The 57,671-nt window shown below is 35.5% G+C and carries 40 protein-coding genes and 2 pseudogenes; 26 read left to right on the top strand and 16 right to left on the bottom strand.

Features of this window, described 5'->3' with window-relative positions; translation table 11 throughout:
• The first annotated feature begins 27 nt into the window (after nucleotides 1-27).
• From ACFILU_RS02930 to ACFILU_RS02900, 7 genes are all read left to right on the top strand, one after another.
• A complete protein-coding gene (locus ACFILU_RS02930) occupies nucleotides 28-1,011 on the top strand; it encodes an RluA family pseudouridine synthase (protein WP_375674686.1) in 984 nt (327 codons plus the stop codon).
• Nucleotides 1,012-1,804: 793 nt separating this feature from the next.
• A complete protein-coding gene (locus ACFILU_RS02925; protein WP_375674685.1) occupies nucleotides 1,805-2,824 on the top strand; it encodes an ATP-binding cassette domain-containing protein in 1,020 nt (339 codons plus the stop codon).
• Entirely contained in the window at nucleotides 2,799-3,623 is an 825-nt protein-coding gene (locus tag ACFILU_RS02920) for an ABC-2 family transporter protein (RefSeq protein WP_375674683.1), read from the top strand. Before ACFILU_RS02925 ends, ACFILU_RS02920 begins: the two co-directional genes overlap by 26 nt.
• Nucleotides 3,607-4,395 (top strand): ABC-2 family transporter protein, encoded by a 789-nt coding sequence (locus ACFILU_RS02915; protein ID WP_375674681.1) that lies wholly within the window; start codon nucleotides 3,607-3,609, stop codon nucleotides 4,393-4,395. Before ACFILU_RS02920 ends, ACFILU_RS02915 begins: the two co-directional genes overlap by 17 nt.
• Nucleotides 4,396-7,388: 2,993 nt before the next feature.
• Nucleotides 7,389-7,748 carry a hypothetical protein gene (locus ACFILU_RS02910; protein WP_375674680.1) on the top strand — a complete coding sequence of 120 codons (360 nt, stop codon included), beginning with the start codon at nucleotides 7,389-7,391 and terminating at the stop codon, nucleotides 7,746-7,748.
• Between the two features lie 978 nt (nucleotides 7,749-8,726).
• On the top strand, nucleotides 8,727-9,086 hold the full coding sequence (locus ACFILU_RS02905; RefSeq protein ID WP_375674679.1) for a hypothetical protein: 360 nt from the start codon (nucleotides 8,727-8,729) through the stop codon (nucleotides 9,084-9,086).
• Nucleotides 9,087-9,626: 540 nt separating this feature from the next.
• On the top strand, nucleotides 9,627-9,992 hold the full coding sequence (locus ACFILU_RS02900; protein ID WP_005773308.1) for a response regulator: 366 nt from the start codon (nucleotides 9,627-9,629) through the stop codon (nucleotides 9,990-9,992).
• A gap of 311 nt (nucleotides 9,993-10,303) precedes the next feature.
• Here the strand turns inward: ACFILU_RS02900 and rpsI are convergent, their stop codons facing one another.
• Together rpsI and rplM are read right to left on the bottom strand one after the other, a co-directional pair.
• Nucleotides 10,304-10,789, bottom strand: a complete 486-nt coding sequence (gene rpsI / locus ACFILU_RS02895; RefSeq protein WP_015856545.1) for a 30S ribosomal protein S9 — start codon at nucleotides 10,787-10,789, stop codon at nucleotides 10,304-10,306.
• A 2-nt stretch (nucleotides 10,790-10,791) separates the two neighbouring features.
• Nucleotides 10,792-11,256 (bottom strand): 50S ribosomal protein L13, encoded by a 465-nt coding sequence (gene rplM, locus ACFILU_RS02890; protein WP_375674677.1) that lies wholly within the window; start codon nucleotides 11,254-11,256, stop codon nucleotides 10,792-10,794.
• Between the two features lie 296 nt (nucleotides 11,257-11,552).
• Between rplM and recJ the strand changes: the two genes are divergently transcribed.
• Nucleotides 11,553-13,337, top strand: a complete 1,785-nt coding sequence (gene recJ / locus ACFILU_RS02885) for a single-stranded-DNA-specific exonuclease RecJ (protein WP_375674675.1) — start codon at nucleotides 11,553-11,555, stop codon at nucleotides 13,335-13,337.
• A 17-nt stretch (nucleotides 13,338-13,354) separates the two neighbouring features.
• Here the strand turns inward: recJ and parE are convergent, their stop codons facing one another.
• The 4 genes from parE to ACFILU_RS02865 form a co-directional block, all read right to left on the bottom strand.
• Nucleotides 13,355-15,421, bottom strand: a complete 2,067-nt coding sequence (parE, locus tag ACFILU_RS02880; protein WP_375674673.1) for a DNA topoisomerase IV subunit B — start codon at nucleotides 15,419-15,421, stop codon at nucleotides 13,355-13,357.
• 81 nt (nucleotides 15,422-15,502) lie between these two features.
• Complete coding sequence (gene lipB / locus ACFILU_RS02875) at nucleotides 15,503-16,240, bottom strand: lipoyl(octanoyl) transferase LipB (protein ID WP_375660573.1); 738 nt, start codon at nucleotides 16,238-16,240, stop codon at nucleotides 15,503-15,505.
• A gap of 145 nt (nucleotides 16,241-16,385) precedes the next feature.
• Complete coding sequence (locus ACFILU_RS02870; protein WP_375674671.1) at nucleotides 16,386-17,237, bottom strand: TPM domain-containing protein; 852 nt, start codon at nucleotides 17,235-17,237, stop codon at nucleotides 16,386-16,388.
• Nucleotides 17,237-17,863: a LemA family protein gene (locus ACFILU_RS02865; RefSeq protein ID WP_375674669.1), complete on the bottom strand. Its 627-nt coding sequence runs from the start codon at nucleotides 17,861-17,863 to the stop codon at nucleotides 17,237-17,239. The genes ACFILU_RS02870 and ACFILU_RS02865 overlap by 1 nt, the downstream gene beginning before the upstream one ends.
• Before the next feature lie 416 nt (nucleotides 17,864-18,279).
• Between ACFILU_RS02865 and ACFILU_RS02860 the strand changes: the two genes are divergently transcribed.
• The 10 genes and pseudogenes from ACFILU_RS02860 to ACFILU_RS02815 all read left to right on the top strand — a co-directional run bounded on the left by ACFILU_RS02860 (nucleotide 18,280) and on the right by ACFILU_RS02815 (nucleotide 31,055).
• Complete coding sequence (locus tag ACFILU_RS02860) at nucleotides 18,280-19,056, top strand: methyltransferase domain-containing protein (RefSeq protein WP_375674698.1); 777 nt, start codon at nucleotides 18,280-18,282, stop codon at nucleotides 19,054-19,056.
• A 1,166-nt stretch (nucleotides 19,057-20,222) separates the two neighbouring features.
• Entirely contained in the window at nucleotides 20,223-21,761 is a 1,539-nt protein-coding gene (gene hutH, locus ACFILU_RS02855; protein ID WP_273791578.1) for a histidine ammonia-lyase, read from the top strand.
• 414 nt (nucleotides 21,762-22,175) lie between these two features.
• Entirely contained in the window at nucleotides 22,176-22,535 is a 360-nt protein-coding gene (locus ACFILU_RS02850) for a hypothetical protein (protein WP_375631298.1), read from the top strand.
• A 448-nt stretch (nucleotides 22,536-22,983) separates the two neighbouring features.
• Nucleotides 22,984-24,360 carry an amino acid permease gene (locus ACFILU_RS02845; protein WP_273791505.1) on the top strand — a complete coding sequence of 459 codons (1,377 nt, stop codon included), beginning with the start codon at nucleotides 22,984-22,986 and terminating at the stop codon, nucleotides 24,358-24,360.
• 734 nt (nucleotides 24,361-25,094) lie between these two features.
• Nucleotides 25,095-25,382: pseudogene (locus tag ACFILU_RS02840) on the top strand (hypothetical protein); the annotation flags it as partial.
• On the top strand, nucleotides 25,369-25,590 hold the full coding sequence (locus tag ACFILU_RS02835) for a hypothetical protein (protein WP_375674667.1): 222 nt from the start codon (nucleotides 25,369-25,371) through the stop codon (nucleotides 25,588-25,590). The pseudogene ACFILU_RS02840 and the gene ACFILU_RS02835, both read left to right, overlap by 14 nt.
• Nucleotides 25,591-25,605: 15 nt before the next feature.
• A complete protein-coding gene (locus ACFILU_RS02830) occupies nucleotides 25,606-26,019 on the top strand; it encodes a hypothetical protein (protein WP_375637449.1) in 414 nt (137 codons plus the stop codon).
• Between the two features lie 363 nt (nucleotides 26,020-26,382).
• Nucleotides 26,383-26,784: a hypothetical protein gene (locus ACFILU_RS02825; RefSeq protein ID WP_375674666.1), complete on the top strand. Its 402-nt coding sequence runs from the start codon at nucleotides 26,383-26,385 to the stop codon at nucleotides 26,782-26,784.
• Nucleotides 26,785-26,946: 162 nt separating this feature from the next.
• Complete coding sequence (locus ACFILU_RS02820; protein WP_375674664.1) at nucleotides 26,947-27,396, top strand: hypothetical protein; 450 nt, start codon at nucleotides 26,947-26,949, stop codon at nucleotides 27,394-27,396.
• A 905-nt stretch (nucleotides 27,397-28,301) separates the two neighbouring features.
• Nucleotides 28,302-31,055, top strand: a complete 2,754-nt coding sequence (locus tag ACFILU_RS02815; protein ID WP_375674662.1) for an autotransporter outer membrane beta-barrel domain-containing protein — start codon at nucleotides 28,302-28,304, stop codon at nucleotides 31,053-31,055.
• Between the two features lie 962 nt (nucleotides 31,056-32,017).
• On the opposite strand, the gene ACFILU_RS02810 is transcribed toward ACFILU_RS02815, so the two are convergent.
• The 3 genes from ACFILU_RS02810 to ACFILU_RS02800 all read right to left on the bottom strand — a co-directional run bounded on the left by ACFILU_RS02810 (nucleotide 32,018) and on the right by ACFILU_RS02800 (nucleotide 34,547).
• Nucleotides 32,018-33,283 (bottom strand): acetyl-CoA carboxylase biotin carboxylase subunit family protein, encoded by a 1,266-nt coding sequence (locus ACFILU_RS02810; protein WP_375674660.1) that lies wholly within the window; start codon nucleotides 33,281-33,283, stop codon nucleotides 32,018-32,020.
• On the bottom strand, nucleotides 33,280-34,140 hold the full coding sequence (locus tag ACFILU_RS02805; protein WP_375674697.1) for a DMT family transporter: 861 nt from the start codon (nucleotides 34,138-34,140) through the stop codon (nucleotides 33,280-33,282). The genes ACFILU_RS02810 and ACFILU_RS02805 overlap by 4 nt, the downstream gene beginning before the upstream one ends.
• 80 nt (nucleotides 34,141-34,220) lie before the next feature.
• Complete coding sequence (locus ACFILU_RS02800; RefSeq protein ID WP_375674658.1) at nucleotides 34,221-34,547, bottom strand: hypothetical protein; 327 nt, start codon at nucleotides 34,545-34,547, stop codon at nucleotides 34,221-34,223.
• A 341-nt stretch (nucleotides 34,548-34,888) separates the two neighbouring features.
• Here ACFILU_RS02800 and ACFILU_RS02795 point away from each other — a divergent pair, with 341 nt between their 5' ends.
• A complete protein-coding gene (locus ACFILU_RS02795; RefSeq protein ID WP_273791495.1) occupies nucleotides 34,889-35,671 on the top strand; it encodes an ATP12 family chaperone protein in 783 nt (260 codons plus the stop codon).
• A 34-nt stretch (nucleotides 35,672-35,705) separates the two neighbouring features.
• Here ACFILU_RS02795 and ACFILU_RS02790 read toward each other — a convergent pair whose 3' ends face one another.
• The 4 genes from ACFILU_RS02790 to uvrA form a co-directional block, all read right to left on the bottom strand.
• The gene (locus ACFILU_RS02790; RefSeq protein WP_375621407.1) at nucleotides 35,706-36,251 is read right to left on the bottom strand and encodes a hypothetical protein; all 546 of its coding nucleotides are present in this window, start codon (nucleotides 36,249-36,251) and stop codon (nucleotides 35,706-35,708) included.
• Nucleotides 36,252-36,407: 156 nt separating this feature from the next.
• Nucleotides 36,408-37,817: a type I glutamate--ammonia ligase gene (gene glnA / locus ACFILU_RS02785; protein ID WP_273791493.1), complete on the bottom strand. Its 1,410-nt coding sequence runs from the start codon at nucleotides 37,815-37,817 to the stop codon at nucleotides 36,408-36,410.
• 59 nt (nucleotides 37,818-37,876) lie between these two features.
• Entirely contained in the window at nucleotides 37,877-38,215 is a 339-nt protein-coding gene (locus ACFILU_RS02780; protein WP_015856528.1) for a P-II family nitrogen regulator, read from the bottom strand.
• 1,072 nt (nucleotides 38,216-39,287) lie between these two features.
• Nucleotides 39,288-42,203 (bottom strand): excinuclease ABC subunit UvrA, encoded by a 2,916-nt coding sequence (gene uvrA, locus ACFILU_RS02775; protein ID WP_375674656.1) that lies wholly within the window; start codon nucleotides 42,201-42,203, stop codon nucleotides 39,288-39,290.
• 329 nt (nucleotides 42,204-42,532) lie between these two features.
• Between uvrA and ssb the strand changes: the two genes are divergently transcribed.
• The 7 genes and pseudogenes from ssb to ACFILU_RS02740 all read left to right on the top strand — a co-directional run bounded on the left by ssb (nucleotide 42,533) and on the right by ACFILU_RS02740 (nucleotide 52,781).
• Nucleotides 42,533-43,039 carry a single-stranded DNA-binding protein gene (gene ssb / locus ACFILU_RS02770; RefSeq protein ID WP_273791491.1) on the top strand — a complete coding sequence of 169 codons (507 nt, stop codon included), beginning with the start codon at nucleotides 42,533-42,535 and terminating at the stop codon, nucleotides 43,037-43,039.
• 230 nt (nucleotides 43,040-43,269) lie between these two features.
• Nucleotides 43,270-46,053 carry a DNA gyrase subunit A gene (gene gyrA, locus ACFILU_RS02765; RefSeq protein ID WP_273791490.1) on the top strand — a complete coding sequence of 928 codons (2,784 nt, stop codon included), beginning with the start codon at nucleotides 43,270-43,272 and terminating at the stop codon, nucleotides 46,051-46,053.
• Nucleotides 46,054-46,077: 24 nt separating this feature from the next.
• Nucleotides 46,078-46,597: pseudogene (gene coaD / locus ACFILU_RS02760) on the top strand (pantetheine-phosphate adenylyltransferase).
• The gene (locus ACFILU_RS02755; protein WP_375674655.1) at nucleotides 46,587-47,180 is read left to right on the top strand and encodes a peptidylprolyl isomerase; all 594 of its coding nucleotides are present in this window, start codon (nucleotides 46,587-46,589) and stop codon (nucleotides 47,178-47,180) included. The pseudogene coaD and the gene ACFILU_RS02755 overlap by 11 nt, the downstream one beginning before the upstream one ends.
• Nucleotides 47,181-47,198: 18 nt before the next feature.
• Complete coding sequence (locus ACFILU_RS02750) at nucleotides 47,199-47,711, top strand: peptidylprolyl isomerase (RefSeq protein WP_273791487.1); 513 nt, start codon at nucleotides 47,199-47,201, stop codon at nucleotides 47,709-47,711.
• 1,457 nt (nucleotides 47,712-49,168) lie between these two features.
• Entirely contained in the window at nucleotides 49,169-50,287 is a 1,119-nt protein-coding gene (gene tgt, locus ACFILU_RS02745; RefSeq protein ID WP_273791486.1) for a tRNA guanosine(34) transglycosylase Tgt, read from the top strand.
• A 1,294-nt stretch (nucleotides 50,288-51,581) separates the two neighbouring features.
• Nucleotides 51,582-52,781, top strand: a complete 1,200-nt coding sequence (locus ACFILU_RS02740; protein WP_375674653.1) for an MFS transporter — start codon at nucleotides 51,582-51,584, stop codon at nucleotides 52,779-52,781.
• A gap of 42 nt (nucleotides 52,782-52,823) precedes the next feature.
• Here the strand turns inward: ACFILU_RS02740 and ACFILU_RS02735 are convergent, their stop codons facing one another.
• The 3 genes from ACFILU_RS02735 to ACFILU_RS02725 all read right to left on the bottom strand — a co-directional run bounded on the left by ACFILU_RS02735 (nucleotide 52,824) and on the right by ACFILU_RS02725 (nucleotide 57,568).
• On the bottom strand, nucleotides 52,824-54,248 hold the full coding sequence (locus tag ACFILU_RS02735; RefSeq protein ID WP_375631314.1) for an MFS transporter: 1,425 nt from the start codon (nucleotides 54,246-54,248) through the stop codon (nucleotides 52,824-52,826).
• 118 nt (nucleotides 54,249-54,366) lie between these two features.
• On the bottom strand, nucleotides 54,367-55,581 hold the full coding sequence (locus tag ACFILU_RS02730; RefSeq protein ID WP_375631315.1) for an NADP-dependent isocitrate dehydrogenase: 1,215 nt from the start codon (nucleotides 55,579-55,581) through the stop codon (nucleotides 54,367-54,369).
• 949 nt (nucleotides 55,582-56,530) lie between these two features.
• Nucleotides 56,531-57,568 carry a tyrosine-type recombinase/integrase gene (locus ACFILU_RS02725; RefSeq protein ID WP_375674652.1) on the bottom strand — a complete coding sequence of 346 codons (1,038 nt, stop codon included), beginning with the start codon at nucleotides 57,566-57,568 and terminating at the stop codon, nucleotides 56,531-56,533.
• Nucleotides 57,569-57,671 lie beyond the last annotated feature (103 nt).

Below are 57,671 nucleotides of genomic sequence, written 5' to 3'. Positions count from 1 at the left end.
ATAAAATTATCAGGTAAGGGAATTTTCATGGCAGGCATAGAAATAAAAAAAGTTGAGGCAGATGAAAATGGAATGCGCTTAGATCGCTGGTTTAAAGTGCATTATCCAGGACTTGGTTTTGGAGCTTTGCAAAAATTGTTGCGTTCTGGTCAGATACGGGTTGATAGTGGACGTGTTAAAGCCGATACGCGTCTTTGTATAGGGCAAGCTGTTCGTATTCCACCTATCCCTATTAATGACAAGGAAAATCTTTCAATAACGGATAAAACACTTCGTGGGCAGGATGATGGGACCGTTTTGAAAAAAATGCTGCTTTATGAAGATCCAAAGGTATTTGTTTTTAATAAACCAGCTGGATTGGCTGTACAAGGAGGCTCTGGTTTAACACGTCATATGGATAGTATGCTTGAGGTATGGCGCAATAAAAAAGGTGAAAAGCCGCGTTTGGTTCATCGTCTTGATCGTGAGACGTCGGGTGTGCTTATTGTTGCGCGATCAAGGGGAGCCGCTCAGTCCTTAACTGCTGCTTTTAGAGCGCGAGAAACAAAAAAGACTTATTGGGCGTTGGTTCGGGGCGTGCCTAAAAAAAAGCAGGACAAAATTTCAACGTGGATGGTTAAGGAAATGACTGCACAAGGTGACAAAATGCGTGTTTGTGAACATGGGGAGCCAGATTCGCATCATGCGGTTTCCTACTATCGCGTTTTAGATACACGAGGGCGGGCTCTTTCGTGGCTTGAAATGGAACCCTATACAGGGAGAACACATCAGCTTCGTGTGCATGCTGCCCATATGGATCATCCTATCATTGGCGATACAAAGTATTTTTTTTCTGATAGTAATTGGACATTACCAGGAGGAATTCAAAATCGTCTTCATCTTCATGCACGTCGTATTCGTATTCCTCATCCTTCAGGAGGAATATTGGACATTGTTGCACCTTTACCACCTCATATGGTTCAAAGTTTTAATCTTTTGTCTTTTAATGAGAGTGATGCTGAAACCGACTAAACAAACTTCATTTGTTTTTTTTGATTGATATAAAATTTTGTCTATAAATTTGATAAGATGAATAGGGCATCATTTGAAGGAAGTTTTTGATAAGTCAATCGCTATGAGAAAATTATGTTTTTGAGTGATGAAATTTTCGAATATCATGGCTTTCTTTCTACAGCTCTTTATCCATATTGATTGTATTGTTATTTTTTGGATATGGTGTATCGTTTAATAATCTGAGTTTATGAAGCTGCTCCTTTGAATTATCTATAGAGGTCATATTGGGAAGGCGTGTCTGTTGAGGGAGATGAGTTAGATAAAATCTGAAAGATATTTACTAAAATAGAGAAAGCGATTTTAGTTTTTTTATGGGGAATAATGGAGGCATTTTATAGTAATGCTGAGGAAAAGTAGACTCTCAAAAAAATCCTGTTGTCAAGGAAGTTTGTTTTGTTATAAATGTGGTTTGATATGCTTATAGTATAGATTTATGCTTTGTATCTTTGCTTACACAATGAAGCCTTCTTAGCAAAGTTCTCCTTTCAATGAGCAATTTTTTCTACTTACTTAGTTTATCCAGAAGACTATCTTTCATAAAAGAAGAAATAAGTTTTTAGTATCTTAATGCTTCATTGAAGTGAACTCATCACATTGAAAAAATATCTAGACAAAAAATTGGAGATAAAACGTCAGGCGCGTTTTATTGCTCTAGGGAGGGCTTGAACACTTTTGTTTTTTCTAGTGAACAAAACAGATATTTATTATGGGAACATTCAAAAGGGGGATAAATTGAAATTAGGAGTGACTGATGGGATCATTATTGATTGACGTTAATAACGTCTCAAAAATATATCGCAACATTGACAGAGGAATTGGTTTTAAAAACAAGGTGTTTTCTCTCTTCAAGCCGGTTTATACAAATCATCATGTGTTAAAAGATATGAGTTTCACCCTCTTTTCAGGGCAATCGTTAGCAATTCTTGGCCCTAACGGAGCGGGTAAATCGACACTGATTAAAATACTTTCTGGTATACAATACGCTGATGAGGGATGTGTTAAAGTCCTTGGTGTTGATCCTTATAAAGCGAAGAAAAATCTGTTCAAGTCTTTGGGTGTGGTCTTTGGTCACAAGAATTGTTTATGGTGGGATTTGCCCTTACGCTACAGTCTGGATATGGTTCAACCATTATATGGTCTTGAACGCTCCTCTTTTACCCGTGATCTTAAAGAGATCGCTGAGTTGCTGGGTCTTGAGCATATTATGGATAAGCCAGTGCGGATGCTTAGTCTGGGTGAGAGAGTGAAAAGTGAATTGGCATTTAATCTCTCCTTTAGACCTAAACTGTTGTTTCTCGATGAGCCAAGTATTGGTCTTGATATTACATCTAAGCATGAAATCAGGGAGCTTCTTAAAAAACTGAAAAAGGAGCGTGGCACTGGGTATATCATTACAAGTCATGATATGGGAGATATTGATGGATACGTCGATGATATTATTCTTTTGCATAAAGGAAAGAAACAGTTTCATGGTAATCTTCATGCGCTTAAAAATGTCATTCCTTCTTTGGTGAGAATGACACTTTTTTGTGAACACATGGCTGCACCTTCAGCTGTTGTAGAAAAAATTGATGAGATTGCGTTGAAATTATCTACTCCTTTAAAAGATAAGCACTTTAACGCTGAAGAATGCTCGCTGGAGGTTTCGCTGCCCCGTGAGGATTTTGCGCGTTTTGTACGCGAAATTACAACCGAATTGAACTGTACGTTCTCTGTATCCACTCCCTCGCTTGAAGAGATACTCCGTGTTAAATTTAAAGAATTTATCTAACCACTGCTTTGGTATGTTTCTTTTTGCCAAGAATGGATTACTCACTGTTCTAAGTGATAGAGCAATGTTTTTTACCGATATTATCATTGGGACACTTTCGCCATTTGTTATTCAACTTCTATTATGGAATGCACTTTTCTCTGATACGGGCAACACCATCAATGGCTTTAGCTTTTATGATATGATGTATTATTATGCTTTTGCTTTAGTCCTAGGTCGCTTAAATAATGGTTATAATGTGATTAAGTTTTTCTCTCATCATGTTAAAGAAGGTCAATTAGAAGTATATCTTACAAAGCCCTTTAGTTATATGACACAAATGCTTTTTACTTTTTTAGGGGAGAGTGTATTATATAGCATCCCGTTATTGGCTCTTTTTGTTGTTAAGCTTGTTTTATCCTATGAAAATATTCTGGGATTGGTCATCGCTTTTCTGTTCTTTTTTCTGTTTGTTATTCTATCACAATTGCTTTGTTTTTTACTCTCTTTTGGAATTGCCTTATTAAGCTTTTGGGTGATTGAGTACAATATATTACTCTCTTTCAGTATTCTCAGTTCAACGCTTCTTGGGGGTGTTCTTTTACCACCATCGTTTTGGCCGGTGTGGCTTATTCCGCTTATGCAATTTAATCCTTATCGTTTCATGATATCAGCTCCTGCCGAGTTTTTCGCGACGCAAAATTTAGCGTTGTTTCAGCAGTTTATTTTCGGAAGTTTTACTTATATTTTGTGTTTTTTATTCTTAATTTATATTGCTTGGAATAAAGGGATGAAAGCATATAATGGAGCGGGTGGTTGAGATGAAAATAATCCTTCATTTTATCAGTTTGAATATCCACCGACAGATTGTTTATGGTAAGAATTTGGCTGGGGAGTTTATTCTTTCTCTATGCTATTATTTTATTCAATTCATATTTATTGATAGAATATCTTCTTTTTCAGGAAAGATCGGTAACTATAGCAGAGATGAAATCCATTTTATCTTTGTTGTCTTTGTTTTACTTGGAATATTTTTGAATATTTTTACTAATTCTATTGAAACGTTTTTTGAAAAAGTAGCGGATGGTAAAATTGAACCATACTTGATAAAGCCCGTTTCAATTTGGTTGTTGATGTTGTTTGGTTGGTGTAAACCTCTTAATCTGATCAAGCTCTTTGTTCTTTATGTTAGTGCCTATTTATTTGTATCATTACCGAATATATCCGATCTTAAGCTAAGATGGATCTCTTTTATTGTTGCAATATTTTGTGTTTTTATTGTCAATATTTGTTTTTTCATGATGTTTAATTTTGTAACATTTATTATTAGCCGTAAGATGCCTGTCGAATATTTTCATGAAATGATTTACGAGCTTTCATTTGTACCAATAGGAATTTATCCTTTAAGCATCGTAAAATGGCTTTTGTTTATGCTTCCTATGGCTTTTTCTGCTTCCTTGCCTGTGTCATTGTTGCTTGGTAAAGGCGAATGGAATATTGGATATGTTCTGTTGAGCGCTTTTCTTTCCATGGTCATGGCTTTCATAAGTTATAAGAAAACAATGCGTAAATTTAATGGATTAGGGGGATGAGATGAAAGTCAGCATGATTATAAAAGTAAAAAAAATTGAGTGAATAATTCTATTGTACCATAAATTATCGTTATTTATTCTGGCGATATAAGGCATGTAGAATTTTCACATGAGGATTTTTTTATTGTTAGATAAGATTGAACAATAATATAGGCCGCATTCCCACAGTTACTGGCAAGGAGCGTGAAATAGAAATCAGAGGTTTAAACTGTTCGATTTTAGATGGCAGCTTGATGACAAAAGCCAATGGTAAGATGGCATACAATTTAGTATCATTCATAATACGAGCCAGATGTGTTCTTTTTCGGTTATAGTGCTAAAAAATTGTCAAAGTGGATAATTTTTATATGCGTAGAATGTGGTTATTCGTGCGGATTTTGTTGGTGCATTCAATATATTATTACGTGGATGAGTTTTTTGCTTAAACAATAAGAAAATTGATAGAATAAAGCTTTTAAGTTGCCCGATAGAAAGCTAAGAGTTGTGCTAAACAACATGATAGTAATTATCAAGATAACGATCACATAGAGATTTTCAGCATGCTGAGTAGGCAAAATTCCATCAATAATTGCTTGAAAAATAAAAGGATTCACCAAGTCAAGTAGCTGTAAAACGATAGCAATAAGATTAATTTCAATAACGTAATAAATATATTTCTTTGTTGTGCGAGTAAATCAAGAGAAGGTTCTTAATTTTTCTTATGCAAACTCATTTTAATTTATGATTTTGTTAAGAGAAAGAAAAATATAATGTGTTATATTTTAATAGTATTTTCAAATATTATTATTGTTTGTACGGTGTTTTTATTTTATTTTAATTTAAAATTAGGTTTGACAATTGTCTAAAACGCGTAATAATCAAATTTAATTGTATCGATATGATGCGTTTTTCTATAAAAGAAAAAGGAGAGTTCAAGCTCATCACGTGCTTCAGGTAATTCATGCCGTCCTTCGGGTTATTATTGGGATACAATAAAATCTACAGGACAAACAGGAGCAATGATAGTGGCGCCTGTTGGGACAGTTGGAGGTGCTGTGCTTGGAGGAATCGTAAGTATAGTGGGTGCAGTTGCAATAGAAAATAGATGGTATAGTTCCTGTTAATCGTAGCTGCTGCTGTGGAGGGGGCTACACTAAGAGAAGGCAGTAGGCAGCACTATAAATGGTGCTCTAGTAGGGGGCTTTTAGAGTTGTGCATCATTTTTATAATTGTGTACGGTAATTTATAGAATATCAGCAATATATCTCTAAAATCATAATAATTTTGTAGATATGTTAATGAAAAATATGTCTAAGAAATATTGTTAGAATATCTTTTAATGGTATATTATTTATAAGTCTATATATTTTAGTTCAGAAATTTTAAGTGTTATAGATACTTTAAATACTATTAATATTATTAATAAATTTATTTAAATTATATTATGCTTCTAAAGCGCATATTAAAACTGATATTATAAAAAATCATCAATAATATTCATTTTATTTTTTATAGCATTCTTTATTTAAGTATCTTTCTATAGAGATTATGAGATATGTTATTAATAAAGTTATGTTTTTAAATTTGTCCAAAAAAATAAAGAGAAATCCAGACAGCTTCTTTTTCAATAAACAAAAATAATGCTTTAATTTGATGTTGTAAAATAACTGATAACGATCATATGTTTTTGATTATCAGTGATGAAAATAATGTGATTTTTGATATAGAGATTGAAAAGATTGAGAACTTTTTCGCGTATCACTCATATCTTCTTACCAAATTTTTTGAAAAATTATATAAAGCAAAAAAATAAATTCTGTTAAGTTATTAGCATTTATAATGAGTTTTTTATTTTCCAGTTTTGTGATTGTTTTTGCATTTAACAATGCATTAACAACATGTGTGGTCCATTTTAAAGTTTTGTTTAAAATTACATAAGTAAGTTCTATTTTGATTTGTTATTGCATCGCTCGCATTGATGTATAACAAAAGCGTTTGAGACAATATAAGATCACAAGAATAAATTTTTAATTGGGTATATAAACTACCGATTGCTTACAGATAAAAAAATCTATGCATATCAAAGTTACGTAAGTTTTTTCTCTTCAAAATGTGTATTTGAGTTAATTTTTGTGATTGATAGCTTTGCTACGATGAAAATACTTGTGAGTTTATTGGTATTCATTAGATAACTATGAATTTTACATATCGATTCAAAAATATAGAATAATATAATTTTACGATTATTGTGGAGTTCATTTTTATAAACTGAAAAACATAATGCTGAGTATTACAAATATTTGCAAAAATTCTTTTATTAGGTATTATTTTGTTTCTTTATAGTTTACATTTTTTATCTTTTTAACCTTGGTTAGAGAGAGAATTTGTATTCATTATCTATTTCTCTATTTTATTTTGAATGCGTGGAGCACTATTAATATCAAAAAGTAATGATCGTGGAAGATAATGAGCTTAAACTGAAGTTATTCTGCGATTCTGTAGAAACGAATTGTCGTAAAATCGTTGAAATGTTTAATGGCTTTATGGATTAAAGTTGGCGGTTTCATCAATATTATCTCTTAATTTTTACTCGGTTAGCTATTTCCTCTCAACATACAATAAGAAAAAAATTAGCTTACTGTATGCTACCAATATAAAAATCCATTATGTGTAATAAAAAAGACAATTTAGTAATATTTTTTATGTTGTGATTTAAAAATGTTGTGATTAAGAAAATCAATCGTTTTGAAGAAAAAAATACAATTTAAACAATAATATAATCATATTATTGTAATAAAATTTTATCATCTAATCAGTCAGCTTAAAACAAAAATAGAATAATTGACAAAACAAATTAAATATGGAAAGAATAAAAATATAATACAAAATGATAATTATTTTTGTATTATATTATCATTCTCTTCTCAGTAGGAAAATATGAATCATTGGTAGATGATGTGATGTTTTCTGTTTAGAGAGTAAGGTTTTATTAAATATTGTAATAGGTTATTATAATGAGAATATTTAAACATTGTATATCATGTGTTGTTGCAGTAGCTATTTTCTTTTCACAAGTTTTAGGAGCCAATGCCGATTCTTTAAATGGTAGATTTCAAAACGCTGATTTTATTTCTGTAATGAAAAAAGAGAATAGAGTTATTAAAACTGTTAAGGCGATTATTAGTCAATTTTCGGAACAAAGCAGAGAAAAAGATGTCCAAAAGGTGGCTGGTTTGATAGGAATGGAGCCAGCGATTTTTGGTTTAATCGCATTTCTTGTATATTTCTTTACTAGAAAGCCACCGGATCCTAGAAAAAGCGCAGGTGAAAAAGCATTCACTGCTTTTACTCGAAGTGCATGGGCTCTTAATTAAAAATGTTGATTTGATGAATTTTAAATTATTCTGTTTTTGAATCTTTTATAATTAATAAACCGTGATTTCTAATCACGGTTTAGCTATTTTTATATTTATTAATATGCCCATTAAGCTTTAAGTTTTTAGGCTGTACTCTTTTTTAATATTATTACAGAAATACTTTATTGGACATAATATAGTCTTTTTGAGGTTTAAAATTTTTAATCATTTTATCTTGGTTAGAAAGAATGTGTATTTATTTCTATTTCTCTAAGTCGTAGAATTATATTAATGTTAGAAAGTTAGAATCTTGAAAGACAATGAACTTTATTAAAATTATTCCACGTTCTTGTAGAAACGAATGGCTGTGAAATCTTTGAAATGTGTAATGGCCTTATGGCATTAGATTTGGCGCGTTCACCAAAGTTATCCCTTATCTTACTTAATTTAGCTTTTTCAATCAAAAAGCTAAGTTGGTACTTACGCTAATTTTTGCTGGGAAAACTATTTCTTCTCAATCTATACTAAGAAAAAATTATTTTAATAGAATATTTCAATAAAATATTTTTTTGTTTTTTGTAAATTTTAAAAATATTTATCTTACTATATTATACAAAAAATAAAAAACATTGCGTGTAACTAAAAAAACAATATATTGATATTATTATATCATAATAATATTTATGATAATAAAGATAAAATTATAATAAAAATAATAAAATAATTTTATTTTAATACATTTTTACCATTAAATTATACATTATTAAAACACGAATAAAATAATTGACAATATTCAAATAAACATGTAACGGATATATTGTAAATGTAATATAATATAAAATTAACAATTAAAATAAAACTGTTAATTAAATTTTGTATTATATTTTTTGTTATTAGAAGATAAATATACTTTATCGATAGATGATGTAATGTTTTCTATTTAGAGGGGGCGGTAAAGAAAATTTATTTTATTAAATATTGTAATAGGTGTTTATGATGAAAATATTCAAGCATTGTATAGTATGTTTTGTTGCAGTAGCTATTTTCTTTTCACAGGTTTTAGGAGCCAATGCTGATTCTTTAAATGATAGATTTCAAAATGCTGGTTTCATTTCTGTAATGACACAGGAAAATAGAGTTATTAAAGCTGTTGATATGATTATTAGCCAGTTTGGAGGACAAGGGGCTGAGAAAAATGTCCAAAAAGTCGCGGGTTTAATGGGGATGGAGGCAGCGATTTTTGGTTTAATCGCATATCTTGTATATTTCTTTACTAGAAAACCGCCGAGTCCTAACAGAGAGACAGGTGGAAGAGCATTCGATGCTTTTGCTCATAGTGCATGGGCTTTGAATTAAAAGATAATTCCTTGATGAACTTTGAATTATTCTGTTGTTGAATATTTTATATTAAATAAACCGTGATATTTAATCACGGTTTATTTATTTTTTACTTTTAATAATATGGTAAATTTATCCTTTAATATCATTAAGATATTGTTGGGGGATGGCAGTATAGGGGACATTAAATTTAAATAATCAGCTGCTTTTTAAAGTTAATTAAATTTTTTCTCTTCAAAATACGCATTTGAGCTAAGTTTGTATTTGATATTTTTTCTATGATGAAAATGCATATGCTGGAATTGAGATATTCATAAACGGTGCGTATTCACTCAAAAAATATAGGGTAATACAATACTTATGGTTATTGTGGATTTTATGCTGATGAACTGAATAAGTATAGCGATGCGTCTTACAAATATTTGTAAAAAATGCTTTTATTGGAATCTTTTAATCTCTTTGTGGTTTACAATTCATTTTATCATTTTATCTTAAGCAAAGAGAATGTGGATTCATTTCTATTTCTCTATTTTATTTGAGAAGGGTGGAGTTATACGAATGTCAAAAAAAGTCATGATCGTGGAAGATAATGAGCTTAATATGAAGTTATTCCGTGATCTTGTAGAAGCGAGTGGTTATGAAACTGTTGAAACGCGTAATGGTCTTATGGCATTAGATTTGGCGCGTTCATCAATGCCATCTCTTATCCTTGTGGATATCCAGTTGCCAGAGGTCTCTGGAATAGATGTTATTAAACAATTAAAAGAAGATGAAGAACTTCGATCAATCCCTGTTGTTGCTGTAACAGCTTTTGCTATGAAAGGCGATGAGGAGCGAATTCGTGCCAGTGGATGTGAAGAATATATGTCAAAGCCTATTTCTGTTCCTCATTTTATCACAATGGTAAAACATTTTGTGGACTAAAGCTTGTTAAGTGATGATAGAAAAAAATATTGAAAAGCTTATAAAATTGCTAAAGTTTTTGTGCAAATATTTTTCTGCTTTAGCACGTGGATATATTCAAGTTAGTAAAACAGATTTTAAAAATTGAAACTGAAGTTTCGAGATTTTTCGGTTTATTTTCTTGCCTTTTATCTTAAGAGAGGAGGTTGTTTTGCATTTTTGTTTTTTCTAATCGGTATAGATTTGTTCCTACATTCATCTAAAAGTCTGTTTTAGTAGGGGAAAAAGCCTCGGTTTTGTCCGAGGCTTTATGCATTGTACAAAAATTGAAATTAACGCTTTGAGAATTGGAAAGAACGACGTGCTTTTGCTTTACCGTATTTTTTACGTTCAACAACGCGGCTATCACGGGTAAGAAAACCACCTTTTTTCAAGATTGAGCGAAGTTCTGGTTCATAATAGGTTAAAGCTTTGGAAATGCCATGGCGCACTGCACCGGCTTGTCCGGAAAGACCACCGCCTGCAACGGTTGCAATAATATCAAACTGGGTATCCCTATTTGTTGCAACAATTGGTTGACGAAGAATCATTCTAAGAACAGGACGAGCGAAATATTTGTCAAATTCCTTATTGTTGATTGTGATTTTTCCAGAACCTGGTTTAATCCATACGCGTGCAACAGCGTCTTTACGCTTTCCTGTTGCATAAGCACGTCCTTGTGAATCAAGCTTTTGCACGTGGACAGGAACAACATTTTCATGTGTTTCTGTAATACTTGTTACTATGCTAAGCTCAGAAAGAGAATTAATTTCAGCCATAATCAAGCAATCCTTTTGTTTTTGCGGTTTAAAGCACCAACGACAAGAGATTCAGGCTGTTGTGCTTCATGTGGATGTTGGCTTCCAGCGTAAACACGTAGATTCTTCAATTGACGGCGACCAAGAGGCCCTCGAGGAATCATGCGCTCTACTGCTTTTTCAATAACGCGTTCGGGAAAACGCCCCTCAAGAAGTTGACGTGCTGTACGTTGTTTGATTCCACCAATATAGCCGGTATGCCAATAATATTTTTTATCCGTATATTTTTTGCCAGTGAGAGCTATTTTATCTGCATTAATGACAATAACGTTGTCACCATCATCAACATGTGGAGTAAATGTAGCTTTATGTTTGCCACGTAAGCGGTTAGCAACAAATGTGGCAAGACGACCCAAAACAAGGTTTTCTGCGTCAATAATAACCCATTTTTTCACCACTTCAGTTGGCTTTTGTGAAAAAGTTGCCATAGAAGTATCCTTTATTAGAACCCTTTTAATATAAGGGAATTTTTACTGTTTTGCGTTGAAAATTGTTACCATAGCGAAATATTTAACGCATACTACTTGCTCTGATATAATGTCTTTTGATTGACGTCAAGAGAAAATAAAAACTTTATAAAACAACATGTTATGAGAAAGGTATTATAATACCCCATTAAAAGAAGTTTGTAGACCATTTAAACTTAAAATGAATGTTGCAAAAAACTATTTTATCTTTAACGCATGATTGTATTTTATTGTTCTTCATTATAAAATAAGAAATAATGCAGTGGTCTCGTTATTTTCTCAATGTTGAATCTTCTGCTTGTGGTCAAGCTTGGTTAGATGCCCTTGATGTTCAAGGGATAAATAATGCGCGCGCTATTTCTCAAAAATTTGGCTTTCCAGATCAGTTAGCTCGAGTACTTTCAGCAAGAGATGTGGATGAAGCTGAGGCTGTTGCTTTTATTAATCCAACATTACGTACGCTTATGCCTGATCCAGAAAGTTTTAGGGATATGCAATGCGCTGCAGAGCGTATTGTTAAGGCTCTTCTCAATCAAGAACAGGTTGCTGTTTTTGGTGATTATGATGTTGATGGTGCTTGTTCATCGGCACTCATAGCGCGTTTTTTTCGTTATTTTGGTATTGAAGTCAAAATTTATATTCCTGATCGTATTGTTGAAGGCTATGGTCCTAATGAACAAGCAATGAGGATGCTTGTGCAAGAAGGCGCTCGGTTAATTATCACTGTTGATTGTGGCGCAAACAGTCCTGATGCCGTAAAAGCAGCGAGGCTTGCTGGTGCTGATGTTGTGATTTTAGATCATCATCAAATGTCAGAGATTCATCAAGAAGCCGTTGCTCTTGTCAATCCTAATCGCCCTGATGATTTTTCTAAACAGGGGCATTTATGTGCAGCTGGCGTTGTTTTTGTTACGTTAGCTTGGGTTCATCATTTGCTGCGGAAAAAACAATTCCAAGGGCAGCTGCCTGATCTTTTAAGTATGCTTGATCTTGTTGCATTGGCAACCATATGTGATGTCGTTCCATTACAGGGGGTTAACCGTGCTTTTGTGATAAAAGGGCTTCAAGTTGCTCGTTCTATGCATAATCTAGGAATAACAGCTTTAACAAAGGTTGCACGAATAGGGGAGCCGCTTAATAGTTTTCACTTAGGTTTTTTGTTAGGTCCTAGAATTAATGCAGGAGGGCGCATTGGTGATCAAGCTTTGGGAGCACGTTTACTTAGCTGTGAGAATAAAGATGAAGCGGACAGAATAGCAGAACAATTAGATCGGCTTAATCAAGAACGCCAAGAAATGGAGAACATTCAATTAGCACAAGCGGAATCTTACATTACTTCTCTTTATCAAGATCAAGAAATACCATTATCGCTTGTAATTTCACATAAAGAATGGCATCCGGGAATTATTGGTATTCTTGCTTCCCGTCTCAAAGAGCGTTTTTTTTGTCCTGTTTTTGCTATTGCTTTGAAAGAAGATGGAAATGGCGTAGGGTCGGGACGCTCAATTAATGGTATAGATTTAGGAGCACTCGTTCGTGAAGCTGTTACATTAAATTTATTAGAAAAAGGAGGGGGACATAGTATGGCAGCAGGAATTACAATTCAATCAACAAAAATTGAAATTTTTCGAAAATGGCTAGAAGAAAAAGTTTCTTTAATGGTTTCTGAGTTGCGTGCAAAAAAATCTCTTAGTATAGATGGTTCTCTTTCTGCTTCTGGTGTTAATGAAGCGCTGTTTGAATTGCTTGAAAAAGCAGGGCCATTTGGGGCAGGGAATGCAACACCTGTTTTTGTTCTTCCCTCTCATCGACTGGTGAATCTATCTGAAGTTGGTAAAGGACATCTTCGCCTCATTGTATCTAATGTTGAAGGAAAAAAACTGCAAGGAATTGCTTTTCGTGCTGTAGGGACATCGCTTGGTGATTTTCTTTTTGAAAATATTGGTGAAATGATTCATTTAGCTGGTCATCTTAGTTTGAATTATTGGAATGGAACGATCAATCCGCAGCTGCGCGTGATTGACGCAGCCGCAGTGGTTTGAAAGGGATATTTTTTACATTAGATGTCTAGATTAGAAGCAAAAGTAGAATTTTCTTGTATGAAACGAAATCGTGCTTCTGGTTTTGTTCCCATGAGACTTTCTACAGTCTTTTTCGTTTCTTGCATTTCCACGGCATCAATAGAAACACGAAGCAATGTACGTTTTTGAGGATGCATAGTCGTTTCTTTAAGTTGTTCTGCGCGCATTTCACCCAGCCCTTTAAAACGCCCGATTTCGATTTTAGCTTTTCCAGTAAATTCAGTTTGGAGCAATTCATCCTTATGAATGTCGTCACGAGCATAAGCAACTTTTCCTCCTTGCGATATTCTATAAAGGGGAGGGACGGCGAGATATAAATGTCCCTGATGAATAAGGTCAGGCATTTCTTGAAAGAAGAAGGTAATGAGCAGTGACGCAATATGAGCACCATCAACATCAGCATCTGTCATGATGATAATACGTTCATATCTGAGATCTTTTTCACGATACTTGGAGCGTGTTCCACATCCAAGAGCAAGGATAAGATCGCTAATTGTTTGGCTTGAGTTCATTTTTTCATGTGCAGCACTGGCGACATTTAAGATTTTACCACGAAGAGGTAAAATTGCTTGGTTTGCTCTATTTCTTGCTTGTTTAGCAGATCCTCCTGCAGAATCCCCTTCAACAATGAATAGTTCAGCACCCACAGCATGGTTCTGGCTACAATCTGCAAGTTTACCGGGCAGACGTAATTTGCGGACAGCAGTTTTTCGACTTATTTCTCTATCTTGGCGTCGTCTAACACGTTCTTCAGCACGTTCAATAACCCAATCGAGAAGTTTTGTTGCTTCTTGCGGGGAATTTGCTAACCAATGATCAAAAGGATCGCGGATTGCATTCTCAACGATACGCTGTGCTTCAATGGTTGCTAAGCGATCTTTTGTTTGTCCAACAAATTCAGGGTTACTGATAAAGACTGAAAGTATTGCGGCTGTTGAAATCATAATATCGTCAGACGTAATAATCGCTGCGCGCTTGTTTCCTATTAACTCAGCGTAGGATTTCAATCCACGCAAAAGAGCTTGACGTAATCCTATTTCATGTGTTCCGCCTTCTCCTGTAGGAATCGTATTGCAGTAAGATTGCACACAAGAATCACCACCATGCCAAGCGATAGCCCATTCAACGGAGCCATGGCCATTATTGTGTTGTGTTTTGCCAGAAAAAATTTCTGACGTTACTCGATATTCATCTTTTAGTGACGCAAGTAAATAGTCTTTAAGTCCATTGGGAAAATGAAAAACAGCTTTTTCAGGAATATTTTTTACGCCTTCAAGTATGACGGGATCACAAGTCCAGCGAATTTTTACGCCACCAAAAAGATAGGCTTTGGAGCATGTCATCTTATAGATTTTTTCTGGATCAAAAGCTACTTTTTCACCAAAAATTTCATGATCAGGATGAAAACGAACGCGCGTACCACGACGATTATAAACATCTCCCAGATCTTCCAATCCAGATTGAGGAATACCGCGTGAGAAACGTTGGCGGTACAGTTTTCGTTCTCGTGCAACTTCAACTTCCATATCATCAGAAAGAGCATTGACGACAGAAATTCCTACTCCATGAAGTCCACCTGCAGTTTGATAAGCCTTTCCATCAAATTTTCCCCCGGAGTGGAGTTGTGTCATAATAACTTCAAGAGTAGATGTCTCAGGCATTTGAGGATGATTTTCGATAGGAATACCGCGTCCATTATCTGTAACGGTTATATAACCGTTCCTATCTAATGAGACCTCAATAGAATCTGCATAACCCGCAACAGCTTCATCCATCGCGTTATCAATAATTTCGGCAAATAAATGATGAAGCGCTTTACTGTCTGTTCCACCAATATACATTCCAGGGCGTAAACGCACGGGCTCTAAACCCTCAAGAACTCGAATAGAGAGGGCATTATAGTCATCTTCTTGCGTATCTTTTGCACTTTTTCTTGAAATCATCGCTTTTGATTTCATTGGAGGCTGCAGAGTGTTTTCTTTTGTATTTACCCGAGATTGGGCTTTATTTAAAACACTAAAAAGATCCTTTTTGTTATCGCTCATAGCGTTTAACTATCTACCTCATAAAATAAAATATTTATTAAAATAATTTTATGCCTGTTTTTTATTTAAAAATCAATGCACTTAGAAAACATCAATTGTTGGACCAAAAATTTGTTCAAAAGCGTGTTTGAGAGCAATATCAATATCATGCATTGCTACAGGGCAACCTAGATCAAGAAAGCTTGTTACACCGTGGTTTGTAATTCCACAAGGAACAATTCCTGAATAATGGGCTAAATTAGGATTAACATTGATAGAAACTCCATGAAAACTTATCCATTTTCGCACTCGAATGCCAATAGCTGCAATTTTATCTTCGGAAGAGAGATCATTTTGTTTTGATGGGCAATGAGATTGTTTAACCCAGACACCAACGCGATCTTCTCTGCGTTCGCCTTTAATATTAAAGTTTGCAAGCATCTGTATGATCCATTCTTCTAATGCACTAATGAAAGCACGAATGTCTTGTTTTCGGCGTTTAAGATCAAGCATGATATAAGCAATACGCTGTCCTGGACCGTGATATGTAAATTCACCTCCACGTCCTGCTTCATAAACAGGGAATAAATTAGGCGCCAAAAGATCTTTTTTATTTGCACTCGTTCCCGCTGTATAAAGGGAAGGGTGTTCAAGAAGCCAAACTTGTTCATGCGCGGTTTTTGCAAGAATTTTTTCTACACGTTCTTGCATATAACGCAGAGCTTCAGGATACTCAACTAGATGATCACTTATCTTCCATTCAACGGGTGGATTTCCTAGAATTGCATTAAAATGATGTGATAAGTGATTACGATCCGTATGTTTCAATTCAAATGTCATTGGTAATATTTATCTTGATGTTTGAGTTTATATTGTAATCAATAAAAGTGATTACAGAGTAAGGTATAGAATTGTTGAATAAAAGAGAATACGTTCATAAATTTATCTTAAGAAGATTTACTACGCTTAAAAATCCACGCTCCTTTTACCATCTTCCTGTTGCACCGCCCCCACCTGATGATCCACCACCACCCCTAAAGCCCCCTCCACCTCGAGGACCACCGAATCTTCCACCAGGATATCTGCCACCGGCACTTAAGTTAAGAAACCAAGGTGTGAAGATGATCCCCAGCCAGAGATACTTTTGTGGACCTATTTTTTTACCAAAAATCATAGCAAGAATGGGCAAACCAACGACTATAAAGAGAATGAGGAACGTGATTGTATTTATAATCATTTCTTCTTTTTCAGCTTGTTTGCGTTGTTCTTCAACAGCTTTAGCTTTTTTATTGATTCGAAAAGAAAAATCAGCATCACTTTGTGTGATCATTTTGATAATTGCGTGAACGGATTCGACAATTCCTTTTTGATAATTTCCTTCACGAAAATTAGGAATCATGAAGCTATTAATAATGACAGAGGAAATGGCATCTGTTAGTTCTCCTTCCAGACCGTAGCCTACCTCAATACGTGCTTTGCGTTCATTTGGTGCAATGAGGATTAATATGCCGTTATTGATTTGTTTTTGACCTAATCTCCATGTACGAAAAAGAGAATTGCTGTATGTTTCTATATCATTTCCCGAAAGAGTAGGGAGCGTCACAAGAACAATTTGATCTCCCGTTTTCTCTTCGAGTGCTGCCAGCTTTTTTGTCAAGCCTTCCTTGGTTGCATTATCGAGCAAATGAGCTACATCGTTGATATAGCCGGTTAAGGGAGGAAATTTTATTTGCGAACAAGCGATACTTCCCAATGCAGCAACTAAATACAGAGAGCAGATAAAAGCCCATAATTGTGAAAATACAATACGTTGCAAAGAGTATCGAAATGATTTCATTAATTAAAATTAACCTTTGGTGTTTGTTGGCTATCAGTATCGATGGTAAAAGTAGGCATAGGTTTAGCATCACGAAACCATAGCTTTGCCCAAATCATCGTCGGCATTGTTTTGAGTGCAGTATTGTAAGCACGTACTGTTTCAATATAGTCGCGGCGCGCAACGGAAATTCGGTTTTCTGTTCCTTCTAATTGTGATTGAAGAGCAAGAAAGTTCTGGTTTGCTTTAAGATCCGGATAGTTTTCGACAACAGCCATAAGTCGCGAAAGGGCACTTGATAAATTTGCTTGATTTTTGAGATATTGCTGCATAACTTCTGGATTATTCAACATATCTGCATTAATATTGACTTGTGTTGCTTTTGCACGTGCCTCAATTACATTTGTGAAAACGCTTTGTTCATGAGCTGCGTAACCTTTAACTGTTTCTACAAGATTGGGGATGAGATCTGTACGACGTTGATATTGATTGAGCACTTCACTCCATGCTGCATGTGCTTTTTCTTCATTTGTTGGTATCGTATTAAACCCGCACCCACTTAAAAATGGCACTAACCATGCCAAAAAAAACACGATTGGAAATTGTTTTAATATTTTAAACATTGAAGAAGTTTGTACATTTAACATAAAGATGTCTCCACAGATATTTTATGTATTATATAGGGTTTATTTTCTTGGTGGAAAGTATTTTGAACTTTACAAACAGGTGTATTTATTAATAAATTGATATCTCTATGTGTTTTAGGTACGCTTAAGTGATTTGATATTAAAATAATAATATAGATGTCATCTTATAAAAGATCAATAATATTTATATCAATTATTATTACAGAAAATTACATTATTTTCGTAGGAGTTTTGGGTTTCACAACGTGTAGATAACAATTGGAAAAGAGCAAAATGTAAGTATCAATCTTATGGAAAGATAGTCGGTAAGGGCAGTTCTTATTTTCTCTCCTTTAGAAGGTGTGCTTAATATATTTGGACAAAAAAGGGCTTTTTAACTATGTATGGTAGTAATTGTGAAGGAGGGTGAAAGTCATATGATAGAAACTGTTCAGCGGCAAAGTGAAAAGTTTGATGGATTGGCTAATGATTATGATCGTTATCGTCCTCGCTATCCCCTTACTTTATTTAAAACTATTACTCATCCTTTTAAGAACAAAAAGCATTTGTCCATTGTGGATGTGGGGGCTGGGACAGGTATCGCACTAGAGGGAGTTGTTAATTTTTTAGGAAATGAGCACCAATATCATGCTATCGATGTATCGGCAGATATGATTAAGAAGGGGCGAAGAAAATTTCCTACGGTGCAGTGGTATCAGGGCCGTGCCGAAGACCTATTGCCTCAAATTGGTGAGGTTGATCTTGTTATTGCAGCGCAAGCGTTTCAGTGGATGGATCGTCCTAAGTTGCTTTGTTCTGTTTCAGAACAACTTCGAGTCAATGGTGTCATGGCTGTTATTCAAAATAATCGTGATTTCAAGCATAGTGAATTTCTAGAGGCTTATGAGACATTGTTAGAGAAAATGAGTCCGAACTATTCCCGGTATTATCGTAATTTTGATTTTTTACAGGAAATGAGTGATGGCTTTGGGGTAAATCCAGAAAAGATTTTTTTTCATACGCACAATTGGACGATGATGATCCCATCTGAAGCTTTTATTGGAATGAGCCGCTCTTCAACACAAGCGCAACGCGCTATTACTTGCTATGGGGAAGAATATTTGCGGCAATTGGTTGCATTGACAAAGAAATATGAAGTGCAAGGTAATTTAGAGCTTTTGTATCGAAGTGAGCTCTATATGTATGCAGGATAATCTGATATCGATGATTGTTTTTGCTCTTTTAGCACATCAGAGTAGGCGGTATTCAGGAGGTTAACGCATTATTAAGGTAGATTTTGAGGGGGAGAGTTTTTTCTTCTTCAGCATTCAAATTGACATTGACATCTTATTTTCATTGTTCATTTAATATGAGGGAGTTTTAAATAAATTTTGACAAAAACAACTGAAAAAGTACAAAAAATTATCATAATCAGAAATTTGCAGTAAAAAGGGTAATGGTTTGGAAGAATCTTTAAAAAAACTAATTCTGAAATTATCTCTAAATTCAGATTCAATATAACAAAAAAGTAAAATATAAATATGTTATATGAAGCATTTCTCTTTTTAAAGATATAATATAAAAACAATATGTTAATTAAATTTTTTGATATAAGAAAGCTTTTTTTATTTTTATTTTAAATAACGGGTTAGTTCGAGTCTTGTGTGGTTTTATTGAAGATGTACTTTTCAGGTTTCAATCTGGCGCTTTAAATACAATTTTAGAAGTGGTAAATAAGCTTAATTTCTTCTATGTTGTGATATGTTAAATAAGTTTTTTAATTTTCTATAGAGTTTAATTTTTGCAATCATGATAGATTGTGACAGCTATCTGTCTAAGATTTTTATAAGTTTAGTAGGAATAGCTTAATGATATATCCATATGATAAATTCATTGAGTCCTTCGTCTTTACGCTTCATACACAAGAACAAGTCTGCACCATCACACAGTTTATCATTTCCCAATGTTGCGACAGCCCTTGAGAAGGTTCATAAGAGGGGTTTTAGTTCTTTTTTGTACAGTTTTATCCATACGCCAATCTCGCTTATGACGTTCAAGCGAATGGTTTTGATTAATTCAACATACACAGATTTAGAATGGGAGAATCTTAAGATGTTCGGCTCTCTCATTTAATATGAATCATGCTAGATTATAATTATAAATTAATGCGTTATTTATTTTTTTAATCCATGACTTTGGTTGTGTTTGTCAATATTTCATTTTCATTTATCGTCAACTATTCTACTTTTGGATAATGACTCCATCGTAAGGAATACCTTTAAGAAAGTATTCTCGTTTTAAAGAGTCGTTATAGTTTTTTTGTTTTATAGAAGCATCAATAATGCTAAACATTACACTTTGATAAAAAAGAAAGTAAATTATGACTATTATACTGAAACCGAGCGAGGTGACGCTTAGTGAACTTGCGGCTATTTATTTTAATGGTGAAGTGAGTAAACTTCATAATGACACGCATTTAGCTATCGAGAAAGGGGCACTGCGCATTGCTGAAATTGCTGCTGGAAGTGAGCCTGTGTACGGTATTAATACTGGTTTTGGGAAGTTGGCTTCCATTAAAATTGATGCGGACGATGTTACTGTTTTACAGAGAAATCTTATTTTGTCCCATTGTTGTGGGGTAGGAGAACCTTTAGCTGAAAATATTGTGCGTTTGATAATGAGCTTAAAGCTTATCTCTTTAGGAAGAGGAGCTTCAGGAGTTCGTCTAGAATTGGTAAATTTGCTGGAAAATATGCTTGCAAAGGGCGTCATTCCTGTCATCCCTGAAAAAGGGTCTGTTGGTGCTTCAGGTGATCTAGCTCCACTTGCTCACATGGCGGCTGTTATGATGGGAGAAGGGGAAGCATTTTTTCAAAATATTCGTATGAGTGGAGCTGTTGCATTAGAGAAAGCGGGATTGTCCCCTATTATTTTAGAGGCAAAGGAAGGTCTAGCTCTTATTAATGGGACTCAAACATCAACAGCCCTTGCACTTGCCGGTCTTTTTCGAGGTTATCGGGCATTGTGTGGTGGATTGTTGGCAGGGGCCTTGACGACAGATGCCATCATGGGATCAACGGCGCCATTTCATCCTGATATTCATATTTTACGAGGACATTATGGGCAGATTGCCGTATCGAAAACATTAGAAAAGCTTGTAGAGGATTCAGAAATTCGTGCAGCACATTTACGGGGTGATGAGCGTGTACAAGATCCTTATTGTATACGTTGCCAGCCACAGGTCATGGGGGCATGTTTTGATATTTTGCTGGCAGCAGCAAAAACACTGATTATTGAAGCAAATGCTGTTACAGATAATCCATTGATTTTAAGGAATGGTGAAGTTGTATCAGGTGGGAATTTTCATGCTGAACCTGTAGCGTTTGCTGCTGATCAGATTGCTCTTGCTTTATGTGAAATAGGATCTATTTCTCAACGGCGTATTGCTCTTATGGTTGATCCAGCAGTTTCTTATGGACTTCCAGCTTTTTTAGCGCATAATGCGGGTCTTAATTCAGGTTTTATGATTGCTGAAGTAACAGCGGCAGCTTTAATGTCTGAAAATAAGCAAATGGCCCATCCTGCTTCCGTTGATTCAACCCCAACTTCAGCCAATCAAGAAGATCATGTTTCAATGGCTTGTCATGGAGCTCGTCGGTTATTGGTAATGAGCGAAAATCTTTTTACACTTATTGGCATTGAAACGCTTGTTGCAGCACAAGGAATTGAATATCGTGCACCTTTAAAAACAAGTACTTTTTTGCAATCTGTTATGGAATGTTTACGCAAAAATGTTGCTTCTCTTAAGGAAGATCGCTATCTGGCTCCAGATCTTCATCAAGCACATATACTTGTGCGTGAAGGGCACTTATTATCTGTTTTACCAGAAACAATTTTTCCTTCATTAAGTTTTCAATAATATTTGTTTTAAGGACAATGATGAAGGGCGGATATTGAATTTTGAAACTTCCTCATATGAAAATATAGAAGATCAATACTATATTTGAATTATTTAATGAATTATGTATATATATGTTATTTATAGTCAACTAGATATTTTATTATTTTATAGGGATCTGATTTAGCATCATAATTTTATAGAAACTATAAATTTAAAGTACCTATACTTTCTGATTTCTATCAGAAATTTTAATCTAAGTTAAATAATATTCACAAATTATATGTTGTAATATTATATTTTTATAAGTACAAATTATAATATATGTATTATATTAAGTAAAAATAAAAAATTTATTGTAGATTCTTCTTATTTGTTAATACTTTATGAATTTTATATTTCATTTTTGATATTTAAATAAAAAAGGAGAAAGAAATGTTTAAAAGTGCTAGATTATGTGTATCAATAACAGTTATTTTTTTCTCTCAAATTCTTGAGATTCATGCAAATTGTAGGAGAGGTGGCTTTCCAGAGGAAGTTTTCATTACAATAGTGGACCAAGAGAAGGAGCCTCTGATTTTAGCGAAAAACAAAGATTTTATTGCTATCTCAGGGCAAAATCCCGAAGATAAGGAGAATGCTATCATTAGGCCAACAGTCAAAGATTCTATTTTTAGCGCATATTTTTTTTCCATTGGAAAGTTTATCTTTAAGACAGTTGGAGTCCTTAAAAGATGGGTTGTAAATACAATTTCTCATACTTTTGAAGGCTTGCGAGATTCGTATTATCATTGATTGAGCTATTCAATTGGCGTAAAAAGTTTGCTTTGTGGGCTCAAAGAGAGTTTTCTTAAAGTAACAAAAAATTAATTGTACGCATAGTTAATGCGTTTGTTATGAAGTTTTAGGCTTCTATTTTCGTGCACGGAAATAGAAGCCTAAAAGTTTAGATTACATTAAGATTAATTTTCTCTGTAAAAAACTAGAGAATACGAAATGAATTAAATGACAATTATAAAAAAATTCATTATCACTTTATTTGAATAAAATAATACGAAATTGCAGGCTATAAAAGCTGAGTAATTCGCAATAAAAGTATTTTTTATTGTTTAGAACAAAGTGTTTGACGGGCTGGTCTTCGATGTTTTTTGAAATATATTTGTGAAAGAAACATGAGGCTTTATTTATCATAAAGCTGTTATCGTTGTGTGGATTGTCAGCATTTCAAAAAGTAAGGAAAGAAATGGCAATAAATAAACTGAAAAGAGGGATGAGTAAGCGCCAAGTTATTTTTTTAGCTCTTGGCTCTGCTATTGGAACAGGTCTTTTTTATGGGTCTGCACAGGCAATTAAGCTTGCCGGTCCCAGTGTTTTGATTGCCTATTGTATTGCTGGTTTAGCTATTTTTATGGTTATGCGGGCTCTAGGAGAGATGATACTTCATAATCCATTACCTGGTTCTTTTGCTCGTTATGCGGCAAATTACATATCACCATTAGCAGGTTTTTTAACGGGATGGACATACGTATTTGAGATGATTCTTGTTGGTTTGGCTGATATTACAGCTTTTGCGACTTATATGGGGTTTTGGTATCCTGATGTTGCTCCTTGGGTATGGGCACTGAGTATTACATTAATCATCACAGGTATTAATTTAGCTGCTGTAGAAGTCTATGGTGAACTAGAGTTTTGGCTATCTTCTATTAAAGTTATCGCTATCATTGCGATGATTATTTTAGGAATAGCAATTATTTTTTGGGGGTGGGGTGAAGGTGCAAATTTTTCTACCGTTACTGTTCATAATTTATGGAAAAATGGTGGACTTTTTCCCAATGGTTGGTTTGGTTTTTTAGCTTGTTTTAGTGTTGTTGTTTTTGCTTTTGGTGGCATAGAAATTATTGGCATGGCAGTTATGGAAGTTCAAAACCCTCATCAAACGATTTCAAAGGCAATTAATTCTACTCCAGTTCGTATTTTGCTTTTTTACGTCATGACGTTAGCTATTTTAATGTCTCTTTATCCTTGGAATGAGATTGGTCTTATGGATAGCCCTTTTGTATCTATTTTTGAAAATCTTGGGATTTCGTATGCAGCAAATATTTTAAATATTGTTGTTGTTACAGCGGCTATTTCAGCAATGAATAGTGGAATGTATGGTGCTTGTCGTATGATCCATGGTTTATCGCAGGAGGGTTATGCTTTAAAAAAGTTTCAATATTTATCAAAAAATGGTATACCAGTTTTTGTTATTTTGATGATCTTCGGTATCTTTCTTCTTGGTGCTGTCCTTAATTATTTTTACCATGAAAAGCTTTTTTTTCTTATTGCCGCAATGGCAACATTTGCGACAGTTTTTGTTTGGATGATGATTCTACTTTCACAATTTTTTATGCGAATTAAGATGCCTAAAGAAGCACAGAATGGTTTAAAATTTCCCATTCCATTTTGGCCAATAGGATCGATTTTTTCTATTTTATTTATGGTTTTTATTTTTATTCTGTTATGGTATTTTGATGAGACACGACCGGTTTTAATTATAGGTTTTAGTTGGATTGCTTGGCTTATTATTTGTTTCTATGCACTTAAACTTTATAATTTTAAGCAAAAGAAACAGCAATAAAATGTGAATAGAGATAAAGCTCAAAACAAATAGCTGATGTCATCAGGAAAACAGGTGTTTGATTGTTATTCTCTAAAGGTTAGAACAATCTAGATTGAAAAAATCTGCTCGTTATTATTTTGCTTTGGAAGTTTTGTGAGCCATTGCTTACGGTAACGACCAAATCATATAAATATTAGGCATTTTTTGATGGTGAGCCCTGCAATCAATATAAGTCTTTCAGGTAAAAATGCCTAATAGTGCAAATAGATTTTACCAGATACAAGATTATAGGCAGATATCTTTTTCTAAACGTATTAATGAAGTTTTGTTCCACAAGAGAAGTTATTGTAAGAATTGTTCTTTAAGCTCTTTAAAAAATTGGTTGTTTAAATTTTATTGTTTAGAAAACTACTATTGCTTTTAGAATCGAAGATAAAGTTCTTTATGTATTTTTTCTCAAAGAGGATTGGCGTTGGTAGAAAATAGTGGATAACAAAGTCATTAGAGGCATTGTATGATTGTATTTGCAAAAACTTTAATAAAGAGCAGCAAGGTATCACAATAAAATCTCATAGAAGAGTAAATTAAAGAGAACAATGAACGTGTGACAGTGTTACGACTCTTATTGTTATTGCGCTCACAATAGCAAGGATCAAACTTATTTTTTATAATATTGATACGAGAGTAATTTTTATCACAAGTGGAGGCGGACAAAATGCACTCCGCAACTGTATTGCGGTGCAAAATTATTCAATACTACCATAAAAGGTGCTCAAGAACACTACGATCAGCAAAAACAATCGTCATCAAGTGGCTTTTTGCATGAGAAATCTTCCGATAGCTCTGAAACACACGCAATAATAATTTCCTCTATCCTTGGGGCGACGGGCAACATCGTGTTAGACGCACAAGGAGAAGCCAAGATTTCTGCTTCTCATCTGATTTCCGGTCAAGATATCAATGTAATGGGAGAAAGTATGACGATTGTTGGCATGACAGACCATCATAGCAGCCATTCACAGACGCATGAAACAGGTTTTTGATGGGTATAGATATGATTTTGTAAGCAGAATTATTGGCGGTAATGGCTATACCTACGCGACAATACCTGCTGGTAGTAACTGGTGGACAGAATGGTGGAGAGTGATCATGAATCCCATAAGCTCCCATACCTGTCTTGGAGATGTGGGTTATAAATGCCAAAAGTTTTTATGGCACATTTCATTTAGAACAAAAGCCTTGAATTAAATCATGGAGTAAAAAATGAAACAAACTCTAAAATTATTAAGTGCGATAACTCTATTGAGTATAGCCGGATGTCAGTTTAATAAAACTCCTGGAGGGTATTTGAGTGCGTGGGAAAAGCCAGGAGCAGATTTTACTGAGATAGGAAAAGCCCTGTTAGAATGTGGCATGCCAACACCTTATGATGTCGATCCAGAAAATAGAAAGCAGAGCATCAATGCAAAAGCAACAATTTATGCTTGCATGCTTCAATCAGGTTTTCGCTATAAAGATGAAGAAGTAGCAAGAGCGGGTGGGCCATGTTATACTTTTAGAGCCGAAAACCTTCCCATTTGTCGTCCAGGCGCTGTGATCCCTAGGCCCAGTGTCAAGAAGCGCTTGAACAGCCCTTATTGTAAACAGTATAAAAATGCACCTGAATGCAAACCTTAAGTTTTGCATTTTGTGATGATCAACAATCCCTACCTTCATGCTTCTCATGCCCGTGCGGGGATGGCTTAATTCAGCATGTCAATGCTAATTATTTATGAGGACCACAACTGTTGGCGCAATGATATAAAATATCTATTTTGGTTGTAATCAAAATATTGATAATAATTATAAGCATATCGTTGATAGAATATGGTTTTAGTAATAATTTTACCGTATTTTTGCTATAATAATTATGGCATAATCTTCGGAAAGATAAAAATAATATAGGCTGATAATGTTCATCATTGTTTTGGAAATAAAAAACAGCATGTATAATAATTTATAGATTGTTTCGTAATATCAAAATTACTCAAGGATAGGAAAATGAAGCAGATTTTAAAATTATTAAGCGGGATAACCTTATTTGTTATGGCAGGATGTTACCTAGAGCAGCCTTCTCGAACAGCTGTAGATGCATGGGAAAAATCCGGTGCAGATCAGCTTGAGATAAAAAAAGCCCTGTTAGAATGTGGAATACAGCATCTTGATGGTCGTCTTGATACAGAAACAAGTATGGATGAAAAATTCAATGCAGAGGAGTCTGTGAATGCATGTATGATCCAAGCAGGTTTTCAAGATAAATTGGGAAGAATGAAGTGGTGTGAGAAATATGAAAATCTTCCAATTTGTCAACCTGATGCAGTTATTCCTCTGCGAAGTGTAGAGAGGCGTTTGAATAGTCCTCATTGTAAAGAGCATAAAGAGCAACCTGAATGTCAACCTTAAGTATTGAGGCTACTGTAATCAAAAATCCTTACATTCTTGTTTTTGCATGGGGTGGGTGGGATTGTTTCTTCAATATCTATATGCTAACAAGAGTCATCTTGCGTGTGAGCAAATATTAGAAGACTTATCAGTCTTTCTATCGTAAATATTGAAGGAGGGGGAATGAAAAAAACATTGAAATTATTGAGTGCTATAATTTTATTAAGCACTGCTGGGTGTATTAGCAAACCTCTCCCATCGACATTAGAATTATGGGAAAAGCCCGGTGTCAATAAGTCTATGGTCCAACAAGCACTGTCAAAATGTGGTTGGAAACCAATCTACGCTTCTTCTGAAAATATGGATTCGCGTGCAAGTGATTTTGCAGCAGTTTATGAGTGCATGACTAAAGCAGGTTATCGGTACAAATTACAAGATTCAAAGGGAATCTATTTTTCATCAGCGCCGCGAAGTGATTCATTTTTAGTCAATTTAATGGTAGCAGGGTATCAGCAGGTTATGGACAATGATACTTTTGGTGTAACCAATTCGACAAAACAAGAGCGAGATTTGATGTTACGTTTTGAAAATGATAAAAAGCGCCAGAAAATAAAAAAAGCTTTGCACAAGTGATCGCCAATAGTAGAACGTTGATTTTTAAAGCAATAATTGAATAAAAATATTAAACGGGAGAAGAGAGAAATATCGGTCTTTTGTTTCCAATGTAGTTATATTCATCAGCTACGAGATTAGCAATAATGTCGTTGTCAGATGATGATAACGGAGGATAGTGAGTTGTTGTTTAGAGAAATTTATTCAATATAAAGAATGGAAAATAATAGCTTTGCTAAAATATTTGCTTTAACGATAATAAACAGATAGCTTTCATAGAGCTGATTTTGATGAAATTTTATTTTGGTGTTTTTAAATTTCAAAATGGTGAGTGTTTTACTGTATTTTAGATTTTATCAAAAGATCTAAAATATTACATTTATTAATTCAAATTTTTTTGTTAGATGTCTAGCATTTCTAATATAGAAATTATGTAGATTAGCTTATACATTAGTGTGCAATTTCTTGTTTTTTTGTTGTGGTTGAAGAGATAATGCGGTTATAGATTTCGTATACTGTATCTTATTTGTGCTGTGTTTTATTAAAACGTTTTAATCGTTTAATCTTAAAAGTTATTCTCATTTTGTTGTATTTTAATTTTTCGATGGTGAGATAAATTGAATATTGTATCTCTTCAAAGTTCGCATTTTTTCACGTTTTTTAAAAGATTGGTTTTTCGGCACTTTGTAATTGCAGTTTTCAGCGGTTTTTGAGATGCATTCTTTAAAGGGATTGTCATCCTAAATGGTATTTTTAAACTTTTTGTTCTTTCTTTACATAAGACACAAAACATATTATTTAATGCTGTAATTTATCATAAAAAATAAAATAATTTTGTTTGTTTCATTCTTGTTGTGTTTAATTTGTGGTTTATTTTTTTGCCAGCATTTTTTGTTTTTGTTGAAAAAAGAAAGTTTTGAAAAACAATGATAGTCAAGGTATCTAACAATCACTTGTATTCGTGCGTTTTTACAGCAGCTATTTTTTCTTTTTTGTTAAATATAAATATTGAGGCACATTCTCATTCATATACATCACTGTCATGTGACAAAAACAAATTACCTTATGAATGCAGTGATGGTTCAAAGCATACAATTAGTGATAAAGTATATAAATTCACGGCACCTGTTAAAGAAAAGAATGGGGAGGGGCGGTCTCTCATGTTACCTGCTGCTATAGTAGTGCAGGAGCCAAATACAGTTATTCAGGCAATGCGTGTAGAGGTTGAAGCTACTGCAGGTATAGAAGATATTTATGGTGTTTTTGTATCACGAGGAGGAAGAATTGTTTTGAGCGATTCAGCTTTTAAAAATGTATCAATAGGTCTTAAAGCTGATAGTGGAATGATTGAGGTTAATCGTGGAACAATTGAGGCTTCTCAGATTGCTGCTTATGCAGAGAATCTAGGAGCATCTGTTACGTTAACGGATACAGAAATTAAAGTGGAAGGTTTGGGTATCGGTCAAGAGAGTGCTCTTTTCGTTAGGGCTGATGCGAGTATTCAGATGAAAAGTGGATTTATTGATGTGAATGATGCTGCTGCGCTTTATGTGGGGAGAGGGGGTAGTGCGACTTTAGATGGTGTTACCATTGCTTCAAAATATCAAAAAACAGAAGACAAAGAAAATACAAATGAAAAAATTACACATACAGTTTTCAATGTAAAACATCATGGTTCTGTTTATGTAAAAAATACGAATATTATTTCTACGGATGTTCATGTTTTAACAGTTGGACAAGATTCTAACACACCATCCAATAATGGCAGGGAAGGAAATATTTTAATTTCACGGGTTAATATTGAAGATTCAACAATTAAAGCAATCGGTAACAAACATGGTATGTATTTTGAGAGGGATGGGGAAAATGATGCGTATGAACAGGGACTTGTCTTTTTGAAAAGGACAATTTTTGAGGTTCCAGACGGAACAGCTATTCATAGTAATAAAAGTCGTAGTTATATTGGAGTAACAGAAGGTACAAAAATTTTTGGTGATTTATTATTAACAGCTGAAAAGGAGGGGACTGTAGCGATTTTGGCTGATTCCTCTTCATTGATAGGAGGGACTCGTGTTGCCGATGATTCTATTGCTGAACTTTATTTAACAGGGGGATCAAAATGGTTTTTGACAAAAAGAAAAGGGATAGATTTGCAAGTTGCAAACCGTACAAGTTCGTCTATTTCATTTGTGAAAGTTTCTGATAGTTTTATTGCTTTTGAGATTCCAATGTTCCAGGAGTATCAGACACTTTATATTGGGAAGGGAGAAAAAGAAGTTTATAGTGCGCAAGATAGGGCAGATATTTATCTCAATACACATCTCAGTAGTGATGGTTTGCTCGATAATAAAAAAACTGATCGGCTTTTGATACATGGTGATGTTTCTGGAAAAACGACAGTTTATGTGCAATTTGTTTCAGGAAATCAGGGTGAGATAGCAACCGGTGAAAATGCTCATAGTATTTCACTTATTCAGGTTTCTGGAAAAGCGGCAGAGGATTCTTTTCAGTTAAATCGTGCTTATATCGCATTAGAGGGTTTGCCTTACCAATATTATCTTCATGCTTATGGTCCAGCTTCTGCTCTTGGAAATGCACAAACTTCTCAAAGATTAGTTGAAGGAGATGGAGATTTTTGGGATTTCCGCCTTGAAAGTAAATATATTCAGCCTGCTTTAGAGGTGTCTGCTATTCCCCCTTCTGAGTTAAAGATCAGGGAGGTTGTTCCACAGGTTCCCACTTACCTTCTGGTACCAAATGCTTTGTTTCATGTTGGGCTCATGGATATTAGTCATCAACAAAAGCAGTTGCAAGTTAGGCGGTCTATTCCTCGTAAATTATTAAAAGTTGAAGGGAATTTTGCTTTATCTGTTCAGAGTTATGGTGGACGTTATCGTTATGTCTCAGATCTTTCTATACTTAAATATGGGTACGATGGACATGTTGATTATAACGCTATAGAAACAGATCTTTTGCTTAAAACGGTAGAGAGTGCACATAATACGACATCTTTTGGGATTATGGGAACCTATGGAAAACTTTCCTTACAACCTCGTAACGTGGAACGAAGCCAAAAGAGTACGTTTGATAAATGGTCATTTACGGCATACGGTAGTGTGAAACACAACACTGGTTTTTATGTAGATGGTCTTTTATCTTATGGTTTGTTTAAAGGGGATGTGCTTACTCATGCTTGGGGTAAGACGGCGACATTAAAAGCAAATCCTTTGAACATTTCATTTTCTGCTGGTAAAGTGTTTATGACAGGATATAAAGATCTTATTTTTGATCCGCAACTGCAGCTTATTTATCAACATCTTCAATTTGATAAGTTTCGTGATATTGATGGATTTCATGTTGAGATGAAAAAAATGAGTCAATGGTTGATGCGTATTGGTGGGCGTTTAAATAAAACATTTACAGCATCTGAAAAGGATCGTATCATTTGTTTTTATAGCAATATTCATCTTTCTAATCGTTTTGGTAAAAAACAATTTGTTCATTTTAAAGATGTTTTCCAGTTGGGTTCTTTTGGTTCTTCCTTAGAAACAGGTTTGGGTATCAATGTGCAGTTTTCTTCTAAAGTTACACTTCATAGTGATCTTAGCTATCAGCATAGGTTAACCAAGGCTGGTTTTTCTGGAGTTCATTTTTCTGGTGGTTTGCGCTATCATTTTTAATAAATCTTTTTAAAAATAATAAATGTGATTTGTAAAGTTTTGTTTTATTGTCGGGATTAAAACCATTGATGGTGCAGAATTTTAATTTCTTCTTTTGATAATGGCATCATGTGTTTTAATAGGTATGAAAGGATCACGTTGATTTATTTTTTATCTGGTTGATAGGGATGCTTCAAAAAAATTGATAATGAGACTGTAAGTCTATTTGTGTTATTTTGGCTATAAACATTTTCGATGTATTCGTCATCAGCTTTTTAAAATAGTAGCCTTATTATCCTATTATGCTGTAAAGTACTGGCGTTTGAGGTCGGTTGATATCAATCATGAAAGGTCGGAAGGTATTGACTGTTGATTAAGAGCTTTTGCTGTTAAGGAAAGGAGGGGATTTGTAAAATATACAGCTCTATCGTTTCGTGGATGATACGCATTTTTATGCTTTGAAAGTTTGTAAAAAGCGTTTTTGAAGCTGTTCGTATTAATCGCATTATTGTCGGTGGATAATGAGAAAAGTGGTAAAGTTTGAACACTTTTACCATTAAATTCAACATCTTCAGTTCTTATAATGATAAATCCTTTAAAAAAATTGTTCTAATGGCTGTATTGAATATATGAACAAGATCATATCTTATTTGTGAAATAGATATGAAATATAACTTTTAAATCAGAGCGGGGGAGGTAAATTTTTCTTTTCTTCTTTGAGGTATGGGGAGAAGAGATTGGTCGTATCGAAAAACTCGTCTATAAGTTTTTATTATTGTTTCAAATACAGAAACATTGAAGAGCTTTTATTAAAATGGGGTGTAAAAATAGATTATATTTCCCTCAATTCTTGGTTTTTGAAATATGCATCAATGGGAAAATATTTGCAAAATTTTAGGCAATCGCATTCGCATTGTGACTTCGTTTGTATCGATAAGATTTATATCTCAAAGTTCAAGGTCAGTAGAAATATCTTTATCGGACTATTGATAAACATGGTGTTTCCATATGATGCTTAAGGTATCATCGAGCCATTTATGGTAATTGCGTGCTTCTTCGTTTGAGTCATGAACAGAGAAAATAAAACCAGGATATCCACCAAATGCTGGTGGAGGTGGTGAGATATGATTGGTTTCAAAGAAAATGATAGTTCTGGCGGTTTGAGGATGTTGTGCAACCTTATCTAGACCTAAAAATCCAGAAAACCGTCCATGACCACGAAGAGGAATAATGTAATTTGCTGCCACTTTTTCAGCTGGGAGTATATCGGGAAGGTTTGGGTTTGGTTCAGCTAAAGCGGCATTCATACAGAGTTTTGCAAATGAAATCCTTGTACCTTGCTCAACAATAAAATGGGAGACACCCGAACCACCTATACGAGCGCCGATCTCAATGATATAAGGTAAATTATTGGCATCTAGACGTAGCTCCACATGGGCAGCTCCCATATTTATGCCAAGAGCTTTAACTCCAGAGCATGCAGTTTTACATAAAGCAATAATTAAAGGATCATCTATATCACAGCGTTGACGATAAATTGTTTCTTCAAACCATGGTCCCTCAGGCTGTCCTTTGTCTCCAACGGACAGAACGTGTACACCTGCTGTATCAACAAAGCATTCTACGACAAACTCTTTTCCTGGCAAATACTGTTCTACGACTAAGCCTACAGATTTACTTTTATCATTAAAACGTGCCATGTCTTTATGCTGAACATTCCATACGGCTTTAATGAGATCAGGAAGTTCGGTGGAATTTTTAGCTAACATGACGCCTGCACTTGCCCATCCAGAGACGGGTTTAATAACGAGTGGATAGTCCAAGGCTTGTGTTTGTGATAGGTCTTCTAGATTATCTATATAAAAAAATCCTGGTGTTCTTAAGCCTGCTTTAGCAAAAGTTTGACGCATGAGATATTTATTTCTGGTTAATGCTGCTACTTCTGGTTCAATACTTGGAGTATTGATTTTTTTTGCAGCCAAAGCTGTCCACAGAATGGCTTCTTCGCGAAGGGTCATAATCCCAGAAATATTGCGTTTTTTTACTCCTGTTGCAAAAGTGTCTAGAGCTAGCTCTGGGTTATCAAAAACAGGAAGTTGCCAAGTTGAAGTGACTGCTGCGGGGTGTTGAGTGGGAACGCTTTCAGCGGTATCATAGATCATGACTAATTCGATATTAGCTGCTTGTGCTGCTTCAAATATAAATGGTAATTTTGCATTGCGCTGGCAAACTAACGCGAGTTTTTTCATTTTGGTTCCTCATTAAATTTGGAATTTTGAGAATGGCGTTTCTGTTGCCATGTAGATACCTTTGAGGCATCTATAAATAAGAGTGTCATCCCTATAACAGCCATCATCATGGCAACTATTTTGATAATATTAAGAGAAGAGTTCGAGCCGATTATCCATTCACATGCAACCACTGCAAAAGGAGATAATACGCCGATCGTATTGGCGTATAATACGCCTCCTTCGGCTAAAACTTTTTGATATAATACGTAAACTGGTGCCGAGCAAACAGTTCCTAAAATCAATATTTTAAATATATCTTCTAACTTAAGATAGAAGAGTGGGGCAGGATCAAAAATAAATAATGGCATAAATGATGCTGCAGAAATTGTCGTGATCCAAGCCAGTGAGGTGAGCAAAGGTAAATTTTTAAGATAACGTTTAGACAATAAGCCATAAGCAGAGTAAGAAAGTGCTGCTGTTAAAGCAAGAGCTATTCCTATGAGGCTGTATCCATCTTCTCCACTGTTTATATTGAATGTTATAGCCGCTACACTGACAATGATCATACCGATAAGCTTGAACCATGAAAACATAAGACTATTCGTCAGTGTCCCCAATATATAGGTAATCCCTGGTATAGTAGCGAGCACCATGGTTAAATCACTGGCTTTGAGTGATTTTAATGCACCAAAGCTGCATACAAAATACAGCGAGAATCCTAATACTGATAGAATTAAAAAAGAAGGTATCATGGAAAGCAATGGTAGGGATCTGAAAACAGCTTTCTCACGAAATACTGCAATCAGCCATAAGGTGGCAGCAGTGGCAAACAACCTAAGTCCAACCGCATGCATGACGGGTATATTGCTAACCAAATTCTTAGATAATAACCAACTTATGGAAAACAATGCTAGAATGGCAAAAGTAAATAATAGTAATCGTCCTTTTATAAAACTCAATGATTTAATCCTCTAATCACTCGCTGTGCATAAGATGATGTTGAAAAATTAAATCGTGACTGTGAAGTTTGTGGCTTACCAAGATTATTTTGGATATAATCTTTAGCTCCTGCCAAATAAGCGTCATCATCTAATGTTTCAAGTGCTTCTATATCTGCTATCATCACTACTATTACTTCTTCAAGACGCTCTAAATCAAATTGAAGATAACCTTGATTTGTTTCAATCAATGCTTTATTCCGCGTCAACATTTCAAAAAGCAAGATCCCTGTACCAGCATCGAATGTCATATGCTGATCAGAATCTTTTGGATAACGGAACATGCGTTCTAATAAGACAAACTCAGTTATTTCTTTCCAAAATTTTGGATGACTTTGTAGTAAGGCGTGAACATCTTTGCTATAAAACTCAATATATTTAATTGCTTAATTAAGATAATACTTTAAAAAATTGTTTTACTATTATGATTGTATTGAATATATAAAAGGCAATCATCATTGTCTTGTTTGTAAAAGAAACATGAAATATAACTCTTAAATTAGAGTGGGGGGTGGTAAGGTCTTTTTTCTTCTTTGGAATCGTTAAGAAGGTCAGATTAAACCTTATTGAAGCTACAGAACTTAAAAAAACAGTCGTTTTTTTGAAAAGATCGGAGGTAAACAATATGCGTGAGATTTTGGATCGTTTTGATATACCATTGAATAAGAAGAGTTCTGTTCAAAAGATTCAAAATCTTTCATGCCAATCACACCCAAAACGGTTTTATAAGCAAGTGAAGATCGCTTGTGAGGAGGTCGGCTTTACGATTTTGTTGGATGAACGTCCCGTAAAAACGCCCGCAAGGCGTCATTTTCATGTGCCAACAGAAGTGTTTGCTGAATATGTTGCTCAGGAATTTGAGAACCAAAAGCACGTTGTTGATCCTGCAAAAATGCCGATGACGCGTTTGGTTAATACTGTTATTGATGGTATCGCTGATGATATGCAGGTGGTTTTTGAAGATTTATTGCGTTTCGTTGCATGTGATATGATCTTTTATCGTGCACAGACACCTAAAGAGTTGGTGCAAAAACAATCTGAGCAATGGGATCCTTTATTAGATTGGGCAGAAAAAAAACTGGGTGCAAGGTTTTATTTGACAGAAGGGCTGATGCATGTGGAACAATCACCAGAAGCACTTCAAGCTGTGAGTCATTATTTACGTAGCGTTGAGTCTGCTTATATGCTTGCTGCACTTCATATGATGACAACCTTAACGGGATCTGCTCTCATTGCTCTTGCTGTTGCTGCGGGAAACATTGATGCTGATCATGCTTGGTCTATTGCCCATTTAGATGAAGATTGGATGATGGAACAATGGGGAATAGATAAAGAAACAATGGTACGTCGTGCTCATAAAAAAGTTGAATTTAAGGCTGCTGCTACAATTGTTACAACTTGTTTATAGGGGAAAATCTTTTATTTACGTGCATTCTTTTCGCTCAGAGTATTTTTGTGACTTTTTGAGGATTGGTTTTTACTTTATCAAGTCCAGGAAATAGTTCATTGGTTATGGTTAAGAGCGCTTCGTCATTACCACGGATAAAATACCATTGGTTATCGTGAAGTAGGGCAATAATTTCAGTTTGAATAGAGCATTTTTTTCCAGCATTTGTTGTGGTTACAAGCTCCACGGGTATAACAAAATAAGGGGTACCATTATCAAGGGTACCTTCACGTTTTTGTTTTTGATCAATGTTGATCGTTTCAATCTTGTAACTTTCTGCCAACCGTTCTATTTGGCTTTTCATGATTTGTAGAAATTGTGATTGATTAAGATTTTTTTTGGCGGTTAAGCGGTTGATGACTTGGGGAGGAATAGCATTTAAGATGGCATTTGCATCGGCATTTTTAAGTGCTTTACTATAAGCAGATGTTGCTTTCTCAAGAGTTGTAAGTTTTTGGTTGGTTATTGTATGTGCTTTAGTTGTTGATGTGATAAAGACAATGCATAAAAGAACGGGAACGAGAAAACAAATTCGCGGCATTAGAAACCTTTGTTAATTCATTTGAAGAGATTCAACACATTATAAAGGAAAAGCGGATGAGCAAAAAGCCTCTTGCGCTTTTGCATGAGAAGAATATCCACAAAAATGGAGGCTTTTGCCTCCATTTTCAAAATCAAAAGAATGCGTATTGATTGTTTAAACAGAATAGTACATATCAAATTCAACAGGATGAGGTGTTGTTTCGTAGCGCAAGACTTCTTGCATCTTTACTTGAATGAAGGAATTAATCTGATCATCATCAAAAACGTCGCCAGCTTTAAGAAAGCCACGATCTTTGTCAAGTGCTTCAAGCGCTTCACGTAGACTTCCTGAAACGGTAGGGATTTCTTTGAGTTCTTTTAAGGGAAGATCATAAAGATCTTTATCCATAGCATGTCCGGGATGAATTTTGTTTTTGATGCCATCAAGACCAGCCATTAAAAGGGCTGCAAATGCCAAATAGGGATTTGCTGTTGGGTCTGGAAAACGAACTTCTACACGTTTTGAATTTGGTGAGGAGCTCATTGGAATACGGCAAGATGCAGAACGATTACGTGCTGAATAGGCAAGAAGAACAGGAGCTTCATAACCAGGAACCAAACGTTTATAGGAGTTTGTGGATGGGTTTGTAAAAGCATTGATTGCTTTTGCGTGCTTAATAACACCACCGATAAAAAACAGACAGGTTTCTGATAGTCCGGCATATTCATTTCCTGCAAAAATGGGTTTGCCATCTTTCCAAATGGAAATGTGGACATGCATTCCAGAGCCGTTATCACCAAAAACTGGTTTTGGCATGAAGGTTGCTGTTTTCCCATAACTATTTGCTATTTGATGTACAACATATTTAAAAATTTGCATCTTGTCAGCCTCGCGAACAAGTGTATCAAAACGAATACCCAATTCATGTTGGCCTGCTGCTACTTCGTGATGGTGTTTTTCGACCTGTACGCCCATATCCTTGAGTGCTGTGAGCATTTCAGAACGCATATCTTGGCAGGAATCAATTGGCGGAACAGGAAGGTAGCCTCCCTTTATTCGTGGGCGATGCCCTAGATTTCCTGTTTCATATTCCGTATCATCATTGGAGGGAAGTTCACTTGAATCGAGTTTAAACCCTGTGTTGTAAGGGTCCGTTTTATAGCGCACATCATCAAAGATAAAAAACTCTGCTTCTGGACCTACATTGATTGTATCTCCAATGCCTAAAGATTTCATATAAACCTCAGCTCTTTTGGCGATAGAACGAGGATCTCTACGATAAAATTCACCAGAGACAGGATCAAGTACATCACAAAATATGACCAAAGTAGATTGAGCAAAAAAAGGATCAATGTGTGCTGTTTCTGGATCTGGCATTAAAACCATGTCAGATTCATTAATTGTTTTCCAACCAGCAATTGAAGAACCATCAAACATGACACCATCACTAAAAGTATCTTCGCTAATCTCTGCGATATCCATTGTAATGTGATGCAATTTTCCTCGTGGATCAGTAAAACGTAAATCAACAAAACGGATTTCGTTGTCTGTAATCTGTTTGATAATATCTGATGCGGTTGTCATATTCAATTTCCTTAATGTGGCGTTGAGGTGGATAAAAAAGTGAATTTTCTCGTTATTTATTAAAGGGCATCGATACCGGTTTCGTCCGTGCCTATACGAATTGCATCATCAATGGAAAAGACAAATATTTTTCCATCTCCTATATGTTTGGTTTGAGCTGCTTTACGTATTGCATCAACAGTTTGTTCCAGTTTTTCATCGGACACAACAATTTCAATCTTTACTTTAGGTAGAAAGTCAACAACATATTTCGTACCACGATAAAGTTCTGTATGTTCCCTTTGACGACCAAAACCTTTCGCTTCTGTTACTGTAATACCATGTAACCCAATTTTTTGAAGCGCTTCTTTCACTTCATCAAGTTTGAAAGGTTTTATAATGGCTTCAATTTTTTTCATGCTGAAATTATCTCCAACGTTATTTTGTCTTTTTAGACTGCATCACATTATATTGACAACTGTAAGATGTCCAACAGATACTTTGTGCACAAAAAGTCGCAAATAATGACACTCTAAGCTCTTTTAGGAGAGTTTCTTTTGTAGAATACAGCCAAATACTGTTTTTTGGGAAAAAAACTTACAATTCTTTTACAAGAATTCAAATTATACAATAAAAGAGTTTTGTTTCTTTTTTTTAGATAACACATTTACTTATAAGGATAATTAGACATTTTCCACATTAAATGAGAAACTCTAATAGCGTAGGATTTTCTCATTTTAGATCTTTTTGTCGTCAATCAATCAAAACAATACCTTTATATATTATAAATAGTACGAGTGTGTGGGTAACAACATTTGAAAAAAGAAATAAAATGTTTTTTATGAAAGCTTTCGATAACTAAAGGCTTTACAATATTAGGGAGTAGGGGAGATAAATATTGGAAAAGAGTGTGATGTTGCTGATTATGCTTCTTCATAAACGTAAAAATGGTGGTGTACAATAAATGAGTTTATCATTATAGCATTCATAGCTGCTGTTGTGAAATGGGCTTGGGAGCATTGAGAAATGTTTCTTTAAAACAGATGTGTGAATTGGCAATGCAAATATATTCCGTTTGGGGCGTTTTGTCCCTTCGTGAGGAATATGATCCCATTAAGGAACGCGATGAATAAAAGCGTGAAGCAATGGCAATCTTCATTATAAGATATTGCCGCGGATTCCTTATGAAATCATAAAGATAAATTAAGAAGTGATGTAAAGATAGGAACTTATTTATACCCTTAAAACTTCGTACTTTTCCCAGTTTAGGCTGTCTGGTCGTTTCAGGTATAAACAAAACAGAGAATAAATATGCAATTATGCGCGCATTCTTATTTGGCAATACGACAACTGAAACAGCTTATAAAGCGCTAAATTGTTTTTAGTCTTTGCTTCAAACTTGTTGCATCACTGGAATTAGGAGTTGGTTTACAGGTAATAATAAAAGTACAGGCTTTGTTAATATGCTGTATTTTACAATAAAAAGCGTTTTTAAGAATTGGAATTATAGAGAGATGGGCGTAGTAAAACATCTTTTAGAAATTTTCCCGTATAGGAAGCGGGAACCTTAATGATGTCTTCAGGGCGTCCAATTGCAACAATTTCACCACCGCGATCTCCACCTTCTGGTCCTAAATCAATAATCCAGTCGGCTGTCTTTATAACATCAAGGTTATGTTCAATGACTATAACTGTGTTGCCTTGCTCGACTAGTTCGTGAAGCACTTCAAGAAGTTTGGAAATATCATGAAAATGTAAACCTGTTGTCGGTTCATCCAAAATATAGAGTGTACGTCCCGTTGTTTTACGAGAAAGTTCTTTCGCAAGTTTTACACGTTGTGCTTCCCCACCAGAAAGTGTGGTTGCTTGCTGTCCTACTTTTATGTAACCCAATCCTACTTTAATGAGAGTTTCCATTTTATTATGAATAGCGGGAATAGCTTGGAAAAATTCTTCTGCCTTTTCAATTGTCATATCCAAAATATCGGCTATAGACTGTCCTTTGAATTTTATTTCTAGTGTTTCTCGGTTATAGCGTTTTCCTTTACAGACATCGCAAGTAACATAGACATCAGGTAAAAAGTGCATTTCAATTTTGATGATTCCGTCGCCTTGGCATGCTTCGCACCGTCCTCCTTTAACATTAAATGAAAAACGCCCAGCTTTGTAACCGCGGGCTTTTGATTCTGGAAGATCAGCAAACCACTCACGAATCGGTGTAAAAGCACCTGTATAGGTTGCGGGATTAGAGCGTGGGGTGCGTCCAATAGGGGACTGGTTGATATCAATGACTTTATCAAGAAATTCTAATCCTTCAATTTTGTCATAGCTGGCAGGGCTGTGATGAGAGCCCATGATATGATGTGATGCTGCTTTGAAAAGCGTTTCAATAAGAAATGTTGATTTTCCTCCTCCAGAAACACCAGTTATGCATGTGAAGGTTCCAAGAGGAATATTCGCATTGATATTTTTGAGGTTATTGCCTTTGGCGCCAATGACTTTAAGTGTTTTCGTTTTTGATATTTTGCGTCGCTTTGTCGGCATTTTAACAGCCATTTTTCCTGAAAGGTATTGGCCTGTGAGAGAGGCTGAATTTTCTATAATTTCCTGCGGTGTCCCTTGCGCTATGATTTCTCCACCATGAACGCCCGCGGCAGGCCCCATATCAACAACATAGTCTGCTGTGAGAATAGCATCTTCATCATGTTCAACAACAATAACTGTATTGCCAAGATTGCGCAAATGACGCAGCATTTCCAAAAGGCGTTCATTATCGCGTTGGTGTAAACCGATAGATGGTTCATCTAAAATATAAAGAACACCTGTAAGACCAGAACCAATTTGGGATGCCAACCGAATGCGTTGGCTTTCTCCCCCTGAAAGCGTTCCTGAATTTCGAGACAAGGTAAGATATTCCAATCCTACATGATTTAAAAAAGCCAAGCGTTCACGAATTTCTTTTAAAATACGTACCGCGATATTACGTTGTTTTTCTGTGAGATATTGATGAACATTGGCAAACCAATCATCTGCCTTTAGAATAGAAAGATCTGATATTTGCCCAATATGCATTCCGTTTATTTTTACAGCAAGTGCCTCTGGTTTTAAACGATAACCGTGACAAGCTGGGCAGGGCGAAGAAGACATATAACGTTCGATTTCTTCTCGAGACCAAGCAGAATCGGTTTCTTTCCAGCGTCTCTCCATATTAGGGATGATTCCTTCAAAGGGTTGGGTCATTTTATGCGAACCAGAATTATTTTTATAGATAAAAGAAATTTCATCTCTTTTTGTACCGTAGAGAATAGCCTGTTGTGCTTCACTAGAGAGTTCACACCATTGATCTGTGAGTTTGAAACCGTAAGCTTTTCCTAATGCTTCTAAGGTTTGACTATAATAAAGTGAATCTGATTTAGCCCAAGGAGCAATGGCTCCATTCTTTAGGGTAAGGTTTTTATTTGGCACAATTTTTAGTGGATCCATTGCCTTTTTGATACCCAATCCATCGCAGAGAGGACAGGCCCCAAAAGGATTATTGAACGAAAAAAGGCGTGGTTCAATTTCAGGAATAGAGAAACCCGATACTGGGCAGGAAAACTTTTCTGAAAAAATGAGCTGTTTGTGTGTATCATTTTTTGATTTATGAGCAGATTCCTTTGTCGTTTCTTTTTGTGCTAAGGGTTGGTCTGCCATTTCAGCTATGGCAAGCCCATTTGCTAGCTGTAAACAGGTTTCTATACTATCAGCCAAGCGAGAGGTGATATCCTTCTGTACAACAATGCGGTCTACCACGACATCGATGTCGTGTTTATATTTTTTATCAAGAGGTGGAATATCAGCGATTTCATAGAATTTTCCATCAACTTTAGCGCGTTGAAATCCTCTTTTTAAAAGTTCTGTTAGCTCTTTTTTATATTCTCCCTTTCGTCCTCGCACTAAGGGTGCCATAATAAAAATTCGGGTTCCTTCTGGTAAGGACATAATTTGATCCACTATTTGACTTACTGTCTGGCTTTCAATAGGAAGTCCTGTTGCAGGAGAATGAGGAATACCAATACGTGCAAAGAGAAGACGCATGTAATCGTGGATTTCAGTAACGGTACCTACCGTTGAACGAGGGTTGCGACTGGTTGTTTTTTGTTCAATGGAGATAGCTGGAGAGAGACCGTCTATGCGGTCGACATCGGGTTTTTGCATGACTTCCAAAAATTGGCGTGCATAGGCTGAAAGGCTTTCGACATAGCGACGTTGTCCTTCAGCGTAAATTGTATCAAACGCTAAAGATGATTTCCCTGATCCAGAAAGTCCTGTTATAACAATGAGTTTGTCACGAGGCAGATCAAGATCAATATTTTTAAGGTTATGCTCACGTGCACCGCGAATGGAGATATATTTTTGATGAGTCATACTTTATCCTTGGTATATGTGGCAAAAATTGAGCACCTAAAATGGAATAAAACTGTTTTTTTAGAATTACAATGTGTTTAACTGCTTTAATGCAAAAGGAAGGTATAAGTTTTGTGAAAAAAATACAAATGAGCAGCTTTTTATTCTCTCGTGGTGGAATAAACTATGTGTTTTTATCATCTTTTGGTATAATTACACTCAATACAGTATTGAGAAAGGATAGCATACCCATATTGATGGTCAATTGCGACATGTAAATTGAAGGTCAAGATGGTTATAACTGTTATAGAACAGAGTACTTTACGAATTAAAATTTTGGAGTTTATACGATGGCTGGTAGCCTTAATAAAGTTATTTTGATTGGTAATCTTGGTGCCGATCCTGAAATCCGCCGTTTGAATTCTGGTGATCAAGTGGCAAATCTGCGTATTGCTACTTCAGAAAGTTGGCGCGATCGGAATACAAATGAGCGAAAAGAACGCACTGAGTGGCATAGTATTGTTATTTTTAATGAAAACCTTGTCAAAGTTGCAGAGCAATATTTAAAAAAAGGCAGCAAAATTTATATTGAGGGGCAGTTACAGACACGAAAATGGCAAGATCAAAATGGAAATGACCGTTATACAACAGAGATTGTTTTGCAAAAGTACCGTGGCGAATTACAAATGCTTGATGGGCGGGGAGCTGCGAGCGGGGAGCAAGGAGCAAGTCAAGGAGGGAGTTATAGTGGTGGCTTTGCCGATAGTCACTCAAATCAGAGAAATACTTTTGGTCAAAATAATAATCAATTGGGAGAAAGTTTTTCACACAAATTAGATGATGATGTCCCTTTTTAAGAGTCTTTAAATTGCAGTATTATGATCATTTTATGGTTTGCTTGTTTCAGATTTTTGAAGTTTAGCGAAGTGAAAATTGTTAATTATTATTGGTAATTTAAAATATAAATTAATAACATCTTGAAAAATATTGTTAAATTTCTTTTTTGTCATGGGAGAGAAATTAGCATTTTGGTGTATTTTTCGCTATAAATAAAGTGAAATGATTCTTTTTTGAAAGTTTTGAAATTGTGACCGATCTTACTCCACACCCAGAACGTGATGTGCTAACCGGTATTGAACCAATCAGTATTATTGATGAAATGCAACGCTCCTATCTCGATTATGCGATGAGCGTGATTGTTTCACGTGCACTCCCTGATGTCCGTGATGGTCTTAAGCCTGTTCATCGACGTATCCTTCATGCTATGAATGAGATGGGGCTTTCTTTTAATAAGTCGTATCGTAAATCTGCTGGTGTTGTTGGTGAGGTTATGGGGAAATTTCATCCCCATGGTGATGCTTCAATTTACGATGCATTAGTGCGTATGGCGCAGGACTTTTCTTTAAGAAATCCATTAATTGATGGTCAGGGAAATTTTGGTTCCGTTGATGGTGATCCACCTGCGGCCATGCGCTATACTGAGTGTCGTTTAGAAAAAGTTTCAGAAGAACTTTTAGCTGATATTGATAAAGATACTGTTGATTTTCAGGATAATTACGATGGGCGTGAGCGTGAACCGGTTGTCTTGCCAGCGCGTTTTCCCAATCTTTTGGTTAATGGGTCAGGGGGGATTGCTGTGGGAATGGCAACCAATATTCCTCCCCATAATCTTGGTGAAGTCGTTGATGGTTGTATCGCTTTGATTGATAATCCCGATATCACACTCGATAAAATAATTGAAATTATTCCTGGTCCGGATTTTCCTACAGGGGGCATTATCCTCGGACATTCTGGTGTTCGTGCAGCTTATGAAACAGGGCGTGGCTCAATCATTATGCGTGCTAAAGTTGAGATCGAAGAGATTCGCAGTGGTCGACAAGCAATTATTGTGAGTGAGATCCCTTATCAAGTTAATAAGGCAACGATGATTGAGAAAATGGCCGAATTGGTGCGCGATAAACGCATTGAAGGAATCTCTGATTTGCGTGACGAATCTGATCGTGATGGATATCGGGTCGTTATTGAGCTGAAGAAAGATGTTGTTGCGGAAGTTGTTTTAAACCAATTATATCGGTATACGCCGCTGCAAACTTCCTTTGGTTGTAATATGGTTGCTTTGAATGGGGGAAAACCCGAACAGATGACGTTGCTTGATATGCTTCGTGCATTTGTTTCTTTTCGGGAAGAAGTTGTCAGTCGGCGAACAAAATATCTTTTGCGTAAAGCGCGTGAGCGAGCACATGTTTTGGTTGGTCTTGCCCTTGCTGTTGCCAATATTGATGAAATTATAGCGCTTATTCGCAAAGCTCCTGATCCGCAGACAGCACGTGCACAGTTAATGGAGCGACGCTGGCCAGCGATGGATGTTGCGCCTTTGATTAAACTTATTGATGATCCTCGTCATATTATTCATGAGGATGGTACTTATAATCTCTCTGAAGAACAGGCGCGTGCTATTTTAGAATTGCGTTTGCAACGATTGACAGCCCTTGGGCGTGATGAAATTGCTGATGAATTGAATAAAATTGGCGTGGATATCGCTGACTATCTTGAGATCTTGGCATCACGCGTGCGGATTATGTGTATTGTTAAGGATGAGTTGAGTGCTCTTCGTGAGGAGTTTGCAACGCCGCGACGTACCGTATTTGGTTTTGGTAGCGCTGAGATGGAGAGTGAAGATCTGATCGCGCCAGAGGATATGGTGGTAACGGTAAGCCATAGTGGTTATATTAAGCGTGTGCCTCTTAATACCTATCGTGCACAGCGACGTGGTGGTAAGGGGCGTTCTGGTATGTCTACGAAGGATGAGGATTTTGTAACGCGGTTGTTTGTTGCCAATACGCATACTCCGGTTCTTTTCTTTTCATCACGTGGGATTGTTTATAAGGAAAAAGTTTGGCGACTGCCGCTGGGGACACCCCAATCGCGTGGGCGGGCTTTGATCAATATGCTTCCCTTACAACAAGGTGAGCGTATTACAACGATTATGCCTTTGCCTGAAGATGAAGCGAGCTGGAGTGCATTAGATATTATGTTTGCGACAACACGTGGAACTGTGCGTCGTAATAAATTATCAGATTTTGTTCAGGTTAATCGTAATGGTAAAATTGCGATGAAACTTGATGAAGAAGATGAAATTCTTTCTGTTGAAACCTGTACAGAACATGATGATGTTGTTCTAACAACAGCCAATGGACAATGTATCCGTTTTCCAGTTGTTGATGTTCGGGTCTTTGCTGGGCGTAATTCTGTGGGAGTTCGTGGTATCAATTTAGCTAAAGGCGATAAAGTCATTTCGATGACAATTTTAGAGCATGTCGAGGCGACGTCCATTGAGCGTTCTGCTTATATTAAACGTGTAATGAATGAACGGCGTGCTTCTGGTGCAGATGCTGATGTTGAAGATGTTATAACTCTTGATGAAGAAGATGGGGGTGCTGAAACAGAGTTAACAGATGAACGTTATGCAGAACTTCATGCACGTGAACAAATGCTTTTGACAGTGAGTGAATTTGGTTATGGTAAACGTTCTTCTTCCTATGAGTTCCGGATTTCGGGACGTGGCGGAAAGGGGATTCGCGCAACAGATCCATCTAAAACAGCTGAAATTGGTAAATTAGTAGCGGCTTTTCCGGTGAAGGCGCAAGATCAAATTATGTTGGTATCAGATGGGGGGCAGCTTATTCGTGTCCCTGTTGAGGGAATTCGTACTGCTGGGCGCTCAACTAAGGGAGTCACAATTTTTAATACAGCCAAAGGTGAAAGAGTCGTATCGGTTGAACGTATTTCTGAACCTGAAGATGATACGAGTTCATTAGATGATGAAGGTGAGAAGCATTCTGATACAGTTGATATGAGCGAAGAAAAATAATTTTTAAGAGGAAGGAGTAAAGTCATGAAAATTGCTCTTTACGCGGGTTCTTTTGATCCTCTTACAAATGGTCATCTTGATGTTTTGAAAGGGTGTTTTGTGTTAGCTGATAAGGTGGTCGTCGCTATAGGGATACAGGCTGACAAAAAAACACTTTTTAGCTTCGAAGAGCGTGTTGATTTCATTACGCAGGTCGGGAAAGACTTGTTTGGTGCAGATTCTAATCGATTGCAGGTTCTTTCATTTAGCAACCTTCTCATTGAGAAGGCGCGTGAAGTTGGTGCTTCATTTCTCATTCGTGGATTGCGTGATGGTACTGATCTTGATTATGAAATGCAAATGGCCGGGATGAATGGCGTTATGGCTCCTGAATTGCAAACTGTTTTTTTGCCGGCAAGTGTTTCTGGGCGTGCGATAACTTCTACATTGGTACGCCAAATTGCCTCTATGGGAGGTGATGTAACACCATTTGTACCGCCCAATGTTGCACAAGCTTTGAGCTCGAAATTCCAATCTTTTAGGGGAGAATAATTGTGTCTCGTAGAACTTTTGCTGTTTTGATATGTGTGTTTTGTTTTTTTTCATTGTCCGCTGTCGCTGGTAATCCTAGACCAGCAAGCGATGCAAGCCTTCTTGTTTTATCTCTCAAAGATGGTGATGTCATTATTCGTCTGCGTCCTGATTTGGCGCCAAAACATGTTGCGCAAATCAAAAGATTAACAGAGGAGGGGGCCTATAATAATGTTGTGTTTCATCGCGTTATTCCTAATTTCATGGCACAAACTGGTGATGTAGAATTTGGAAAAAAAGGCAGTAGAGATTTTGATTTGAAACGCGTTGGTATGGGTGGCTCAAATTATCCCAATATACCGGCAGAGTTTTCAAAGCAGCCGTTTAAGCGTGGTACAGTTGGGATGGCACGGTCACAAAATCCGGATTCCGCGAATTCTCAATTTTTCATTTGTTTTGATGATGCTGCTTTTTTAAACGGTCAGTATACGGTTGTTGGAGAGGTTATAAAGGGGATGGATGTTGTTGATAAAATAAAAAAAGGTACGACAAGTAATAATGGATCTGTAAAAAATCCTGATGTTATTAATGCTGCTACTTTACAAGTTGAGAAATGAATCAAGGGAGCTTTCCATATGGCAGAGAATAAAAATCCAGAAAATACTTTAATTCTTGAAACAACAAAGGGCAGAGTTGTTATTGAGCTTTTTGCTGATTTAGCACCTTGCCATGTTGCACGTATTAAAGAATTGGTACGTGAAGGTGCTTATGATAATGTTATTTTCCATCGCGTTATTGATGGTTTTATGGCGCAAACAGGGGATGTGCAATTTGGAAAGAAGGATAGTGAAAAATTCAATTTATCACGTGCGGGTATGGGGGGGGCAGAAAAACCAAATTTAACAGCAGAGTTTTCAAATCTTTCTCATAAGCGTGGTACAGTTTCTATGGCACGGAGTCAGAATCCAAATTCTGCTAACTCTCAGTTTTTTATTTGTTTTGCAGATGCTCCGTGGCTTGATCGTCAATATTCCATATGGGGGCAGGTTGTTGAAGGTATGGAAAATGTTGATAAAATTAAACGTGGTGAACCTGTTTCAGATCCAGATTCAATTACCAAAGCCATTATTGCTGCGGATGCAAAATAGTATAAACTATACTGATTTTAATTGTAAGTTTCTAAGAAAAAATACTCTTTTCTGATCAATAAAGGCACACAAAACTCTTTTGTAGTATCACGCTTACCTTTTATAATTTCGAGCTAAGCATTGTCCATATATTTCCTTCAATCGGATCTTCCTTAAGAATATAACGCAAAGGATTTGTACAAACACTTGTCAGAATAAGAAAACGCAAAGTCTGTTGTATTATGGTTGTTGTTTGGCAAAGTGTTTTATAAAAAATTTGGCAGTTCTCTTCCATCCATTGCTGGTCTTAATAGTTTTATGATGTTACTTTCCTGAGAGAGCGTGTGCTTTTGTTTCTGCTTGTAAATCAACATCCAATCCTAATGCAGAAGCATGTTTGAAACACATATTAAGACGGATAAGAGCTTTACTCGCTCATCCAGTTTTCTTAGCAAGGTGGAAAACCAGCATTTATATATATATATATATTGGCGTAATCTTTAAAATAAGAAGACAGTTTAATCTTAGAAGAATATAATAAAGGCGCAGAAGTGAAATAAATGGCTAGTCTTGCCATCTCCTTTTTAATTCAACTTTACTTTTTTAAGTATCTAACGCAATATCTTTTAAATAATGAAGATTATGTATGGACTTACGCTTTTATTTTTCTCGTTTTTTTATAGAGGAACGCTCCAAACGGAATACACTTGTGTTGCATATTTACGTGTTTTTTTAAGAAGCATTTCTCAGTACATATCAACATTCACTTCCACGATGACATTCATGGCATGTATAGTTTTAAAGCTATAAATAGTATAAAATATTATGCACCACCATCTTTAAAGCTTGTGAAGGAGCAAACGGGTACCATCATACGCTTTTTCAGCCTCTAATGTTACGATAGAGCTTTTGGTATTTGAGAATCTTTACAAAAAGCATTTTTAGTTTTTTAAAGTATTTTTATTTACACGTTAATTTCTTTTGTGAATTATCTCCAATGCCAAGAGCTATCTCAATATTGTGAGTGGATAAATGATTATGTTCATTTGCACTTTTATTAAGCGTGAGGATCGCTGTGCCCAGTAGATGAAAAATTTTTATCTGTAAAAGTTAAAGAATATTGTGAGCTGTACAATGCGTTCAAAATTTTCTTTTATGGGTACAAAGTTACTGCTTATGGAAGTATGTGAAGATGAAATTATTGTGATAATAATTTTGCAGTTCTGTTAAGGATAAGCGTAGGTATTTTGAGGTATGATATTATAAGGATTTTACTATTTTTCTAGAGTTAGATTATCACTTTTATTATGGTGATTTCTTAACAAGAAATGTTCTTTTATCTCGTTTAATTTTTGATGCTGGTTACAATATTGAGCGAATCAAAAATTAATTCATAAAGCTTATGACAATGCGCGTAAGGGGATATCTTTTTTCTTTCTATAGAGATATGCATTGATGGAATCAAAAAGACGAGAGTTATGATAAAGACATTTCATTATAGAAAAATTGCTCAAGATGGGTATGCACGTCGAGGAGAAATTATAACGGGGCGAGGATGTGTTCGTACACCCGCATTTATGCCTGTTGGGACGGCAGGAACTGTTAAGGCTATGTATATGGATCAAATTCGTGATCTTGGTGCAGATATCATTTTGGGGAATACTTATCATTTAATGTTACGTCCAGGAGCTGAACGTGTTGCGCGTTTGGGAGGATTACATGAATTTTCACGCTGGAGCGGACCTATTTTAACCGATTCTGGTGGCTTTCAGGTTATGTCATTGGCGGGAATCCGTAAAATTACTGAACAAGGTGTGATTTTTCGCTCTTACATTAATGGAGCTTACTATGAAATGAGTCCAGAGCGTTCTATCGAAATTCAAGGACTTCTTGGTGCGGATATCCAGATGCAGTTGGATCAATGTATTGCATTACCAGCAACTGAAAAAGAAATGGAAGAAGCTATGGAACTTTCATTGCGGTGGGCGCTGCGTTGTAAAACAGCTTTTGGAGATCAGCCAGATAAAGCATTGTTTGGGATTGTTCAAGGTGGTGATAATATGAAACTGCGTGAACGTTCTGCTCAAGCATTAAAAGAAATGGATTTAAAAGGTTACGCTATTGGAGGGCTTGCTGTTGGTGAGCCGCAGAGTGTTATGACAGCAGTATTGGATACTACTTGTCCGATTTTACCAGAGGATAAACCACGCTACCTTATGGGAGTAGGGACACCTGATGATATTTTACAAAGTGTTGCACGTGGTGTTGATATGTTTGATTGTGTTATGCCAACGCGTGCAGGACGTCATGGTTTAGCTTTTACCCGCTTTGGTAGAATTAATTTGCGTAATGCGCGTTATGCAGAAGATCCACATCCTCTTGATCCACAGTCACTTTGTCCAGCAGCACATGATTATAGTTGTGCTTATTTGCATCATTTGATCAAATCTGGTGAATCTCTTGGGGGGATGTTGTTGACTTGGAATAATCTTTTTTATTATCAACAACTTATGCAGGGAATTCGTGATGCCATTGAGGAAGGCTGTTATGCTGATTTTTGCGCTGAAACGCGTGCTCTATGGGCACAAGGACGCTAAAATATTAATCGTAATATAGCGCCGCATTTTTTTATTGAATTTATTCTCGCACTTACAAATTTAGTTAAAAATATGAAATCAGAAACATCTTCCAAAATTATAAAATTTCACTATCTTAAAATATAACAGTGCGGTTTTATAAGGGCACATATTCTGTTTCTAATTACTATATAAAAACAGAAACTGTTACTCCGGTACGCGCTACCTGATCCGGAGAAAAACAGTTTTTCTGTTTCTGATGACTGTTTACAGCAACAATGTTAATGAGGCGTTAGCGAACTCTTAAAGAAGTATGAAAATTGTATTTTTATGAGATATTTTGTGTTTTTTATTATTAAAGGTAAAGAATGGATTATATACAATCGAACAGATAAATTTTTAGAAAATTAAAATAAAACTAAAATAATATTACATATTTAAAATGTTATAATTTTATATTGTTATTATTTTTATATATTAATATAAATATTATTTACAGAGATTTATATAATATTATTAATATTGTAAAACTAAAAATCTATAGTTTTAATGTAATAAAAATTAAATATTAATCACAATAATTATCATATATTATAAAATATCAATATATATATTGAAACAAAACTTATTATATTTGTTTTCTGCTTTGTTTATAGAATTTATCTGAAAATAATCATAATATATTTACGTGAATATTTTAATTTATAGATAGTGAGTTAGATATCTGATGCGATTCCTCTGTGAGGGAGGGGGAAAGATGCCTAAAAGAGGATATTTAATAAATCTAGAAACCAAGCACTATTATCATGAGAATTTTTAAAAGACTCTATAATAATTTATAAGAATGGCCTAAAGTTGAAATTATAGCTTATCGATTTGGGGGATCTGCATTTAGGTAGCAAAAATAAAGCAACAATAATTGGGGGAGAAGTTTTATCTTTGTATCAAGATAATGATGAGATATTGTTCACTTGTTTGAAATGCATTATTCAGCAAATTTTAGAATTATTTATAGGGTATAGTATATCGTTGTAAAATAAAGTTTTCACTGTAAAATTTCAACGGCTGAAAAGAGGAGACAAAGTTTATTATCTGGTAGATCTGATAGAAATAGGTGAATACGTCTATGATCTTGAGGTTTTCAAAGATTTTCCATTAAAGAATCTTACTTAAAACTTCATAAAATGCTTTATATATAAAAATATTTCTAAAACTTTATTGGGGACTATTGGGCATGCGTATAACAATGTTTTGAATTTTTGTTTGTGTGTATTACAGATATTTACAGTTAAAACTCCTATCCAGAAGTGATGATATGAGGGATTCTTATCAACAAAAGGTTCTTGCATTGGGAATTGATTCGAGAATACGACGTTTAATAATTTTAGCTCTTGCCGTGGGCAGTTTTGCTATTGGTACTGCAGAGTTTGTTGCAATGGGGCTACTGCCAGAGATGGCACGAAGTTCCTATGTTGATATTCCTACCGCTGGTCAATATATTTCTGCTTATGCATTAGGAGTTGTGATTGGAGCACCTCTTTTAGCTGTGGCAACAGCTCAGGTATCACGCAAAACTGTTTTGATAGGCTTGATGCTTTTTTATGCCTTAGCAAATATTGCTAGTGCCTTTGTTTCTGATTTTAGCATATTAGTAGTATTACGCTTTCTCAGTGGACTTCCCCATGGAATCTATTTTGGACTTGCGGCTATGGTTGCCTCTTCAATGGTAGAAATGAAAGAGCGTTCTAAAGCTGTTGGATATGTTATGCTTGGCTTAACAATTGCAACCGTTTTGGGAGCACCCAGTGCTACTTGGATTGGTCAACTTATTGGTTGGCAGATTGCTTTTGTCCTTGTGGGGATGATCGCTTTATTATGTTGTTTGCTTATTTGGAATTTTTTTCCTTGTGATTCAAGTTTTCCAAAAACGAATCCTTTGCAAGAAATGGGTGCATTAAAGCAAAAGCAGGTGTGGCTTCTTTTGTTGATGGTGTCGGTGGGAGCGTCAGGATTATTTTCTGTTTTCACTTATATCAAGCCAACATTAATGCATATTTCTGGTGTTTCACTTGAGTTGGTACCATTTATTATGCCGTTAGTTGGATTGGGAATGGTGATAGGAAATCTCTTGGGGCCTAAATTAGCTGTTAAAATTGGTATTTCGCCGATGATATTTTTTTCTATGCTTTGGAGCGTATTTGTTTTTTTTATTTTTTTCTTTTTATCCTATGCTCCGTTAACAGCGGCAATAGGATGCTTTTTTGTTGGAACTTCTTTTGCTGCTATGCCTTCTATACAAACAAAAATTATGGATGTTGCACTACAGGGACAGATTTTGGCAGGAGCATTAATGCAGTCTGCTTTTAATATTGCCAACGCTCTTGGTGCAGAATCTGGAGCATTAGTTTTAAAATTGGGCTATAGTTATGAATATACAGCTGTTTTAGGAAGTGTTCTAACTTTGTGTGGATTAATGGTTTTTTGCGTCTCATGGTATATGGAGAAGCATGCTTAATGTTTTTCATTTTTAAAATGAAAAAGGTATTTTTATGTTTATTTAATTATTGGAATGTCCTGTTGGATTTTTTAACATGCAGTAAGAGATGCGCAGCGCTAATGGAATAGCAAAACAAAATAAAAAACCAATGAGCACTACAAGAAGAGTTTTTGCTGCTAAGATCATTCCTATTGTTCCTCCAGGATTAAAGAGTCCGGCAAGATTGGTGATAACTCCGGCTAGAGTTGCACTCAATGCAGCTGAAAATAGTTGTACGGAGGTAAGGGATTCACTGGCACGGAGAGCATCTTCATCATTTGTACATTGTAAAATTCGTGTGAGCAAATGTGGCCATGCTATGCCTGCACTGATTCCAATAGAAAATAGTGCTAAGCAAATAATAAAAATATATTCAAGCGTGGAAACTTCTGTTGGTATGAGCCATAAAAGAATCGCTATGCCTAACAGTTTTAATAGGGGCGAGTATATAATGATGTTGCGAATTTTTTTTGTGGAGACAGCAGCACTTGAGAGGGCTCCACACGTCCACCCTAGGCTCATAAGTGTTGCTATATAACCGGCTATAAGTGGAGCTTGTCCATGAAGTTCTTGAAGAAAAAGTGGTAAATAAAGTTCTATACTGTACACGACTGTTGTCATAACGAGTATTAATGCGTAAACAGGAAAAATTTCAGAAGAGAAAGAAAAGGATTTGCGCGGCAACATAGGATGAAAGCTATATGATTCGATTTTTGCTAAAACAAAGAGAAGACTAAGTCCGATAACTAATCCGCAAATTTTTGCCATTGTTGTGTCCATAGCTCCTCCAACAGAGATGATAAAAATCAATAAGGTGAGTGTGAGAAGCTGGAGAAGAGGGAGGGGGGATGTTGGAACATAGTTTTCATTCTTTTTGGGTAAAATTTTAAAGGCTATGAGTGAGAAGAATATAGCTAATGCGCCAATGATCCAAAAGGATGCTCTCCATAGGCCATAATATACAGAAATTCCTCCGATTGCTGGTCCTAACAAGGTTGATATTCCCCACATTCCAGAGATAACACTTAATGCGTGTGACCATAAAGATGGGCTGAAAACAATACGTACCATGGAATAGGATAGAGATAACAAAGAACCACTTCCCAATCCTTGAATAAAGCGTCCTATTAAAAATAATGGCATAGATGAAGAAATGCTGCACAGGAAAGTGCCTAGGGTAAAGATAAGACCAGAGATAACATAAGCGTTGCGAGGACCTAATTTCCCTAATATTTTTGTTGCAAGTGAAGTACCAAGGAGTGAAGCTGTAATAAAGACAGTCGCCACCCAAGAATAATATTCATTGCCAATATGATTTATAAGGGAAGGTAAAATAGTAATAACAATATAAACATTGGTAGCGTGTAATATAACACCACCTGTAAACGTTAAAAAGCAAAGACCATTTTTACCCAATAAAAGCTCAGACCAGCTCTGTTGTTTCACTGTTTTTTGCTATTTAATAAAAATTTATCCTCTTTTTACTTATAAGGTACTTCTTTGAATTTGCCAAGAGAAATTCAAAGCTCTGTTTAGAGCTTTGAATTTTAATTTAATTAATAACTTAATTGCCCATTGCTTTTTTGAGATTCTCATCAATTTTATCGAGGAAACCTGTTGTAGAAAGCCATTTTTGTTTAGGCCCAATCAAAAGTGCGAGATCTTTAGTCATAAAACCTTCTTCGACGGTTTTAATACAAACTTCTTCCAATGTCGTGGAAAAGTTTTTTAATTTCTCATTGTTATCTAGTTTAGCACGGTGCGCCAGTCCACGTGTCCATGCGAAAATAGATGCAATAGAATTTGTTGATGTTTCTTCGCCTCTTTGATGCTGACGGTAATGGCGTGTTACGGTGCCGTGTGCAGCCTCTGCTTCAACAATTTTACCATCAGGTGTCATGAGAACAGAAGTCATGAGACCAAGAGAACCAAAGCCTTGGGCAACAATATCAGATTGGACATCACCATCATAGTTTTTACATGCCCATACGTATCCACCTGACCACTTTAATGCAGAAGCAACCATATCATCAATAAGACGGTGTTCGTAATATAATTTACGGTTTTCAAATTCAGTTTTAAATTCCATATCGAATATTTCTTGAAAGATATCTTTAAAACGACCATCGTAAGCTTTTAGAATGGTATTTTTTGTTGAAAGATAAACTGGAACATTCCGTTGTAGTCCATAATTAAAGGATGCGCGGGCAAAATCACGAATTGACTCATCAAGGTTATACATAGCCATGGCAACCCCTGCGCTTGGAGCATCAAAAACATCATGTTCAATAACTTGATTGTCATCACCTACAAATTTAATACTTAATTTCCCTTTTCCTGGAAATTTAAAATCTGTTGCCTTGTATTGATCGCCAAAAGCGTGACGTCCTATAATAATTGGCTTTGTCCAGTTAGGAATAAGGCGAGGGACATTTTTACAGATAATGGGTTCGCGAAAAATGACTCCTCCTAAAATATTGCGGATTGTACCATTAGGTGATTTCCACATTTTTTTTAGGTTAAATTCTTTAACGCGTGCCTCATCAGGTGTGATGGTTGCGCATTTTATACCAACCCCATATTCTTTTATAGCATTGGCAGAATCGATTGTTACTTGATCATTGGTTGCATCACGATTTTCGACGGAAAGATCATAATATTTTAGATCAATGTCGAGGTAGGGATGGATTAATTTATCTTTGATATATTTCCAGATGATGCGGGTCATCTCATCCCCATCAAGTTCAACAACGGGGTTTTCTACTTTGATCTTTACCATTAGAAATCCTTTTTCTTTTAAGCGATACTACTTATATAACACTTTCAACTTTATAATGAAAAGTAAAAACAAGGGAAAAAAGCATTCAAATATGAGCTTTTAGAATATATTATCAATAGAGTGTAAAATTTTGTTGGAGGGTTTAATCCTTGAAAAGAAGTGATGTGTTTATAAATCTATAAGTATTCTATGATTGATGAAGAATCTGTTTAATAGATAAGGTAGTTAGATCACCGAGGGACGGGGATTATGCGTTTTTATTATCAGAGATTCCATTTAATAATTTGATCGTATTCTGAATTATAGTTTCTTGATTTGTTGTGTGAGGTGAATAAGCATCTATTTTTTATATTGCTATTTCAACTCTAAGATTACGGTTTGTTTATTTATAAAAAGTTTAATGTGATAACAAAGGCACTGTAATTAGAAATGCTTCATATAAAATGCGTTTGGGATAAACTTCAGTTTTGAAGGTTGGAAAAAACGTATAAATGATGCGGCTGGTTTAATTTAAAAATTAACAGCATACGCAAGAATATGACTTATAAAATTACCGTATCGCGAGCTAGAATACTCTAATTCTTATATTTTATAGATTCTTATTGTTATAACTGTGCGCAGTAAAGCACTATCCTCGAAATGCAACAAAGAAATTAATCACCTAATGATTCTTGTATCCTTTTTACAAAGAGATTCCTTTTAATTTACGAAGAAATTCCTTTTAAAATCTTGTTCTCTCGTTTTTATTTATGCATCCCTCATTTTTAAAAACACAAATAAAATGAATATATTACACATAGAAAAAAGGAGGNAATGAATATATTACACATAGAAAAAAGGAGGATGGTACGCCCAAGGGGCGGGTATAGAGTAAATAAAATCAAAGAATTATATAGAATATAAGGGAATTAATGAATTTTGATTCTATTACGTTTTTTTGTCTCTGCCCCTAACTTTTTTGGAGCTTTTTTATAGCTTCAAGAGCTAGTCTTTTACGATCTGCACTCTTTGTATAAAGGGATGCCATCTGATCTTCTGTCCAGCCAAAAATTGCTTTCAATTGTGATACTGTTGCTCCAGAATTAGCTGCACGTGTTGCGGCTAATTTTCTTAATCCATGCGCCGATTTTTTAATTCCAGCCGCATTACAAGCGTCTCTAAATCCATTCCCAAAGCTTTCTTTGGTGAATTTTTGATTCACTTTACTACAGATAAATGTTTCTTCTCCAATAGGACCAGTTTCAAGCGTTTTAGCTAATTCCGGTAAAATGGGAAGAAAAACATCTGTTTGGAATTTACTTTTCTCTGTTTTGAGATGAATAATATTGTCTTTGACATCTTTCCAGCCAATGCGTACCGCATCACCACGACGCAAGCCCGTATATAAAAGAACATCAATCCAGACACGTTCATGGGTACCATGATGCCATCTTTGATAATATTTTTCGACATCTTCTTCTGTCCAAACAGGAAATCCCTCTTTGTTTTTGAGGGGGGGTCTTTTTATTCCTAAAGCTGGATTATTTTCCAAAAGACCTTGATCAATCGCCCAATTAAAAAGTCCATTAAGGGCTTTCAGAAAATTTCTAGCCATTGCTGGTGTTTCTTTACGCCGTTCAACACCGGCTATGATATGTTTCTTTTCAATTGCTTGGTATGGAATGTTTCCTATAGTATCACATACCTTCATAAGGATGAGTTCTTTTTGTTTTTTTGTAGCTTTAGTGTAACTATGCCAATTAGAGCTGTTAAAGTATTGTTTAAGCAGCCATGCAAATGATCCTTCAACAAGTTTACCAGTTTTTGATTTAGGAAGTATAAGCCCTTGTAATTCGGCAAGTGCGCTTTTGTAGTTATCAACAAACTCTTGCGTTCCATAGGTTCCGCGGATTCTAATACGTGGTCCATGACCAATACGTACATACCATACAATTTTGCCATGTTGAGTAATTTGTTTAACGAGATGAGGAGGACGTGGTTTTGGCATGGTATTTTAGATCTTAGAGAGTGCGGTTTCGTAATATTCATTCTTTGACAAATCTAAAAGTTTGTCTGGGTGGCTAACTGAATTTGGTATTGGGATATCGGAT

The organism is Bartonella sp. CL100XZDX (genome assembly GCF_042195375.1).
GTDB lineage: Bacteria > Pseudomonadota > Alphaproteobacteria > Rhizobiales > Rhizobiaceae > Bartonella.
The sequence above is the reverse complement of the archived record's forward strand: the minus strand, read 5'-3'. Positions and strand labels throughout refer to the sequence as shown.

Excerpts from the sequence above, each read along its gene's own strand:
- ACFILU_RS02820 (WP_375674664.1), top strand. The coding sequence starts at position 26,947 with ATGAAAAAAACATTGAAATTATTGAGTGCTATAATTTTATTAAGCACT.
- uvrA (WP_375674656.1), bottom strand. The coding sequence starts at position 42,203 with ATGACTCATCAAAAATATATCTCCATTCGCGGTGCACGTGAGCATAAC.
- glnA (WP_273791493.1), bottom strand. The coding sequence starts at position 37,817 with ATGACAACCGCATCAGATATTATCAAACAGATTACAGACAACGAAATC.
- ACFILU_RS02790 (WP_375621407.1), bottom strand. The coding sequence starts at position 36,251 with ATGCCGCGAATTTGTTTTCTCGTTCCCGTTCTTTTATGCATTGTCTTT.
- ACFILU_RS02780 (WP_015856528.1), bottom strand. The coding sequence starts at position 38,215 with ATGAAAAAAATTGAAGCCATTATAAAACCTTTCAAACTTGATGAAGTG.
- ACFILU_RS02830 (WP_375637449.1), top strand. The coding sequence starts at position 25,606 with ATGAAACAAACTCTAAAATTATTAAGTGCGATAACTCTATTGAGTATA.
- ACFILU_RS02850 (WP_375631298.1), top strand. The coding sequence starts at position 22,176 with ATGTTTAAAAGTGCTAGATTATGTGTATCAATAACAGTTATTTTTTTC.
- parE (WP_375674673.1), bottom strand. The coding sequence starts at position 15,421 with ATGAGCGATAACAAAAAGGATCTTTTTAGTGTTTTAAATAAAGCCCAA.
- ACFILU_RS02810 (WP_375674660.1), bottom strand. The coding sequence starts at position 33,283 with ATGAAAAAACTCGCGTTAGTTTGCCAGCGCAATGCAAAATTACCATTT.
- rpsI (WP_015856545.1), bottom strand. The coding sequence starts at position 10,789 with ATGGCTGAAATTAATTCTCTTTCTGAGCTTAGCATAGTAACAAGTATT.
- ACFILU_RS02750 (WP_273791487.1), top strand. The coding sequence starts at position 47,199 with ATGGCAGAGAATAAAAATCCAGAAAATACTTTAATTCTTGAAACAACA.
- ACFILU_RS02825 (WP_375674666.1), top strand. The coding sequence starts at position 26,383 with ATGAAGCAGATTTTAAAATTATTAAGCGGGATAACCTTATTTGTTATG.
- tgt (WP_273791486.1), top strand. The coding sequence starts at position 49,169 with ATGATAAAGACATTTCATTATAGAAAAATTGCTCAAGATGGGTATGCA.
- ACFILU_RS02900 (WP_005773308.1), top strand. The coding sequence starts at position 9,627 with ATGTCAAAAAAAGTCATGATCGTGGAAGATAATGAGCTTAATATGAAG.
- hutH (WP_273791578.1), top strand. The coding sequence starts at position 20,223 with ATGACTATTATACTGAAACCGAGCGAGGTGACGCTTAGTGAACTTGCG.
- ACFILU_RS02910 (WP_375674680.1), top strand. The coding sequence starts at position 7,389 with ATGAGAATATTTAAACATTGTATATCATGTGTTGTTGCAGTAGCTATT.
- ACFILU_RS02865 (WP_375674669.1), bottom strand. The coding sequence starts at position 17,863 with ATGTTAAATGTACAAACTTCTTCAATGTTTAAAATATTAAAACAATTT.
- ACFILU_RS02930 (WP_375674686.1), top strand. The coding sequence starts at position 28 with ATGGCAGGCATAGAAATAAAAAAAGTTGAGGCAGATGAAAATGGAATG.
- ACFILU_RS02800 (WP_375674658.1), bottom strand. The coding sequence starts at position 34,547 with ATGTTCCGTTATCCAAAAGATTCTGATCAGCATATGACATTCGATGCT.
- ACFILU_RS02795 (WP_273791495.1), top strand. The coding sequence starts at position 34,889 with ATGCGTGAGATTTTGGATCGTTTTGATATACCATTGAATAAGAAGAGT.
- ACFILU_RS02815 (WP_375674662.1), top strand. The coding sequence starts at position 28,302 with ATGATAGTCAAGGTATCTAACAATCACTTGTATTCGTGCGTTTTTACA.
- ACFILU_RS02845 (WP_273791505.1), top strand. The coding sequence starts at position 22,984 with ATGGCAATAAATAAACTGAAAAGAGGGATGAGTAAGCGCCAAGTTATT.
- ACFILU_RS02915 (WP_375674681.1), top strand. The coding sequence starts at position 3,607 with ATGGAGCGGGTGGTTGAGATGAAAATAATCCTTCATTTTATCAGTTTG.
- ACFILU_RS02725 (WP_375674652.1), bottom strand. The coding sequence starts at position 57,568 with ATGCCAAAACCACGTCCTCCTCATCTCGTTAAACAAATTACTCAACAT.
- ACFILU_RS02905 (WP_375674679.1), top strand. The coding sequence starts at position 8,727 with ATGAAAATATTCAAGCATTGTATAGTATGTTTTGTTGCAGTAGCTATT.
- ACFILU_RS02870 (WP_375674671.1), bottom strand. The coding sequence starts at position 17,237 with ATGAAATCATTTCGATACTCTTTGCAACGTATTGTATTTTCACAATTA.
- lipB (WP_375660573.1), bottom strand. The coding sequence starts at position 16,240 with ATGACATTTGAATTGAAACATACGGATCGTAATCACTTATCACATCAT.
- rplM (WP_375674677.1), bottom strand. The coding sequence starts at position 11,256 with ATGGCAACTTTTTCACAAAAGCCAACTGAAGTGGTGAAAAAATGGGTT.
- recJ (WP_375674675.1), top strand. The coding sequence starts at position 11,553 with ATGCAGTGGTCTCGTTATTTTCTCAATGTTGAATCTTCTGCTTGTGGT.
- ACFILU_RS02925 (WP_375674685.1), top strand. The coding sequence starts at position 1,805 with ATGGGATCATTATTGATTGACGTTAATAACGTCTCAAAAATATATCGC.
- ACFILU_RS02835 (WP_375674667.1), top strand. The coding sequence starts at position 25,369 with ATGAAACAGGTTTTTGATGGGTATAGATATGATTTTGTAAGCAGAATT.
- ACFILU_RS02740 (WP_375674653.1), top strand. The coding sequence starts at position 51,582 with ATGAGGGATTCTTATCAACAAAAGGTTCTTGCATTGGGAATTGATTCG.
- ACFILU_RS02730 (WP_375631315.1), bottom strand. The coding sequence starts at position 55,581 with ATGGTAAAGATCAAAGTAGAAAACCCCGTTGTTGAACTTGATGGGGAT.
- ACFILU_RS02860 (WP_375674698.1), top strand. The coding sequence starts at position 18,280 with ATGATAGAAACTGTTCAGCGGCAAAGTGAAAAGTTTGATGGATTGGCT.
- ssb (WP_273791491.1), top strand. The coding sequence starts at position 42,533 with ATGGCTGGTAGCCTTAATAAAGTTATTTTGATTGGTAATCTTGGTGCC.